Source organism: Halomonas sp. SpR1, assembly GCF_031010175.1.
In the GTDB taxonomy this organism is placed as follows: domain Bacteria; phylum Pseudomonadota; class Gammaproteobacteria; order Pseudomonadales; family Halomonadaceae; genus Vreelandella.
This window is the reverse complement of record NZ_JAUAMB010000042.1, coordinates 1-40,844: the sequence shown is the minus strand read 5'-3', so window position 1 is coordinate 40,844 and position 40,844 is coordinate 1. Positions and strand designations below refer to the sequence as shown.

Genomic DNA, 40,844 nt, shown 5'->3' with positions numbered 1-40,844 from the left:
GGGACTGATCTCGATACTGGACGCGGTAAGATGGCTCAAGCGTTCTTCATGAACCGCCGTGGTACGGAACCGTATGCCCGGTGGTGTGAGAGGACAGGGGAGGCGACTCCCCTTCCTACTCGATTCTGGCAGCCGGGATTTACGGGGGGTTACCCTGCAATTTGTTAAATACTCACTTGAATGCGCATTTCAGTGCGCATAATCTGTAACGATGTTGGTCACAACTCTGTGGAGGGAAAAATGCCAAAACTTTACGATACAGCCGCACCCAGAAAGGCAGCGAACCTGTCGGTGAACAGTGACCTCCTAAACAAGACCCGCGCTCTGAACATTAACCTTTCAGCCACCCTTGAGCGGGCACTGAAGGAAGAGCTTGCGAAACGAGAGGCCACTCAATGGGTCGAAGAAAACCGTAGTGCGATCAAGAACTATAACGAATTCGTTGAGCAACATGGGTGCTTTGGCGACGAATTCAGGGAGTTTTGATGGCACAATTCGACGTTTACCCTAACCCAAGTAAAACCAGCAAAGCGCACTATCCTTACCTGATAGATATTCAAAGCGCCCTTCTGACCGACTTGGCAACTCGTATCGTTATCCCTTTGGCAAGGCGCGCTGCTTTTGGCGAACAGGCCATGCGCGGCCTCACGCCAGAGGTAACGTTCAACGATCAGACGTTGCTCTTACTCACTCCGCAGATTTCCTCGGTGCCCGAAAAGTACCTAAAGAATCCCGTCGGTTCCCTCTCGCACTTCAGAGATCGCATTATTTCCGCACTGGATCTAGCAGTCACTGGCATTTAACGCCGATGTTCTGCGACCGGATTGAAGGCGCTAGCACTGCGCCAGGCTCCTTGCCTCTCATAACCCTTGCCCTGGATCAATAATCCACTCCCTGGGTCTCGCTACACTGGCTGCATCGTTAAGCGGCTATCGAATGGTCGCCCAGCTTTGCAACTAGTTAGTCGTTTAAAACTGACTGTTTTAACACCAGGAGTGAACCCATGCGTAAAGCCGCCCTGCCTACCTTACTTGTATCCACTGTTGCCGCTGCGGCATTGATGACCAGCAGCCAGGCATTCGCCTACGGCGCTGGCGACTTTTTCACCCGCGTTGGTGTTGCCAAGGTCGCCCCTAAAAGCGACAACGGCTCGCTGGCCAACGGTGCGCTGTCCGTGGATGTACAGGATGAAACTAATTTCGCGTTCACCTTGGGCTATCGTTTCCACGATAAAGTCGGCGTGGAGCTGCTGGCGGCGCTGCCGTTTGAGCACGATATCCATTTGAACGGCGATAATATCGCCTCTACCAAACACCTACCGCCGACGCTAACGCTGCAGTACTACCCGCTGGGCGGCACACAGTCACGCGTTCAGCCTTATGTGGGCGCGGGTATTAACTACACTCACTTTTCCGATGAAGAGTTGACCATAGGTGATTTAGACCTGGATGACTCCTGGGGTGCAGCGGGTCAGGTAGGTGTTGATTTACTTATTGATGATCACTGGGCGCTGAACGCCGCGGCTTGGTACATCGACATCGATACCGATGCCAGCGTTAACGGCGCAGGAGTAGGTACCGTTGAGATCGATCCCCTGGTAGTCATGGCAGGCCTTAGTTACCGCTTCTAAGCCGCCTGCTAAACCACTACGTTAAATGTTATCCCCAAAGCCTGCCTCACGGCGGGCTTTGTGTGTTTAGCGGCATACTGCTTTAATTGCTTTCAGTGACGATCTGGTCGACCTTCTCTACTGCCCGCACGATAAGCAGTTGATGGTGGGCGGGTGTTTTTTCCTGCTGCAAGTAGGCTGCCACGGCAGGGGCCACCTCGCACTTTGCAGGCATGGATGCGCGAGCATCAATCAAAGCATTCAAACGGGCAATAAATACAAAGCGAATCCATTGCGGCAGCGACATGGTATCGATGCAAAATGGCTGCTGGCTGGCGAATGCCTCTGCATCGGGTGTCGGCATGCGCCATAAATCGGCGGCTTTCATCGACGCTTCAAGTTCTAGAAGCGCTGTCTGCAGCGGTTGATAAGTACTCATAAAGTCGTTTGTCACTACCTCGGAAATGAAAAATTTGTGGCGTCTGCCCATTATCCCCACTCAGCGGGCGCCTTGCCACTTATCAACACTTGCGGGTAGTTATCCATAGACTCACAGAAAACCTGCACGAGCCTGTGGATAAACTATGGAAAGGTGTCGCAACGCTTGCTCTCATGGGGCTTGCGCAAAGTTGATTATTTTTTAACCGCATTGTCATTAATGCTAATGCCTTAAGTCACTAGCATGAACACTATGTTTATCCGTCACTGCGGCTGACAGTGCCACATCAGCAAGGTAGAGTGCAGGCTTGCAACGCGGAAGGATGTCATGCAACCGATTCAAACCCTTGATGAGTTTTTTACCCGCAGCAGTGGCGAGGTATCCCTTTACCATATGGGCCGCCACGTCGTCCCCTGCCCACGGGCGACACTCGCTGCATTTGAAAGTGGCGAAATGGCCTGGCCAGAACCCTGGCAGGGCCAGGCGCGCCTAGCCATCGTGTTTCGCCTTGGCGATATGCCTGAACCTGCCATTTGGTTCCTGGCCCTGCCACTGGATGAGCAGGGCGTGATTACTCCTGCCCAGCGCGATGCGTTTTTAAACCGCCTACTGGAAACCCTCGGCCGTGCCGTTTCCCAGGTAGGTCGTGAAGAAACAGCGGACGTAGATCACTTAATGAAGGATAATCCCCTCGCCTTCACGCCTAGTGTCACTTTTCAGGCTATGCTCAATGCTCGCGCGACCCATGACAGGGGGCTGCCAGCCAGCCAGCATTTTGAGCCAGTTGAAGCCTACTTGAGCGGCCAGCAAACGATTGATTGGCAGGCGTTGGGGTTACAAGGAATTGCCGATTACGCCGTGCGTATGGAAACGGCTGACGCTGATTCGCTAGCGCTGCGGCTGCCTGAGCTGCCTGCCGCCGTTATTCACTCCCTGTGCTACTGTTTAGAGCACCAGCCATTGTCACAGGCATTGGTCGACGCACTGCAGCGGCGCGGTGAAGCCGCCGCCCAAGCGGGCGACATTGAAACGCTGTGTGCCTGTCTGCGCGCAGTGGGGAATACGGAGGCAGCATCGGTGGGCAATTGGTACACGGCCTTGCTCAATGATCCAGCGGCCTGCGGGCCAGATGTTCTGGCGGCTATCGCCGGGCGCGGTTGGGGCTACCTGGAAGACGCCCAGCGCCTGCCGCTTTTTCTGCACCGCTTGAGCGAAGATGAGCGTAGCGATTTTGCCGCCGTAGTACGTGATATAGCGCTAATACCACGGCTACGCTTACCGGTCATGATGGCACTGCGGGATGCACCCGAAGGCTCCCCTATTCAACGCCGTTTGTCTCAGATGATGTCACACAGGAATGCTTGATTTGATGTTGTCACTTTTAATTGCAAGGAGTGAGCCGTGAAGGAATTACCCTATCAGGCCAAAGCGGTCATTGGCCGCCGCGAGATGGTGACGCTACCTGAACTAGGGCTTCACCTATGCTGTAAAGCAGACACGGGCGCGCGAACTTCTGCGCTGCATGCGGAAGAGATAGAGACACATGAAGATGAACATGGTCAACTGTGGGTCAGTTTTATCACCCATAGTGGTGGCCCGGCAACGCCAGCCCACCGCTACAATTTACACTTGCATGACCGGCGCCGCATCACCAGCTCCAACGGTCATAGCGAGTGGCGTTATGTTATTCGCACCCCAATGCAGATGGGCGATTTGAATTTTCCAGTTGAACTGACCCTTACTGACCGCAGCAATATGCGCCACCCGATGCTACTGGGGCGTCGTGCCATGCGGCGCCTCATGGTTGCCCCCGGTGCTGCATTTTTGCACGGTGAGCCTTAACCCCTTATTTAGTCGCCTTAATCTAGGCTCGGAGTCTCCTACATGCATATCGCTCTGCTGTCACGCAATCGCAATTTGTACTCTACCCGCCGCTTGGTTGAAGCCGCAGAGCAGCGTGGGCATACCGCCCGCGTGGTGGACACGCTGCGCTGCTATATGAGCATTACCTCGCACCACCCATCGATCCACTACAAAGGCCAAGAGATTGAGCCTTTCGATGCGGTGATCCCGCGCATCGGTGCATCAGTCACCTTTTACGGCTGCGCGCTGTTGCGTCAGTTTGAAATGATGGGCACTTACGTTATCAACGATAACGTCTCTATTACCCGCTCACGGGATAAACTACGTTCGTTGCAGTTGCTGTCGCGCAAAGGGCTGGGGTTGCCGATTACCGGCTTTGCTCACTCACCCGATGACATCCCCGATCTGATTACCATGGTCAAGGGTGCGCCGCTGGTCATCAAGCTGCTCGAAGGTACCCAGGGAATTGGCGTTGTATTGGCAGAAACCAACCAGGCCGCCGAATCAGTCATTCAGGCCTTTATGGGCATGAAAGCCAATATCATGGTGCAGGAGTACATCAAAGAAGCCCGTGGCGCCGATATCCGCTGCTTTGTCATCGGCGATAAGGTCGTCGCCTCAATGAAGCGCCAGGCGGCGGATGGAGAGTTTCGCTCGAACCTACACCGCGGTGGCTCCGCCAGCGTGATCCGGATCACCCCGGAAGAACGCTCAACGGCGATTCGTGCTGCCAAGGCCATGGGCCTACGCGTTGCGGGTGTCGACTTGCTACGCTCTAATCACGGCCCGGTGATAATGGAGGTTAACTCCTCACCTGGTTTACAGGGCATTGAGAACGCCACCGGCAAAGATATTGCCGGAATGATTATTGAACACATTGAAAGAAACGCCACGCCAGCCCGTAAAGCACCGCCCAAGCCTAAAGGCTAAGGCAAAATATTAAAATAATCCGCTTCGGGGGTGGCAAATAGTCGCTGTCACCCCCACAATCTGCGTCACCGAAGGAGGTAGACGCTCATGTTTCTCGATAATCGCCAAGTGGCGATGGACAGCGTATTGGAAGCGCTGGCCGATAGCATTGATTATTTCCAAGACAATATTGAACGCCTGCGCCCCTCGCTGCGTGACGCTTTAAAGCCGCATTACGCTGCGCGCCTTAAGCAGATGCGCAAACTGCAGGAGCTCGCCCGTGCGCATTTGAAAATGCTGCCCCGGGATGCGGACGTAGAGCGCGATGATTTTTTATGGTTGTGGAGTCGCTTAAAAAGTTTTGTCGGCAACGATAGCCAGGTATTGATCAATGAGCTATTGGAGCAAGAGCGTGTATTAATGCAGGCGCTCTCCTCGCTGTATACCCACCCGCTACCCGATCCGATCGAACCGGTTGTAGAAGAGTGTATGCAGGGGTGCCGCAAGCTTATTCGCGAGTTGTATGCGCTGCAAAAGCGCAAAACCCACCGCTAACTCTATTGTGGCAAGTGCTAACGGTACGAGGGGACAGCTAAGGGCTAAAGCGCTCGTTTAGCGACGGCAGAATAAGGTCAATTGGCGTCCGCCTGGGCAATTCGATGGGCTCGGGCGTACCGAGAAAATAGGGCTCCCTACCCCATAGATAGAGATCGCCCAGGGTGCCCACTCGTGCTGCCCACTCGCGCAGCTTTAAGCGCCACCCCACGGCTACCGTAGGATCATCCGCCACACAGCCAGTGACGTCGATATCCAGCGCACGACCAATATATACCGCGCGGGGAAGATGCCAGCTCTGGGTGATCAGCAGGGCTTTTTCAAGCTGAAAGACATCCCGGGCACGCGCCAGCGTGTCGTAGGTGCTAAAGCCTGCAAAATCCATGGTCAGTTGCTCAGCCGCTACGCCGCGACGATACAGCTCACGCCACATGGCTCTTGGCTCGTTATACGCCTGGGTACGATTATCCCCGGAAAGCAAAAGATGCTCGACCTGGGACTGTTCGATTAAAGTAGCCGCGGTTCGCATACGCGCATGAAAGTGAGGGTTGCGCCCCCCTCCACGTGTCCAGTGAGACGTGCCGAAGACAATTCCCACCTCTGCCGGGCGACACTGCTGCGGCTGACGCTCAATATAAGCGGCGGTAGTAGCAAGCACCCAAAAATTGCCACCTATAAACAGCAATGTCGCCAGCAGCAATAGTGCTCCTAGCGACATTAATAAACGCTTCGACCACGTCAATAACACGTTATGCATCCAGCTCCCCTGCCGGGCTTAACCCGACAGGCCTAAAACATGCCGAGTTCAAGCTTGGCCTCGTCACTCATCATGTCACGGCTCCAGGGTGGACTGAAGACTATTTCGGTGTGTACTTTGCTAATCTGCGGCGCGCCGAGAATCTTATTGCGCGCATCCGCTGCAATCACATCGCCCATGCCACAGCCAGGGGCCGTCAGCGTCATGCGAATGGTAACGAGCCTCTCACCGCTGATAAGGCGCTCAATGCGGCAACCGTAGACCAGCCCAAGATCAACGATATTAACCGGGATCTCCGGGTCAAAACAGGTACGCAGTTGATCCCAAACGAACTGCTCTATTTCCTCCTCGGTCGCCGTTTCGGGCAGCGTAGGACGCGGCAGCGGCTCTAATCCCAGCGCATCCAGGTTGCTCCCCTCAATTAAGTAGAGACGTCCCTCAAAACCGACGCTTACCGTACTGCCCTTCGCTTGCATAACGCTAACAACGCTATCTTCGGCCAGTGTTTCCGTACTACCAAACGGAATGGCAATGGCCTCCACGTCACGCTGGAGCGGCAACTGCTGGCCACGCTCTAAACTGGCAACTTGCTCAAGATCCATAACTGTCCTTATGACGATTCTTAAAGAACGGGCCTTAAAGAACGAGCTTCAAAAGAATCGGCCTTAACGTACCATTCCAATCACGCGATTAAGCGCTTCGACAAAGCAATCCACTTCTTCGAGCGTATTATACGCGGCAAATGAAGCGCGGCACGTTGCGTCTACCCCGAAGTGGTGCAACAAGGGCTGCGCGCAGTGGTGACCGGTACGAATAGCGACGCCCAGCTGATCGATCAACAGACCGATATCCTGGGAGTGCGCCCCCTCAACGATAAAAGAGAGCACCGCCGCTTTATTAGGCGCCGTGCCTAGAATACGCAGGCCATCAATTTTATTCACCGCCTGTGTCGCATGGTCAAGCAGTTGGCCTTCCCAGGCACCGATCGCCTCTATGCCCACGCTCTCCATCCACTCCAGTGCTCGGCCCAGGGCGATCACCTCTGCAATAGCGGGCGTGCCCGCTTCAAACTTGTGCGGAATAGCGGCAAAGGTGGTGCCTACGTCAAAGGAGACAGTGCTGATCATCTCTCCGCCGCCCTGCCATGGCGGCATGGCTTCGAGTAGCGCTTGCTTGCCATAGAGTACGCCAACGCCGGTGGGCCCATACACTTTATGGCCGGAGAAAGCATAGAAGTCGGCGTCGATGGCCTGCACATCGACCACTTGATGCGGTGCTGCCTGGGCGCCATCAATTAGAATCAGCGCACCCTGCTGATGGGCAAGCGTTGCCATTTCTTGTACCGGGTTAACGGTACCCAGTGCATTAGAAACGTGGTTGACCGCCACCAGTTTGGTGCGTTCACTCAGCAGCTCGCGGTAAGCGGCCATATCCAGCGCGCCGTTAGCCTCAACGGGAATCACCTTGATGGTAAAGCCAATCTCGGCTGCCAACAGCTGCCAGGGCACAATATTGGAGTGGTGCTCCAGCATGGAAATCAGCACTTCATCACCGGGAGCGAGGTTTGTACGCCCCCAGCTATGAACGACCAGATTAATCGCCTCCGTGGTGCCGCGGGTAAAGATGATCTGACGCGCATCTTCCGCATTAAGAAACGCTTTAACCCGGTGGCGCGTGCCTTCAAACGCCGCCGTCGCCTCATCGGCAAGGGTATGCAGCCCACGGTGAATATTGGCGTTATAGCGCGAGTAGTAATCGCTAAACACGTCAATCACCTGTTGAGGCGTCTGGCTGGTGGCCGCATTGTCTAAATAGATCAGCGGTTTGCCGTGCACCTCACGGGCCAGCACCGGAAAGTCCTGGCGCAGGCGCATAACATCAAAAGTCGCCTGGTCAGGGCTCGCTTGCAAAGGGCTCGCTTGTAAAGGACTGTGCGTTGGCTCAATAACGGAATGTGGCATCAGACGCTCCTGATTGGGTAGTGGCGCTAGTCGTTAAGTGAGACAGCAGCTTCGACAAGCCCGGCAAGATTGAAGCGCTCGGGCAGTTTGCCAGCGACCGCTAATTCAACGCGCTCGGCAATCGCATCCAAGGTGACTTTGTCCAATACCTCGCCGGCAAAAGCGAGCGTTAGCAGACCCCGGGCAGTCGCTTCATCAATGCCACGCGTGCGCAGTGCATAGATCGCTTCTTCATCTAGCTGGCCAGTGGTGGTGCCGTGGGAGCACTTAACGTCATCGGCGTAAATCTCAAGCTCGGGCTTGGCATCGATGTGGGCGCGATCCGATAGCAGTAGGTTTTGATTGCTCTGAAAACCTTCAATCTTCTGGCTATCGCGTTTGACGTACACCTTGCCGTTAAACACCCCGTGGGCGCGGTCATCCAGAATGCCCTTGTAGTTCTCATTGGAGAACGTCAGCGGCGCATTGTGGTTAACCTTGGTGTGGTTGTCGACGTGTTGGCGACCCTGGCCGAAGAACAGCCCCAAGAAGTTGGTTTCAGCTCCCTGGCCGTTCAAATCGCTAATCAAGTCGTTGCGCACCAGCGCGCCGCCCAGGCTCAGGTTGTAGGAGGTGTAGCGGGTATCACGGCCCTGCTCCACGTGGATGCTCGCCACATGCATATCGCCCAGCGGCGCTTCTTGCAGTTTGTAGTGGGCAAGGATCGCGCCACGGTCAAGCATCAACTCGCCCACCACGTTGGTGAAGTTAGTCGCTTCGCTTTCGCCGGTATAGTGCTCGATCAGTGTAGCTTCGCTACGGCCACCTGCTTCCACCAGCACTCGCGGGTGACACATCACCGGCTGGCCCGCACGGGACAGAAACTGCAGCAGGATCGGTTTATCAACCACCGTTCCTGGTGCAATACGCACCACGGCGCCCTCTTCCATAAAGGCGGTGTTTAGCGCGGCGAAGGGCGAAAAATCGACCCCGGTCAAGCGCCCCAGCGGGCCACCCACAGCTTCGTGGTTCTCTGCCAGCGCTTTGGAGAGCGGTAACACTTGAACGCTTGACGGCAGTGAATCCACATCCGAAAGCGCCGATGAGAAAACGCCATCCACAAACGTCAGGCGGTAAGCGTCAATCGGCAGAGTTAGCGCCGCGGCACTCGCCGGTGAGAACTCGGCGTTGTCGGCGAGGGCAAAGTTACCCTGGGCGATCGAGCGCACGTCGGTGTACTTCCACTCTTCGTCACGACGAGTGGGGAAACCCAGCGCTTCAAAACGCGCAGCGCCCGCCTGGCGGCGCGCAGCGATCCAGGTAGGTTCCGCCGTGTAGTTCGAGCTGCGCGCCTTCAGCGTATCTAAAAAGGTTTGCGTATCGCTCATGCCACAGACTCCTCGATACCTTCGTATCCATTGGCTTCCAGCTGCTTCGCAAGCTCAGCGTCGCCGGTTTTAACGATACGGCCATCGACCAGAACGTGAACCTTGTCCGGTACGATGTAATCCAGCAGACGCTGATAGTGAGTCACCAGCAGAATGGCGCGGTCTTCAGCGCGCAGGCTGTTAACGCCGTCGGCGACAATTTTCATGGCGTCGATATCCAGGCCAGAATCGATCTCGTCCAACATGGCGAGCTTCGGCTGCAGCACCAGCATTTGCAGGATCTCGTTGCGCTTTTTCTCACCGCCAGAGAAGCCTTCGTTAACGGCGCGCTGGAGGAAACTGGCGTCCATTTTCATATAACCCAGCTTCTCTTTGACCAGTTTCATAAACTCCGGTGCGGGCATTTCACCTTCCCCGCGGGCGACGCGTTGGGCATTAAGCGCCGATTTCAGCAGGTAGATATTTTTAACCCCTGGAATCTCCACCGGGTACTGGAAACCCAACAGCAAACCGGCCTGAGCGCGCTCTTCGATCTCCATCTCGAGCACGTCTTTGCCTTCAAAGGTAATCGTGCCCTGGGTGACTTCGTAGCCATCTTTACCGGCAATCACCGCGGATAGAGTCGATTTACCCGCGCCGTTCGGCCCCATAATGGCGTGCACTTCACCCGCTTTGATGGTCAGGGTAAGGCCTTTGAGGATTTCATTACCTTCGACGGAGACGTGTAAATCATTCACTTGCAACATATTGATTACCTTCTGATTCTGGCGAGTCGCTACGGCGACACTACTATAATTGAGTGGAATAAATGACCAGCGGTTAGCCGACCGCGCCTTCCAGGGTCACATTGAGCAGCGCTTCGGCTTCAACGGCGAACTCCATGGGCAGCTCTTGGAAGACGTCCTTACAGAAACCGTTAACGATCATGCTGACAGCGTCCTCTTCCGAGATACCGCGGCTCTGGCAATAGAACAACTGGTCTTCACCGATTTTTGAGGTGGTCGCTTCGTGCTCAATGGTCGCCGTGCTGTTGCCGATTTCCTGGTAAGGGAAGGTGTGGGCTCCGCACTTATCACCGATCAGCAATGAGTCGCACTGGGTGAAGTTACGCGCCCCTTTGGCCCGCGGGCCAATTTTCACCAGGCCACGGTAGGATTGGTCACTCCTGCCCGCGGAGATACCTTTGGCGACGATATACGAACGCGTGCCTTCGCCAATGTGAATCATCTTGGTGCCGGTATCAGCCTGCTGGCGACCATTGGTAACGGCGACGGAGTAGAACTCGCCGATACTGTCTTTGCCGCGCAGTACGCAGGAAGGGTACTTCCAGGTAATCGCCGAACCGGTCTCTACCTGGGTCCAGCTAATCCGTGAGCGGTCGCCGCGGCAGTCGCCACGCTTGGTGACGAAGTTATAGATACCGCCTACGCCATTTTCATCACCGGGGTACCAGTTCTGCACGGTGGAGTACTTGATATAGGCGTCGTCCAGAGCGACAAGTTCTACCACCGCAGCGTGAAGCTGGTTCTCATCGCGCATCGGCGCGGTACAGCCTTCCAGGTAGGAGACCTGGGCACGGCTTTCACAAATAATCAGCGTGCGCTCAAACTGGCCGGTGTTGGCCGCGTTAATGCGGAAATAGGTGGACAGCTCCATGGGGCAAGTCACGCCTTCCGGCACGAACACAAAGGAGCCATCGGTAAACACCGCAGAGTTCAGCGCCGCGAAGTAGTTGTCCGCCACGGGAACCACGGTGCCCAGATACTGTTTGATCAGCTCCGGGTAGTCACGAATGGCTTCCGAAATCGAGCAGAAGATAACGCCCGCTTCGCCAAGCTGCTTTTTGAAGGTGGTGGCGACCGAAACGGAATCGAACACCGCATCGACCGCAACGCCTGCCAGGGCGGCGCGTTCGTGCAGTGGAATACCCAGTTTCTCATAGGTTTCCAGCAGCTTAGGATCCACTTCATCCAGGCTCTGGGGGCGATCTTCTGGGCGCTTCGGCGCACTGAAATACGAAATCGATTGGTAATCAATCGGCGGATAGTCGAGATGCGCCCAGGAAGGGGCTTCCATCTTCAGCCACTGACGGTAGGCATCCAAACGCCACTCCAGCATCCACTCCGGCTCGCCTTTCTTTTTGGAGATAAAGGCAATGGTGTTTTCATCCAGGCCAGGTGGCAGGGTGTCGCTCTCAATATCGGTTACAAAGCCATCTTTGTATTCGCGACGAACCAACTGTTCCATTTCTTCGCTTGCCATGGTGATACCCTCCGGGCAGTTGGGTGGCGAGGTTTATCGCCTTTAAATAATAAATTAGGCCTGCTGTGCTTACGCTGCTGTTAGGCAGACGCTGCCGACAGGCTGATCGTTTGAATAGGCAGTTGCACCGGCAGCTTAATCGGCGCGGTATCGGCTAAATGCGCCAGCGTTACACTCTCCAGCAGCGTGCGCATGGCCAATGAGACCCGCTGCCAGTTGTCGGCCACACCGCAGGTCGCCACCAGCTCACAGTCGCCTTCTGCTTGGCTGCACTCGGTCATGGCGACGGGGCCTTCAATCGCCGCGATGATATCGGCGGCGGTAATCTGCGATGCGGGCCGGGCAAGGCGGTAGCCCCCTTGAGCACCACGCTGGGAAACCAGCAGCCCTGCCCTCACTAGCATTTTGAGTGTTTTACTCACCGTCGGATGGGGCAACTGCACGGCCTCAGCTAACTCTGTCGCTGCATGCGACGCCTCGGGGTGGCGGGCAATTTGCGCCATGACCACCGCGGCATAGTCTGTCAGCCGAGAAAGCTTAAGCATGTCGACTCCCTTTGTCTCATCAGTACGCAGCCTGCCAAATGGTCGCCGCGTCAATTGAGTACCATTTTAGTCCTGTATAAATTTGATGTGAAGCCCTTGAGCAAAATGGATAGCAATTTACGCAAAATAACAGCACGATCGCCGCTGATCACATCAAAAACAGCAATCATTATCATTTAAAAAAGCTATCACAGCTGTCTTGGCAGCTTTGCATTGATTAGCCGCCTCTGCTAGCGTCAAAGGGTATTAGATGCCTCTTACTGTATGAGGCATCGCGATATTGGGAGGAGGAAGACTATGGATGCAGCAGTTAACAACATGGTAAACGCAACGCTGGATATGAGGCAGGCACAAGCGATCCAGCAGGCTCAGTTCAGCGTTTTTAAAGAAGCGTTAGATGGACAAGCAGCGCAGATAACGGCCCTAATGGACGGCGCTGTGGAGGCTCAGTTGGCCACCAGCGGTAGCGTAGGCACTCAGATTAATACCACTGCGTAACTAATCTGGCGGTAGATATGCAAATAGTCCCCTGGCTAAAGCCCGGGGGCTATTTTTTTGGCTATCTGCACTGGCTTTAAGCTTTCTTAACAAACTCGGATTTAAGCTTCATTGGGCCGATACCATCAATTTTGCAGTCGATATCGTGATCGCCATCCACCAAGCGGATGCTTTTTACTTTGGTGCCCACTTTAACCACCAGGGAACTGCCTTTCACCTTCAAATCCTTGATCACCGTGACGCTATCACCGTCAGCCAACATATTGCCATTGGCATCACGCACGCCTGATGCGTCATCAGCGCCCTGCTCTTCTGCTACCTTTGACCACTCATGGCCGCACTCTGGGCACACATACTGAAGCCCATCGTCGTAGCTAAACTCAGAGGCACAGGCAGGGCAGTTAGGCAGATCACTCATCAGAAGGCTCCATCACTTGGCTTAGATAAAGGGCTAAGAAAGCGATGGAGCCTACAGGGGTTACGCAAAATGTCCAGCCAGATGCCAGATCAATCGCGCTGGTAAGTGCCGACCAGGCGGTTCATACCCAGCAGGTTGGGCTCTACCTCTTTGAGCAGTTCGGCCAACGTAAGACCTTCAGGCAATGAGGTCTGATGATCCAGCGCCAGCACCCAGAAGTAGTAAAGGTGCTTGCCGTGACCCTCTGGCGGCATTGGGCCACAATAGCCTGTACCGCCTTTATCATTAGCGCCGACGGTGCCTGCAGCGCTCTTTTCGGTTAATTCCAGAAGATCACCAGGCAGGTTATAAAGCACCCAATGCACAAAGCCGTAGCTGCCGTCCCTGACCAGCGGGGCGTCAGGGTCATGACAGATCACTGCAAAGCCTTTGGTACCTTCGGGCGCGCCCTGCCAAGCAAGCGCTGGCGAAACATCTTCGCCCTCTCCCGTATGTTTAGAAGGGATCGCTTGATGATCAGCAAACGCTGGGCTGCTAACCTTCATTGATGAAAGTGCAAATGCCATGCTTCTCTCCTTGATTTATCGGATGAGTGTTTCGTAACAGCCTGAGCTTTATATGAGAACTTTTATGTACGAAAACTAGGTGAACCACCTACCCTGTTTCTTCAGACGGCGCTTTACCCAAACATCATATAACTTTCGCAATTCTGGTTTAATTACCGGTAGACCAATGATCCAGGCAACCGGCACCAGCAAGGGGATACGCGCCATTAACAGACGGTAAGCGTCGATACCCTCAAGCAGTTGGCCCTGCGCGGTTTCGACATGCAGAGAGCGCAGCGCCGTATTAGGATCAACGCCCTTCTCCCGCAGTGTCTGCCGATGTTCACTCACATCAAGCCAGCCAACATCATCTGCCTGGCGGCCCGACCAGCGCTCATAGCGGCGACGCTCTTGTCGGCACAACGGACACTGGGCATCGTAAAAGACATTGATCGATGTCTTGTTGGGCATATAGCCTCACTAGTTAACGTCACTGAATCAGTGTGGCATTTTCAACGTTGGGTGCAACCTTTCGGATCTTCACTGCCCATTTAGGCCACCGCCATGACATCTGAGTTCAAAAAACAGCTATTAATTGTCGCTCACGCCCCTTCAGCAAATACGCTCTCTCTGCGCGAGGCTGCATACCGGGGCGCTTGCCACCCTGATCTTGAGCAGATGCACTGCGTGGTCAAAGCCCCCTTGGAAGCGGGCCCTGACGATGTGCTGGCCTGCGATGCGATTCTGCTTGGCACCACGGAAAACCTGGGGTATATGAGCGGCGCGCTGAAGGATTTTTTCGATCGCAGCTACTACCCTGTTCTAGAACAGAAACAGGGCTTACCCTGCGCACTCTATATTCGCGCCGGCCATGACGGCACGGGCACCCAGCGCGCAGTGGAGAGTATCGTCACGGGTCTACGCTGGCGCTGGGTACAGCCACCACTCATTTTGCGCGGCGAGTGGCAGTCCTCGTTTGCTGATCAGGTAGAAGAACTCAGCATGACCCTAGCGTTTAGTGTTGAAAGTGGCATTGTTTGAGAGTGGTATTTTTTTGAGCGCGCCATTGTATAACCACGACTAGCCTGCCTTACTGTAGATAAGCATGTCGTGCCCACTGTGCGATTGAAAGACTACTGTGCCTTGCTGGCATTACTGCGGTTACTCAACGCACGTACACCAGGTAGCCATTATGCATAACGTCATTGCCTTCTATGATGATCGCGTTCTCGCTCACGAACCCAACATCGATGCCGACTTTTTATCCCAACGGATCGATAAGCGCATTCGACACCTGCTGGCAGGGCTCCCGGTGCCGTGGAAATACCCTGAACACCCAGGCAGATTAAAAGCTATTCAACAACTGCTGGCGCGAGCGCCCATTGCGGGCCTGCAAACTGAAGGGGGCAGAGCGGCCACCCATGAGCAGCTCGCTCGGGTGCATACCACTTCTTATCTAAGCGATATTTTCAGTCTGCGCGGCAAAAATGCCTGGCTGGATGTCGACACCACGGCGGTCTCACCGGGAAGCGTAGATGCCGCAGAAGTCGCCGCCGGAACGGCCATTGCGGCAGTAGAGGCGGTGATGGAAAAGCGCGCTAAAAGCGCCTTTGCACTGGTTCGCCCACCGGGGCACCACGCAGAGCCCGTTCGTGCCCGCGGCTTTTGCTTATTCAATAACGTTGCGGTGGCAGCGGCCCATGCCCGCAGCGCACTAGGCTGCGAACGGGTGCTGATCGTCGATTGGGACGCCCATCACGGCAACGGCACCCAGGATATTTTTTGGGCAGAGCCCAACGTGATGTTTTTCGATATTCACCGCGCCGCGCCCTTCTACCCTGGCTCTGGCCACCTGGAAGAAGTTGGCGCAGGTCTCGCTGAAGGCACCACCATCAACGTACCGCTACCCGCCGGTGCTGGGGATGAGGCATTTCTAAAGGCATTTCGCGACATTCTCGCCCCGGCTGCGTCTTGGTTTAAGCCCGATATTATTTTGGTTTCTGCCGGATTTGACCCCCACTGGCACGACTTAGCTCTCAATGTTTCCTATGAAGGGTTTGGCGCGCTAACTGGTTTTTTACAGCAGCTAGCTGAACAGCATTGCGACGGTCGTCTGGTGTTTGTATTAGAGGGTGGCTACAACCTGGAGTCCTTGGCCAACGGCACCAGAGCCGTACTCTCGGTGCTAGCAGGCAACACGGTGCCGGTACCCGATACCTGCGGTATTGCCGAAGTTCAAGCCGCAGCAGATTTTCACCGCACCGCTTTTCAATCTGATTAGCGGCTTTGCAATTAAAAACGGCACCCCGAAAGGTGCCGTTTCCAGTGCTGACTTGGAGCTACGAAGAGGAGGTCGTTATTTCAGGCGTTCAAACACAGTCGCAACGCCCTGCCCCATGCCGATACACATGGTAGCCAAGCCCAAAGTGGTATCGCGCTGCTTCATGACATTAAGCAGCGTGGTGCAGATACGCGAACCCGAACAGCCCAACGGGTGGCCTAAAGCAATCGCCCCGCCGTGCAGGTTCACTTTATCGTCCATGGCATCCAGGAAACCTAAATCTTTCAGTACCGGGATACCCTGTGCGGCAAAGGCTTCGTTTAGCTCAACGGTCTGGATATCCGCCGCGGAGAGACCGGCGATTTTCAGCGCTTTTTTAGACGCGGGCACCGGGCCATAGCCCATGATGGACGCATCACAACCTGCCACGCCGGTTGAAAGCACCCGCGCAATCGGTTCCAGACCCAACGCTTGAGCGCGCTCATAGCTCATTACCGCCATCGCCGAGGCACCCACGGAAAGCGCCGAGGAAGTGCCTGCGGTCACGGTACCGTTGCGCGGATCAAACACTGGCTTCAGATTCGCCATGGACTCCAGGCTGGCGTCCCCACGAATCACTTCATCGCGCTGCACCATGACTCGAAAGCCACGCTGGTCATGGCCTTCGACGCCGATAATTTCGTTGTCAAAGTAGCCCTTCTCCATCGCCGCCTGGGCACGCTGGTGAGAACGAACGCCGAATTTGTCCTGCTCTTCCCGGGAAACACCGTGCATTTTGCCCAGCAGCTCGGCGGTCAGGCCCATCATCATCGCCGCTTTAGCCGCATATTTGCTCGCCGCCGGGTTAACGTCAACGCCGTGAGCCATGGGCACATGCTCCATGTGCTCAACGCCGCCGATGATAAAGAAGTCGCCCATGCCCGCTTTGATATTAGCGGCGGCGATATGCAGCGCCGTCATCGAAGAACCACACAAGCGGTTTACGGTTTGTGCAGGCACCGAGCGGGGAATGCCGGTCATGATCGCCGCATTGCGGGCAATGTTCATCGACTGCTCAAGCGTCTGGTTGACACAGCCCCAGATCACGTCATCAACTTCTGAGGGATCCAGGTTAGGGTTACGGTCAAACAGCGCCTGCATGGTGGCAGCAGAAAGATTCTCGGCGCGAACGTTGCGAAAAGCACCATTCTTGGCTTTTGCCATGGCGGTACGAACACCGTCAACCACCACAATATCTCTTGGATTCAAACTCATCATATTTCTCCTGTGCGTGGTGGTTAGGCCTGGGTAGCAGAATTGTTGCTGGAATAGAATTGCTCGTTGTTTTGAGCCATCTGACGCAGCTTATCGGTAGGCGCGTAAAGCGGCCCCAGCTCGTCGGCCAAGCCTTCTGCTAGCTTAACGAACTCCGCCACGCCCATGGCGTCGATGTAACGCAGCGCACCACCGCGGAACGGCGGGAAGCCGATGCCATAAATCAGCGCCATATCGGCTTCAGCGGGGGTGGCTACGATGCCATCTTCCAGGCAACGCACCGTTTCCAGGCACAGCGGCACCATCATGCGCGCGATGATGTCCTCGTCGGAAAACTCTTTATGCTCTTTCACCACCTCGTTGACTAAAGCGTAAGCCGCTTCATCGGTGACTTTTTTCGGCTTACCCTTTTTATCCTCTTCGTAGGCGTAGAAGCCCTTGTCATTCTTCTGACCTAAACGGTCATTGTCATACATGACCTGAATGGCGGTTTTACCCTCGCGGGCCATACGATCAGGGAAGCCTTCCGCCATCACTTCATTGGCATGCACTGCGGTATCCAGGCCGACCACATCCAGCAGGTAAGCCGGGCCCATGGGCCAACCGAACTTCTCCATCACTTTATCAACGCGCTGGAAGTCAGCGCCCTGCTCAACCAGGAAGCTGAAGCCGCCAAAGTAAGGGAACAGCACCCGGTTGACCAGGAAGCCTGGGCAGTCGTTAACCACGATCGGCGTTTTGCCCATTGCCCGCGCGTAGGCCACGGTAGCAGCAACAGCAGCATCCGAGGTTTTCTCGCCACGAATTACTTCCACCAGCGGCATACGGTGCACGGGGTTAAAGAAGTGCATACCGCAGAAGTTCTCGGGCCGCTTGAGGTTTTGCGCCAAGCGGTTAATGGAAATCGTCGAAGTGTTCGAGGTAAGAATGGTGTTTTCACCGACCAAACCTTCTACTTCGGTTAGCACGGCATCTTTAACCTTGGGGTTTTCAACCACCGCTTCGACAACGAGATCGACATTGCCAAAATCACCGTAAGAGAGCGTCGGACGAATATTGGTTAGCTTCTCCGCCATCTGCTCGGTGGTCAGCTTGTTGCGCTCTACCTGCTTGGCAAAAAGCTTACGGGCTTCTTTCAGGCCCAGCTCTAGCGCGTCATCCTTGATATCCTTCATCAGAATTGGCGTGCCTTTAGAGGCACTCTGATATGCGATACCACCGCCCATGATGCCAGCCCCAAGTACAGCGGTCTGCTTCACTGACTGAGCCTGTTTTTCATACTTGCTGGCTTTTTTCTTGACCACTTGATCGTTCAGGAACAGGCCAACCAGGTTAAACGCTACGCTGCTCAGCGCCAGCTTAGCGAAGGCTTTGGCTTCAATCGCCTGGGCGCGGCCACGCTCTTCACCCGCGCCTTTTTGGATCACTTTGATCGCTTCAATCGGCGCCGGATAATGGGGGCCCGCTTTACCAGCGACATAGCCCTTCGCGGTTTCAAAGGCCATCATCTGCTCAATGGGGTTGAGCTTCAGGGGGCTGGTCTTTTCAGCACGGCGGGCTTGATAATCCAGCTCACCGGCGTTGGCACGGTCGAGAATATCCAGCGCCGCCTCTTCCAACTGCTCGGCTGCTACCACCGCATCGACAGCGCCCACTTTTAGCGCGGCATCAGCGCGGTTTTCGGTACCACCGGCAATCCACTCGATGGCGTTATCGGCGCCGATAATGCGCGGCAGCCGAACACAGCCGCCCCAGCCGGGCAGAATGCCAAGTTTGGTTTCTGGCAGGCCGATCTTGGCTTTCTCGCCCATCACGCGAAAATCGGTGGTCAGCAATACTTCACAGCCACCCCCCAGCGCCAAGCCGTTGATAGCAGTAACGGTGGGGAACGGCAGATCCTCAATGGCATTGAAGATACCGTGCACCTGCTCAAGCATCTCGGCAATCTGCCCCTCACCCTTGGAGAACATGCCGTGAAACTCGGTGATATCGGCGCCCACGATAAACACATCTTTACCGCTCGCAATCAATAAGCCCTTTAAGCCGCTTTCGGCTTGAATGGCCTTCACTGCCTCGCCCAGCTCTGCTACCACAGCGCTGGAGAGCTTATTAACGGACTCATCTTTCAGGTCGAAAGTGAGCATTGCGATATCATTGCCACTCGGGGTGTCACGACGTGTCACCGTGATGGCGTTGCCTTGATAAATCATCCGCGCTCTCTCCACATTTTCGGGCTGGCTCTGAAAAGAGAACCCGCCACGTTTCTCATACGTCTTTCATAGACTTTCATACGGTCGTTTGATTGCCTTAGCTTGGTTGAGTTGCATGGCAACGTCAAGCCCAGACTTTTGGCTAGGGTTTGTACGAAAACTGCCTGCGCTCGACTATACGGCGTTAAAAATCGCCTCAAAATGCTCATTTACAACCCGTAAACTCGAACGCGAGCCCGGTCCTTTTTTCGTATTTTTGCCTTGTCTAGTCTTCGCTCGCCGACTTTTCGTAAAAACCCTAATTCATCTATCTATTGAGACCAGCACTCCCCTGCGTGCGTTCATACTGCTAGGATCACGCTTCTTTTAATTTTGTAGGTTACCTTGTTATGGGCGCACTGCTTACGCCATCGCGCATTGAGGCCGTTCAACGGCGTATTGAAAGCATAGTCGAACGGTTAAAACCGTGGAGCTGGCTGTGGCCACCCATGGCGTTCGCTGCTGGTTTAGGCAGTTTCTTTCTTGTCGATCGCCAGCAGTGGTTGGGCGCAGCACTGGCGTTGGGTTTACTGTTCGCCTGGGCACTACTGCTCTCCGAAGGTTTGATCAGCCGCTGGCTGTCACGCCGTGGGCATCCCACACCCCCTCGGGGCGTGACCAACTTTATTGCGCAAATGATTCACCAGGAGACACTTTTCTTCACGCTGCCGTTTATTTTAGTCACCACCGTGTGGAATAGCGGACAGACGCTGTTTGCGCTATTGGTAGGCGGCATGGCGCTACTGTCGATTATCGATCCGCTCTATTTCAAGGTCGCGGAGCGTTGGCGCAGTCTGTATTTCGTCTTTCATGCCCAGTGCGTTTTCCTGGTGCTGCTGGTCACTCTCCCCATCATGGTGCACCTCACCACCGGCCAAAGCCTGCTGCTGGCCCTGGGAATCACCATTTTGCTAGCCCTGCCAAGTTTTTGGCACTTGCTCAAGCAGCGCTCGCTCAAACGCTGGTGCGCTTTTTTTGTGCTGACGCTGTTACTTGCCTATGGCGCTTGGCTTGGTCGCATCTGGGTACCCCCCGCCAGCATGTGGATGACCAGTAGCGCACTGTCTCCCGGTTTTGATGTTGAACAGCGCCTGCCTCAAGGCTCTATGGTATTAACACCGCAAGCCATCAGCGAGAATGGCCTTTATGTGTATACCGCTATTCGGGCACCGCGGGGATTAAGTGAAACCATTACCCATGCTTGGCATCATAATGGTGAGCCAATGGACGTTGTGGAACTTAATATCGATGGTGGACGCGAACAGGGTTATCGCGCGTGGAGTCACAAACAAAATTTCCCCGAAGACCCTACTGGGGATTGGCGCATCGATATCATGACGGGGACTGGCCAGCGCTTAGGTTTGATACGTTTTGAGGTGTCAGCAGACCCTCAGCACGCCTCGCTGGCAGATGGAGAAATACGCGCCAGTGGCCTAAGTGGATTAAACTTACGTCGATTTGTGCCAGGTAGCCCTAATGATGAAGAGGCGCAACCAGAAGATTGAATGGTTAAGCACCTTGCATTCAGCGGCGCAGCTTATGACAATTCCTATACTCATACTTATTGGCAGCTAGTTACCTATGGCTTCAACGATTGGATTTCGCATCGCACGCTTGCCCCATTTATGGCGCTCCATCTTGGATCGCCGCTTGGCGCCTCTGGGTTTAACCCAAACACGCTGGGTGACGCTGTATCACCTGTGGCGGCTGGGCGAAGGCCACCCACAGTGCGACCTCGCCCGCGTTATTGGTGTTGAGGCGCCCTCGCTGGTGCGCACCCTTGGCCAGCTTGAGGAACAAGGCCTGGTAGAGCGCCGAGCCTGCGACAACGACCGCCGCAGCAAGCGTATTTATCTCACGCCTGCCGCTATGCCGCTGTTAGAACAGATCGACAGCGTTGCCCAGCAGGCGCGCAAGGAGATGTTCGCTGGCTTAAGCGAGGAGAACCTTGAACAACTCAACGATTGGTTGGCGGTGATTGAAGCGAATGGACTAGCGATACAAGCACGCGATCAAGACAGCCCGTCATCTTGATCGCTGACGGTGGGCGAAACCTGCTCAGTGCCCTTTAGCAGCTGGCTGAAAGGCTGGTCGGCGTGGCCACGCAGGGCATCGCGCAGCTGTTGAAATTCGGGTAGATAGGTCGCGAATCGCTCCGCGGTTTGCGACTCCCACCACCAAAGCGTCAGCGCATAAGGCGTTGATTGCACCACCAGCGCGTCCTGGGGTAAGCGTTCAAGCAACGCTTTCAAGGGTGCCTCCGCATCATCGGGTAATGGGCGCAAGGGAGCTATACGCCAACGCCAGCCTGCGTAATAGGGTGCTAACGCATCACTGGCATTGCTGTCTCTTACCAGCAGAAAATCCGGGCCGGGTCCTTCCTGGGGAAAGTGCCAACGGTAGGCAGGCATGGTGCCTCTAAAATGGTGCAGCGGCGGCTTTTCCAGTTTGATGCTGACGCCCTGCTTGGAGATTTGTGAACGTAGCGCCTGTTGGCGCTTTTGGCGCGGGCTGGGCTTTAGCCACATCACGGGCGCAATCACTAACATCAGAATAAAGACTATAATAAACCAATCCATCTCTACATTTACCTCCACATGAGCCACACGGTATACACTATTCTAAAGGACATGACTCAGATCGGTGTTTTGACCCAAGTCATTGTTAAACCGCTTGCTATTGTTAAAAAAGGACACGCCATCTAAAGTAAAGGTCATTGAACAAAGAGCTTTTTTCTTTGTTAACCAGTGCTTCCATGCCAAGGAGATACGCCATGAGCTATCACCACATTTTAGTTGCCGTTGACCTCACCAAAGATTCCCACAAGATTTTGGAACGTGCGGTGGCGATTGCAGAGCGCAACGATCAAGCCAAAATTTCTATTATGCATACCCTGGAACCGCTTGGGTTTGCCTACGGTGGCGATATCCCCATGGACTTGACCAGCATTCAAGATCAGCTGGATGAACACGCTAAAAAACGCTTGGCCGAAATTGCTGCCCCACATATTGCCGAGGCTGACCAGCACGTCGTCGTCGGTATGCCCGACACCGAAATCCACCGTTTTGCTGAAGAGCACGATGTGGACTTGATCGTGGTGGGCTCCCATGGCCGCCATGGCTTTGCCCTGCTGCTGGGCTCAACCTCTACCGGTGTGCTGCACGGCGCCCAGTGCGATGTCCTCGCGGTACGCGTGGGTAAAAAAGGCGAAGAAAGCGACGAGTAACAACCCACTACGTGATACCGCTGACAAAAAAGGCGCCTACACGGCGCCTTTTAACGTTACTGAGTTACTCCCCTGCAGCCATCGCTTCCAGTTCCATCCAGCGCTCCATGGCGACTTCTAACGCCTTTTGCACTTTTTCAAGCGTTTGCAGCTTAGCCGTCACGGCGTCAGCGTCCTGCTGATAAAACGCAGGGTCACCAATTTCACTCTCTAACGCCGCTATTTCCCCTTCAAGACGCTCGATTTCGACGGGCAGTGCATCTAACTCACGCTGTACATTGTAAGAGAGTTTGACGCTCTTTTTCGCTGGTGCAGCCGGTTCTTCAGCGACCTTTTTAGGCGCTTCTGAAGTAGGTTCGGTACGCTGGCGCGCCGCGCCTTCCCAAGGCGCTGGCGGCAGCTTGCCCCCTTGGCGAATCCAGTCGGTATAGCCACCCACGTATTCACGCACAACGCCATCGCCTTCAAAGGCGAGCATGCTGGTGACCACGTTATCCATAAATGTTCGGTCGTGGGAGACCAGCAGCAGCGTGCCATCGAAATTGAGCAGCAGCTCTTCGAGCAGCTCCAGTGTTTCCATATCGAGATCGTTGGTCGGCTCATCGAGCACCAGCACGTTAGCTGGCTGGGTGAACAGCTTGGCTAACAGCAGACGGTTGGACTCGCCCCCGGAGAGCGCTTTAACCGGCTGGCGCACCCGTTCGGGGGTGAACAGAAAGTCCTGCAGGTAGCTCATTACATGGCGATCTTTTCCGCCCACGCTGACGCGATCACTACCTTGAGCAACGTTGTCGTAGACGGTTTTTTCCAGTTCGAGCCCGGCGCGCAGCTGATCGAAATAGGCCACTTTCAGATTGGTGCCCATCTGTACCTTACCTTCACTGGGTTCCAATTCGCCCAGCAGGATTTTCAGCAACGTTGTCTTGCCCGCACCGTTGCGTCCCAGGAAACCAATACGGTCACCACGCAGCACCTCAAGGTTAATATCGCGTAGTATCACCTCATCGCCAAAACGCTGGGTGACGCCCTGCAGTTCTACAACGCGCTTGCCGGTGCGCTCGCCGCGATCCACCGTCAAGTTGGCATTACCCTGGCGCTCTCGGCGCTGGCTGCGTTCGTTACGCATTGCCTCAAGCGCCCTTACCCGCCCTTCGTTGCGAGTACGTCGTGCTTTAACACCCTGGCGAATCCAGGCTTCCTCTTGGGCGAGCTTTTTATCGAACTCGGCGTTCTCTCGCGCTTCCACTTCCAGCTCGTGCTGCTTGCGGGCCTGATACTCTTCGTATTTGCCGGGGTAGCGGCCTAGCTGGCCTCGATCCAGCTCGAGAATATTGGTCGCCAGCTTGGAGAGAAACGCCCGGTCGTGGGTAATCAACAGTACCGCAGCGTTGAAGGCCAGTAGCTGCTCTTCCAACCAGGCAATGGTGTCTAAATCCAAGTGGTTGGTGGGCTCATCGAGCAGCAGCAGATCGGGCTCGGCAACCAGCGCCCGCGCCAGCGCTACCCGACGGCGCCAGCCGCCGGAGAGCGAGCTCATCTCAGCCGCAGGGGGCAAGCCCAAGCGGGTCAGTACGGTGTCGATACGCTGGTGGAAAGACCAGCCATCAATGGCTTCCAAGCGCGTTTGCAGGGTCGCCATGCGATCCATATCGGGGTCGGGATCATTGATAAGATGATCGTATTCGGAAAGCAGTCCCCCCGCTTCCGGCAGGCCCTGGGCCACCATATCGAAAATAGTCAGGCCGGATGACTCAGGTAACTCCTGGGACAACACGCCTATTTTAAGGCCAGGCGCGCGCCAGATTGAGCCATCATCGGGCAGGATATCCCCCGCCACCAGCTTCAGCAGGGTGGACTTGCCGGTGCCGTTGCGCCCGACCAGCGCCAGCCGCTCGCCTTTTTCAACTGTCAGGTCGGCGCGATTGAGTAGTACATGGGTGCCGTAGGCGAGTTGCAGCTGTTCGAGTCGTAACAGGGTCACGCGGTGTCCTCCTTAATCGTGAGGCGCACAGTGTAACGCATGAGCGCGCCGTGAGGGGGAACCTTATAGAGAGGAAACCACCAGCGTGGTAACGTTTTGCCATCATGTATCGTAACACTAGCAATAGTCACTACTTTAAAGGCGGACTGACAATGACGGTGACCGTCTCGATGCATTTTGTAAATGAGCTATTTAAAGGCTTACCAGACAGCGAGACACCGCCCACCCGCTATTTGGAACGGGCGGGTATTTCACCGTTTTTACTTTCGGCTCCCCATGGTCGGGTCACCGTTGAGCAGTTTGCTGAACTCTATCGCGGGCTGGTGAACGAACTGGATGACGAAACGCCCGGCTTTTTTTCCCGCCCGCTGCGGGGTGGCACACTAAAACTGCTGTGTTTAAGCATGCTGGATGCGCCCAACCTACAGGTGGCGCTGCATCGCTATACGCAGTTTTTTCGTATTCTGCTCGATGATTTTGGCTATGCGTTTACTCTTGAAGGTGACTTGGCCCGCATGGCACTGGTGGAGCATTCTCCCTTGGTGGGCAGCCGCATTTTAATTCATGAGCTGATGCTCAAGCTATTTCATGGCATCGCGTCGTGGATGATTGCGCGTAAAATACCGCCCATTTTGATGGAGTGCGCTTACGCCCAGCCGCCTCACAGCGCTGACTATCTCTACTTTTACCCAGGTACGGTGCGCTTTGATCAGCCACAAACCGCCATCTATATTGATCGCGGATTGCTTGATCACCCTATCCGACAAACCAAGAAGCACCTGGGCGCTTTTCTCAAGCGTGCCCCGGCGGACTGGTTCTATGTGTCGTTTGCTGATCGCCTGCTCACTCACCGGGTGCGGGAACACCTTTCACGCCATTTGCTGACGGCAGGCACGGTGCATAGCGCCGCCGATGCGCTACATATGTCTGCACGCACGCTAGCGCGGCATTTAAAAGTGGAGGGCACCCACTTTCAAGCAGTCAAGGATGAGTACCGCCGCGATGTCGCTATTCAGGCACTCACCTGCAGTGAGAAGCCCCTTGTCAACATTGCAGAAGCGTTGAGCTTCGAGGATCTCGCCTGCTTTAGCCGGGCTTTCAAAACCTGGACAGGCAACTCGCCCGCCGCGTATCGAAAAGCGCGCACGGCGGGCAATGTTCGCTAATCGCATAGAGCTATAGCAGTTACCTGTCTGCATATATCAGTGTCGAGGGCAGGTTGGAGCGAGGGTCTTTTTCCATGGATGGAAAAAGTAGCGTCCACGGATGGATTCACAGCGCCCTCGCGGAAACCTTCCCTCGTACCCTGTGAATGAGCACTTGTAAGAGCAGTAACTCACCAAGAATATCTAAATTTCGGTACGAATACGTTTTTTATCCAGCTTGCCCACGCTGGTTTTGGGTATTTCATCGACGAAACGAATCATGCTGGGAATCGCCCAGCGGTTGAGTTTGCCCTGGGCCACAAACTGCTCTAGAAACGCCTGCACGGTTTCCGTCGTCGGGGGGTTATTTAGATCAACGGGTACGGCTAACGCCGCGGGGCGCTCTCCCCATTTATCGTCCGCGACCCCAATTACCGCCACTTCGGCAATACCTGGGCACTGGCTGATATAGCTTTCCAGTTCTAACGACGAGAGCCACTCTCCACCGGTTTTAATCACGTCTTTTATGCGGTCGCTAATGGTCAGAAAGCCCCGCTCATCGAGTGAACCTACATCGCCAGTATGCAGCCAGCCGTTGCGCCATAGCTCCGTGCTGCGTTTCTCCTCTTTGTAGTAAGCCTGGGTCAGCCAGGGCGCTTGAACTCGCACTTCGCCAACACTTTTACCATCATTGGGCAAAGGCTCGCCGTCCGCATCGACCACCTGCAACTTGACCATCGGAATTGGCAGACCTGCTTTACAACGCCAGGGTAGCTGGGTTTCAAAATCAGCCTCGGCGATATCATGCGGCAGAATATCGGCGGTGAGTAGCGGGCAGGTCTCCGACATGCCGTAAGCGCTGCGGGTATCAATGCCTAACTCCCATGCTTTGCTGGCCAGCGCTTGAGTTAGCGCACTACCGCCTACCAATACTTTCCAACCGGCGAGGTCGACCTGCTTCGAGGCAATCGCTTCAGCGCTAACCACCATGTTGAGCAGGGTGGGCACGCAGTGGGAGAAGTCGACCTTCTCGCTCACCAGTAGCTTGACCAGCATTTCTGGCTCATAGCGGCCTGGATAGACCTGAGTAGCTCCCATCAACGTGGCGGTATAGGGCACCCCCCAGGCATGAACGTGAAACATCGGTGTAATCGGCATATACACTTTGTCGCGGTTGAGCAGCTCAAAACCGGGGGCCTGGAAAGCGCTAGCCTCGTTCAAGGTGTGCAGCACCAACTGGCGATGGGTGAAGAAAACCCCTTTGGGGTTGCCCGTAGTACCGGTGGTGTAGAACAGTGTGGCGACAGCGTTTTCATCAAAGGTTGGGAAGTCGTAGTAGGCAGGCTGCTGGCTTAATAGCGTTTCAAACTCGCCTATCACTGGCAGTGAAGTATCGACTGCCTGCAGGGCCTCCTGACACAGCAGGTAGCCACGCACTCGAGGTAGCTTATCGGCTAGCGGCTCAAGCAGCGGTACGAACTCTTCATGCACGATGACGAAAGCGTCTTCGGCGTGCTCCATGGTGTAGAGGATTTGCTCCGGAGCCAGGCGCACGTTCACCGTATGCAGCACAGCGCCAATCATCGGGATCGCAAAAAAGCACTCCAGGTAGCGGTGGCTATCCCAATCCAACACCGCCACCACATCGCCAGCTTGAACGCCCTGAGACGACAGCACGTGGGCCAGTTGATGCACCCGCTCACGAAAACGCTCGTAGCTGTGGCGGCTTTGATCCCGGTAGACAATCTTGTTGTCGCCCGCCATACGCACGCCGGCTTCAAGCAAATCACCAATCATCAGGGCAGGGTTTGTCGCCGAGGCCGCAGCGGGTAGGATTTTGGGGCTAACTGAAGGCATAAAAACTCCTTTAAGTTTGTTCTTGTGGCAATTAACTCGATTTAGCCGCGTTCAATAAGCAGGGCGATGCCCTGCCCGCCACCGATACACAGCGTAATCAGTCCGTAGCGACCGTTAATACGCTCTAACTCGTGAAAGGCTTTAAGTATCAAGATAGCCCCTGTGGCTCCCACCGGATGCCCCAGGGCAACCGCGCCACCGTTGGGATTTAACCTCTCTAGCGGGAAACCGAGCGTTTCGGCCACCGCCATGGCTTGAGCAGCAAAGGCTTCATTGGATTCAATCACATCAATATCGTTGATACTAAGCCCCGCCTGCTGCAGGCAACGCTTTACCGCTGGAATCGGCCCCAGGCCCATTAGCGTTGGATCGACGCCTGCAGTCGTGGCAACGCGTAGATGCGCCCTGGGCGCTAAACCGCGCTTTGCGGCTTCATCGCTATGGGCAAGCACTAAGGTGGCCGCTCCGTCGTTGATTCCCGAGGCATTGCCTGCGGTCACCACACCGTCTTTCTGGAAGGCTGGTTTAAGCCGCGCTAAATCGCCAAGCTGGACGCCTTCGCGCACGTGCTCATCGCGGGAAAACTGGACTGTTTGCTTACCGCGGCTGACTTCCACCGCGACGATTTGCTCGTCAAAGCGGCCTTCCACGATGGCACGCGACGCCTTTTGATGACTCTCCAGGGCAAATTGATCGAGCTGTTCTCGGCTCAAGCCATACTGTTTAGCGATATTCTCGGCGGTGCAGCCCATATGGCCGCTGCCAAAAGGGTCGCTCAAGATACCCAGGGTTAAATCCTGGACGTTTACATCCCCCATGCGCACGCCGTTGCGCGCTTGGGGCGGCAGCAGATAAGCCCCTCGCGACATCGACTCCGCGCCCCCTGCCAGGGCTAAGCGGCTGTCGCCCATGGCGATCTGCTGGGCTGCAGACACAACCGCCTGCACCCCTGAGCCACACAGCCGATTAACGTTGAAGGCCCCCGCCTCTTTTGGCACCCCCGCTTCGAGCGCGATATGCCGCGCCAGATAGGCATCCTGGGGGCCGGTGGTAATAATGTGACCGTATACCGAGTGGTCGATATCACCGCCCTCAACGCCTGCCCGCCACAACGCCTCTTTGGCAGTGATCGCGCCCAGCTCAAACGGCGCGATTGTTGAAAGCGAGCCACCAAAACCACCAATAGCCGTTCGGGCGCCGCCTAAAATTACGACATCATCTAATCGCATATTTATCTCCTGTGCTTGCCGCCTAGCTAGGCCACTTTGCCCAACAACGAACGCGCGACGACTTCTTTCATAATCTCCGAGCTACCGGCGTAAATGGTTTGCACCCGGGCATCGAGATAAAAGCGTGAAATGGGGTATTCGTGGGTGTAGCCGTAACCGCCAAATAGCTGCAGGCAGCGATCCACCGCCTGGCACTGCAGCTCGCTTAGCTGCAGTTTTAAAATCGCTGCATCCGTGCTGCTCATGGTGTTCTGGCGATACTTTTCGACGCAGTGTTCAAAGTAGGCACGGGCTACGTCCAACTGGGCTTTGATTTCCGCCAGCGTAAAGCGGGTATTTTGAAAATCCGCGACCCGCTGACCAAATGCTTGGCGCTGCTGCACGTACTCCAGGGTCAACGCCAGCGCGCCCTCTACGGCACCTAACGCCTGCGCTCCTACGCCCAGTCGCTCCCGGGGCAGCTCCTGCATTAAGTAGCGAAACCCAGCGCCCTCTTCACCCAGCAGCGCATCATGGGGCAGTTGCATCTGATCAAAGGCAAGCTCGGCGGTGTCGCTGGCGTGCTGGCCAATCTTTTTAATCGGTTTACCCCGCGAGAAGCCGGGTAAGTGGGTATCAACTAAAAACAGCGAGACCCCTTTGGCACCAGCGGAAGGGTCGGTTTTAGCGCACACGATCACCAGGTCGGCAAACTGGCCGTTGGTAATAAAGATTTTGCTGCCACTTAACTCCCAGCCTTCGCTGGTACGCTTCGCACGGGTTTTTATTGATGCAAGATCACTCCCCGCATGGGGTTCAGTCATGGCAATAGCGCCAAGGCACTCGCCACGGGCCATGGCAGGCAGCCACTGCTCATGCTGGTCAGCTGTGCCCAGATTCTGCAGATAGGGCATTACGATATTGGCATGAATGTTATAGGCGCTGGCTAGGCCACCAAACCCTTGCCGGGAAAGCTCTTCCAGCGCCAGCTGGGTAATGGCGATATCGGCCCCTGAACCGCCGTGCTGCTCATCCAGATCAATACCGAGCAGTCCCGCAGCACCCAGTGCTTGCCAAAGCGAGCGGGGTATTTCGCCCGCCGCCTCCCACTCATCGTAGAAAGGGGCGACCTCTTGACTTAGACAGCGCTTGATCATGGCGTGAAACAGTTCGGTGGTTTGCTCGTCCATGTTCACTCCTTGAGATCTTGGCGCAAATGACGCTTGAGGATCTTGCCTGCGGTACTTTTGGGCAGGGCATCGGCAAACAGGATGCGTTTAGGCACTTTATAGGGCGCCATCAGCGTTTTGGCGTGATGAATCAACTCCTCCTCGCTTGCCTCTTGGCCCTCTTTCAAGACCACTACCGCCGTAATAGCTTCGATCCACTTCTCGTCCGGCTGGCCGATCACCGCCACTTCGGATACCGCCGGGTGTTTAAACAGTCCCTCCTCTACTTCACGGCTAGCGACCAATATGCCGCCGGTGTTAATCACATCCTTGATACGATCAACGACGTATAAATAGCCAGCTTCGTCGAAGTAACCCACGTCACCCGAATGGAACCAGCCGCCTTGAAACGCCTCTTCCGTCATCGCCGCTTTATCCCAGTACCCTTTCATGAGCTGCGGTGAGCGGTGGACGATTTCTCCATGCTCCCCTGGAGGGACATCATTCATCTCAAGGTCGACGATGCGGGTTTCCACCGTCAGGATGGGCCGCCCAGCGGAGGCGGGCCGTTTGGCGTGCTCTTCAGGGCGCAACACGGTTGCCAAGGGGGCTATTTCGCTCTGCCCATAGCAGTTATAGAGCCCTACGCCCGGTATCCGCTGCTGCAGTTCTTCAAGTACCGGCACCGGCATAATTGAGGCGCCGTAATAGGCTTTGTTGAGGGCGCTTAGGTCGAAGCGCTCAAATTCGACATGACGCAGCAGGCTGATCCAGACCGTAGGTGGGGCAAAAAAGGACGCAATCTGGTGCTCGGCTATGGCACTTAAACACAGCTCGGGGAGTGGTGCTTCCAGCAAATAGACAGGGGCACCCAATAACAAGGCAGGCATCAGAAAGACATGCATTTGTGCCGAGTGGTAAAGCGGCAAGGCGGCAAGCATGGCTTCATTGCCTTTGATATCCAGCTCTACCATGCAGGCCATATATTCGGCCATCAGTGCCTGATGGGTCATCATCGCTGCTTTCGGTGCGGCCGTAGTGCCCGAGGTATAGAGCAGTTGCGCAAGGCTTGCGTCATCGACCGTTACACTGGGCTCTTGACTACTGGGCCCGTCGTTATATCGCTCAGAGGTTGCACAAGCCAATACATCAAAGCTTGCTGCATGTTGCCCCTGATCCGCGTGCAGAGTTCCCATCATGGCTAGATCCAAGCCGTCGGTGGCAGCACTCACTTTATCGGCAAGACCCACATCGCTGAGCAAACCCGCGGCCCCCGACTGATCAAGAATATAGCGCAACTCATCGCTACTTAACGCGAAGTTGATCGGTACATGCACCAACCCCGCTTTCGTAGCCGCCAACCAGGCGATAACATAGGCGTCGGAGTTTTTGCCATACACCGCCAGCCGATCACCCGGCGTAAGCCCCGCTGCCAGCAAGCCGTTTGCCACGCGGTTAGCTGCTTGGTTGAGTGCTTGATAACGCCATTGACGTTCACCAAACACCAGCGCCAACTGGTGCGAATATTTTCGAGCGCTGCGGTTCAGAGCAGCCCCGATGGTGTTTTGCTGAATAACAGATGTTTCAGACATGCCAAATCCTCTGAATTGTTGTCGTGAATTGGCAGCGACTTAACTGTTGACCAACGGACAGACACTTTCTGATAGCGGACGGAAGGCCTCTTCTGCCGGAATGGTACGGATGATATGAAAGAGGTCATCTTCGTCTTGAGATTCTTCGGGGGTTTTAACTTCCACTAAATACATATCGTGAACCATGCGGCCATCTTCACGAATATAGCCACCGGTGGCGAAGATATCGTTGATGGGGGTATCGGCCATTTGCTGACGAACCGTCTGGGTATCATCAGTGCTGGTGGCTTTGATCGCTTCCAGGTAGTGGCGCGTACTGGAGTAGAGACCCGCATGTACCATGGTGGGCATGCTGCCGGTTCGTTCTTTAAAGCGCTCGGCCCAAGCGCGGGTTTCATCGTTTAAATCGTAGTACCACGCTTTGGTGAATTGCAGACCCTGGGCATTATCTAGCCCAATGCTGCGTACATCGGTACTAAACAGCACCATCCCCGCCAAAATCTGACCCGCTTGGGTAATACCGAACTCACCTGCTGTCTGCACCGCGTTAATCGTATCGCCGCCAGCGTTATTCAGCGCAATCACATCAGCGCCAGAGGCCTGGGCCTGGAGCATGAACGAGGAAAAGTCACTGCTGGGAAAAGGGTGACGAGCGCTGCCCACAATGGTGCCACCATTTTCCGTCACTACTCGTGTGACGTCGGCTTCCAGCGCATGGCCAAAGGAATAGTCGGCACTCAGTAAGAACCAATTTTTATGCCCCTCATCAGTAATCGCTTTTGCGGTACCGTTGGACATCGCCCAGGTGTCGTAAACCCAGTGAATATGGTTGGGAGAGCAGTGTTCATTGGTAATAGACGACGATACAGCGCCATTGACCAGGCCAAGTTTATTCGCCTCTTCCAACAGACCAACCGCCGCTAGAGTGACAGAAGATGCCACGAGCCCGGTAACCATGTCGACGTTACGCTCGTCGATCCACTCACGTACAACGCTTGAGCCCACATCAGGGCTGTTGCGGTCATCAGCGCTAAACACCACGATGCTGGCGCCATTAACACTACCGCCCATATCTTCAATCGCCATATTGATGGCGTCTTCACCCAACGGCCCGATAGGGTCGCGGTAAACACCGGACATATCGGCTAAATAGCCAATACGGATTTCATTATCGGAAATACCCTCAGCGGCGACAGTAGTAGGCGCATAAATGGCCAGCAAGACAGCAGCGGCGAGGGTCGAAGAAGCACAGCGGTGAGATAAGTAATGGGGAAGTTGCATTTTTATGTGGCTCTCTTTTGTTGTTATTAACGGCTGCCAATAGCTCAACCAGATGAATTAAGCGCTAGTATCAAGCGCTAGGCTTGACCTCATCTTAGGCGTTACCAAGCCTTTGCTGTTTACCTATCGAGCCAGATTTTTTGCAATTCGTGCCATTCGCTAGCGCTGATCTCTACTAATACTCCATTAGTCGATGCCCGCGCATACCGTTACAATGGTGTTTTTTATAATCCGATGGAGAGTGACGTTTGGCTACTGCGTACGCTGATGATTTCCTACCCGAAGCACTACAGTTCCGCCCTAGTGCTCCGTTGGTGGATATCGGCGCGAACTTGACCCACGAAAGCTTCGGGCGTGACCTTGAGGCGGTGATCCAGCGTGCCCAGGCGGCGCAGGTGACCACCATGATTGTTACCGGCACCGACCTTGCCCACGCCGAGCAAGCGGTTGCGCTAGCCAAGCAGTATCCTGGCCTCTACGCCACGGCGGGGGTGCACCCCCATGACGCCAGCCGGTGGGACGAGAACCTCGAGCGCGCCATGGCGGCCCTGCATGCCATGCCGGAAGTGGTCGCTGTAGGCGAGTGTGGTTTGGATTTCAACCGCCACTTCTCGACACCTCCTGAGCAGGAGCGGGCCTTTGAGGCGCAGCTGGCACTGGCAGCGGAGAGCGGCTTGCCGCTGTTTTTGCACGAGCGGGATGCGGGGCAGCGGATGCGCGAAATACTGCATGCCTGGCGAGACGATATCTCTCATGCGGTAGTGCACTGTTTTACTGCCGACCGCGATACGCTGTTTGGTTATCTCGACCTAGACTTGCATATAGGCCTGACCGGTTGGATTTGTGACGAACGGCGCGGTCACCACCTTCGTCCTCTGGTAAGCGATATACCCGTAGAGCGTTTGATGGTAGAAACCGACTGCCCTTATCTATTGCCACGCAACCTACCGGCGAAATTAAAGGGGCGTCGACACGAACCCGCATTGCTGCCGTGGATTGTCCGCGAGATAGCCCAGTGGCAAGGTATTAGCGAAGCTGAGCTGGGAGCGGCAACCACACAGACCGCCCAGCGTTTTTTCCGTCTACCCACGGAATCTTAACAGGAGTATTAGCGTGGTCGATTATCCAGGGTTTATAGCCATAGAGACAGGCGAAGACGATGGCCTTCCGTTAGCCATTGCGTGGTCGCTGCCCGATGGCCGAGTGAAGCAGACATTGATTCAACCAGACGATAGCTGGATCAAAGAAGATACCAATGCCATGGGCGCCTACAGTATGGAAGAGCTGGAGAGCCTGGGGGTTAGCCCGCTTGAGGTGATTCGCGAGCTTGAGAACGACCACTTCTCCGCCACGCTCTACACCAGCGACAACGGCGACGACGAAGCGGCGCTGGCGCGGCTGTTTGACACCTACGGCCTGGATCCTTTTGTTGAGCTAGCCCCGGCGTCGGTGCTCTACCCTTCACTTACCCCCGGCGAATGGCACCGCCAGCGGCGCGAAACCTTCAGCGAGCTGGGCTTAGAGCCGATGCGCCCAGAGCATGAGCTGGAAGTGATGCTATCGATGCATCAGCGCCTCACCGAAGAGGATTAAGCCAACAACACTTCATCCATTGACTCCAAGGTGGCATGCGCCTGGGCCACAGCCTCTGCTAGTGTCAGTTGGTCAGAATAGAAGCTTTTAAGCGCTACCTGGAAAGCCTTAGCGCGGGCCGTCAAGCCCTCTTCCAAATAGCGCTGGGCGCGTGCCTCTACTTGCGCCGCAAAAGCCTCTATATCCACCTCGATATCGCCGCCTAAATTATCCACGCTCACATGAAACACGCGTCCACAGGCACGGGTGAAGATAGACTCCAGCGCCTGTGGGGCCACCTCAGCCTGCTCGAATGCCCTCTGCTGTTCGGCATTACGACCATCGGGGCAGTACCAGTAGCCGTAATCCTCCAGTTGGCGGCGTTTTTCACCGGCAATACACCAATGGCTGATTTCGTGCAGCGCACTGGCATAATAGCCCCGCGCAAAAATAACCTGATGATAAGGGGTTTCGCTGTTAGCGGGCCTATAGAGGGGCTCATCCCCGCCCCGGATCAATCGGGTTTGATACCGCTCAGCAAAAATTCCGTCAAAAAGCGCGGTAATATCTTCGAGCGTCCATCGATCCTGCGTGTTACTCACATTGACCTCGTTTGTCACTGGTTTGGGGGCATTATACCCACACGATTAATGCAAGCGACTAGCCCAAAAAAGCAGTCGCTCCTGCTAATATAGCGGCCTTTCACAGTAACTTTACCCTTTTAGGAGCCAACAAGTGGGCGGCTTTACTCAAAACGTTAGATCAGTGTACTGGCCAGAAACCCGAGCCTTAATCTTTTTGGCACTGCCTATTTGTGGTGCTCAGCTGGCGCAGGCTGGGATGAGCGTTGTCGATGTGATGATGACCGGCCGACATAATGCCACGTCCCTTGCCGCCGTATCGGTGGGTTCAAGCCTATGGATGCCGCTCATGCTATTTATGACCGGCACCTTAATGGGGCTGACCCCCATAGTGGCCCATTTGCTAGGAGGACAACGCAATACGGCTATTCGCCCGGCCGTCCATCAAGCGCTTTGGGTCGCGCTACTGCTAGGGGTCGTGGCTGCAGCGCTGCTCTGGTCGGCCGTCATGCCGATATTTGAATTAATGAAGGTGCCCCAGGAGGTGGGCAGAGAGTCTGCTGCCTACCTTTCAGCCGTCGCTTTTGGCATGCCAGGGATTGCCCTTTTTCAGGCGCTTAGAGCATTTTCCGATGGCATGAATCATACCCGCCCGGCGCTATGGATCAGCCTGGTCGGCCTAACGGTGAATATTCCTGCCAACTACCTCTTGATCTATGGCGGCGATGGCTTGGTTGATCTATTGGGTACCTGGATCCCTAGCAGCCTGCAGCAATTGCCTGCCCTAGGGGCATTTGGCTGCGGCATTGCGACAGCGCTCTCTATGTGGACGATGGCACTCGCTATGGCCTGCTACACTCGCCGAGGGCATACTTACAAGAGCGTGGCTATTTGGCAACACCTGACGCCTCCTCAGTGGGCAGGCATTCGTGAGCTAGTGGTAGTGGGTGTGCCAATTGGTGTGGCCATTTTTGTTGAAGTGACCTTGTTCACGCTCATTGCGCTCTTCATTGCCAGCTTTGGTGAAGTCACGGTGGGGGCTCACCAAATAGCGCTTAGCTTCACCTCTATTCTGTTTATGCTGCCAATGTCACTGAGTATGGCGCTGACCGTACGAGTGGGTAATACGCTGGGGCAGCAGCGTTTGGCTCTAGCCCGAAAAGTCGCCTGGAATGGTATTGTCATTAGTGTCATCGTTGCGGTTATTAACAGTATCCTGCTATGGGTAAGCGCCGAACCGGTGATCGCACTCTACACTTCCAACCGTGAAATACAGGCGCTAGCGCTCTCGATCATTGCTTTAGCCGTTATTTTTCAACTCTCCGACTCGTTACAGGTCAATTTAGCAGGCGCCTTACGCGGCTATAAAGACACTCGCATTGTGATGGTGATCACGGTGCTCTCGTACTGGATCGTAGGCCTCGGCGGCGGCCACTGGCTGGGCTCCCGTGGGGTGGGTGATATAGTTGCTCCACTCGGGGTGCATGGCTACTGGATTGGCCTGATTGCGGGCCTAAGCACTGCGGCCCTACTACTTGGCTGGCGTTTACAGCGTATAAGCATTCGGGGGTAAGAATGGGTCGGTGGAGAAATCGTTCTCTAGCAATCATTTTAAGTGCACTTCTGGCTGGCTGTAACGACAACCCCGCTGAACAGCAGTGGCAGAGCTACCATCAGCAACTTGCCAACGATCTTGCCGTGGCAGACATCGAACGAGCTGATCCCGGTAATATTGGTGACTTCCCCGACCGCCCTGATCGGATTATAGCTATCCCTGAAACTCGGGATAGCCTGCTGAATGTTTACGCACTGCGCGAATGCCAAATCACATCGCTAGTCGCTGCACGAAACAACCAACTAGGCCGTGTAGCGCCGCCTAGCCAACAGTGGCTATATGAGCGCACTCTCTGGCAACGGCTGAGCACCTGCTTAAATAGCGAGGTTCCCGAGCAGTTAAGCGATGAGGATCGTACCCGCCTGGAGCAATTAACAGCGACTAAAACAGCCCAACTGCCCGCGGTAAGCTGGAACGCTATTTTTGATTCCAGCGAGTGGGTTAAGAGCTTCTCACGGGCGAGCCAGCCTTTATCTAACCTCGATGAAAACGCTATTGTGGGGCAGCTTGACGCCATCGATTATTTACAGCGAATGACCGACCACCAGTTTGACCGCAGCTGGGAGCAAGACTCTTCAACCCTTGAAAACCATTTAAAAACCCTCCAAGAGCGGCCTCTAACCGCCGAAGTGCTGCGCGCCCTACTACTCGCCACTCAACGCTTAACAGAAGCAAGCGCGTTGTTAGCTCGGCACAGCGATACCACTCGCTGCTTGACTCATTGGGAGTCGCAGCCGCTTGAGCGTTTAGCAAGCATAGCCAGGCAGTGGCTAACAGCGATCAATCGCTTAATCGATGCGCAGCAGGTCGACAAGCCAATGGCGATCCAGCGCTATCAAACACGCTGGCTTTCGCTGAACAATGCCCAAGCGCCCTGGGGTCAGTTTCAACAAGCAATTACCGAGCATCAGGCGCTACGAGAGCGCTTTTCACCTTGCTCTGATAATTAAAAAGCGCAGAACCCTTAACCTTAAGAGCAAGTTGTGCTATTTGTGGATATGAGAGGTAAATGAGTCTGCTTTGCCAATCTGATGACCACGCAGCACAAGGAGGGACACAATGGGCGCATCCCTGTCACCCCGCTCTGCCCAGGTCATCGACCTGGAAACTGTGCGCCAGCGTCAGCAGGCGCAAAAGTGCCTAATCCGTTTAGCCCCTGAGCTAGATGGTCTAGAGATGGTGTACCAACTCGCTGCGAGTCCAGATGCCTACTATGGCTTGCCTATTTTGGCCTGGGGATTAAGAGAGGACGGTAGCGTCATCGGCTTGGTGCCGTGGATGGAAACCCTGGCAGCCTGCCATGATCTCAATAGCCAGGAGAATGGCTATTTCATCGGTTATCGTGATCCTGAAACGGAAGAAATTTTTGATACTCCACCGGATCACAAATACCACGAGCTCGTCGCGGCAGCTGAATACTTTGATTATGAGGCTTCTGGCGAAGTCACCCTCATTCAGCAAATCCCCGACACTCTGGGCACCCACGCACTGTGCATGAATCACCCCAACTCGCCCTGGCACATGAAGCCTGTTTATGGCTGGCGTCTCTATAGCGACGGTAGTTTGGATGCGCTTCTTGCCGACGAGAACAAAGCCGCGATGACGCCGATTTTGTTAGGGGATAAGTGTTTGTACAGCGCCCACGCCCGCCATCAAACCGTTTACTTTTTCCAGCGCCATATTGCCAACCGTATACTGGAAGAAGACCCAGCAACGCTTGATGCGCTAGCCATGATGGTAGTGGCGAGTGATTAACTGAGCGCCATAGTGCTGCGGCTGTCAGCGAGGCCAATATCAATTAGTTGATTTGAGCCTCGCCTGATTTTTCGTGCTATATCGAAGGGCTGCCTCAAAGTGCTGTCTCAAAGTGTTGTCTCAAAGTGCTATGCCAACCGAATAAAGTAGAGATAGTTACTCTCAGAGGAGGTGTCCTGCTCAATCAGATCGTGCCCTAAAAATTGACAAAACTTGGGCACGTCTCGCGTGGTGGCTGGGTCAGTGGCGATCACTTTGAGCACTTGCCCTGAGGTCATGTCGCGCACTTTGTTATGCATCAGCATAATAGGCTCTGGGCAGTAGAGTCCTGTGGTGTCCAGTACCGCGTCAAAGCTGGGTAACGTACCCGTATTATCAGCCATTAATATCCTCGATGTAGGAAACAGAAAGTATGATTAAAGTTATCATCGAACGGCGAATTATGCCCGGTCTTGAAGAAGAATTTGAGCAAGCAGCACGGGAGGCAATGCGTGTTTCCTTAGGCGTCAGGGGCTTTATCGGTGGTGAAACACTGGTAGAACTGGGTCATACCGATCGTCGACTGATGATTACCAAATGGCGTGACATCCGCGCCTGGAAAGAGTGGCACTCAAGCGAAGCGCGGGCGATGGCCATGCAGCGTATTTTACCGCTGTTAACCGAAGATGAAACTATCCGAATTTACGAAGCTGGCTATTAAATCAGAAATTTCCAGCGTTAATCCCTAAGCCTCACATGCACCGTTACCTCTTCACGATCATGGTAGAGGTGACGGCATGATATGGTGGCATGCACGCCTGCTTTTTCAAGCGACTCTTCCAAGGCAGTCAGGCAACGTGTGACCTCCTCCCAGCGCTTTTTCATGGGCAATTTGAGGTTAAAGATCGCCTCTTTGCACCATTTACGAATCAGCCAGCGCTCCACCATGGCTAATACCCGTACCGGTTTATCAACAATATCGCAAACTAGCCAATCTAGGCGCTGCGGTGGCTCCCAGGTAAAGCCGTCCTCTTTGAGATGATCAATCTGCCCGGTCTTCATCAACTGTGTGTCCATAGGGCCATTATCGATGGCGTACACGTACATGCCCCGCTGAACCAGCTGCCATGTCCAGCCGCCCGGGGCGGCCCCCAAGTCAGCTGCCTGCATATGCGGTGCAAGTCGCGCCTCCCACTCTTCCCTAGGGATAAACTCGTGCCACGCCTCTTCCAACTTCAACGTTGAGCGGCTGGGAGCACGAGAGGGAAAGCGCAATCGACGTATACCATTAATTAAATCGCTACGATTGCCTGGAAAGCTCATTGCCAACTGAACCTGATCGCCATCAGTCCAGAAAATATGTAAGCGCCGTGCGCCCGCGCTGCGCCTTAACGCACCACGTTTTTTCAACATACTTTCCAGCGGCTTGGTCAGCGCCTTAATCAGCCCGGCCAGCGCTTTACCATCGTTGGTATCCGGCGTTTCATGCCAAATCTCTTCAAAGCTCCAACGGCTGGCTTTGACCTGCTCCAAGATAGCAGTAAGACGGTCGTCACGTGACAGAGTGAGCGCAGGTAGCGCAGCCAGGCTTTGGCGAGCGAAAATAAGCTTTTTAAATGCGGCTTGACGGTGTAATTCATTCACCGCTTCGCCATCGGTGCGCGTTAAGCTTACCCAACCCTCGCCAAAAGAAGATTCACACCCTACATCGTTTAATGCTGCGTGATGCTGCATTTCTGCTAAGGCATCATTTTCAAACCCTGGACGGCAGTAGACGAGCCACGACGTAGGTACTATTTCACTCACCTTTTTACCTCTATTCCGACCATCACAAACGGTGACGGCTAGCTAATTAATTGGGTCGCATCATAGCATTTATTCAGCACTATTAGGGTGAGTGGTGAGTGGTGAGTGGTGAGTGGTGAGTGGTGAGTGGTGAGTGGTGAGTGGTGAGTGGTGAGTGGTGAGTGGTGAGTGGTGAGTGGTGAGTGGTGAGTGGTCAGAGTGTGGCTTTTCTGCTCACGATTCACCACTTACGATTTACCAGCTCCCCTCACGCAAAAAAATTCCCCCAAGGCCTCAGCCCTGGGGGATTTTTCATAATAAGTGCCTGACGATGATCCGGCCGGCGCTCCGGGGGGCGGCCTTCCGCCGGTCGGCGCCCCGATACTCTCCATGGGGAGACCCCTTGGTTTTCTTCCATACAAACAAAAAACCCAGCCGATTGGCTGGGTTTTCTGCGGTATAAGTGCCTGACGATGACCTACTCTCGCATGGGGAGACCCCACACTACCATCGGCGCTAAGCGGTTTCACTTCTGAGTTCGGCAAGGGATCAGGTGGTTCACGCATGCTATGGTCGTCAGGCGTAA

General features: G+C 55.0%; 43 protein-coding genes and 1 rRNA gene. 20 read left to right on the top strand and 24 right to left on the bottom strand.

All coding sequences use genetic code 11. From position 1 onward, the window contains the following. The first annotated feature begins 240 nt into the window (after positions 1-240). From QT231_RS21170 to QT231_RS21160, 3 genes are all read left to right on the top strand, one after another. Positions 241-486, top strand: a complete 246-nt coding sequence (locus QT231_RS21170) for a type II toxin-antitoxin system CcdA family antitoxin (RefSeq protein WP_308338782.1) — start codon at positions 241-243, stop codon at positions 484-486. Beyond that, the gene (locus QT231_RS21165; RefSeq protein ID WP_308338781.1) at positions 486-803 is read left to right on the top strand and encodes a CcdB family protein; all 318 of its coding nucleotides are present in this window, start codon (positions 486-488) and stop codon (positions 801-803) included. Before QT231_RS21170 ends, QT231_RS21165 begins: the two co-directional genes overlap by 1 nt. Before the next feature lie 200 nt (positions 804-1,003). Next, the gene (locus QT231_RS21160; protein ID WP_308338780.1) at positions 1,004-1,630 is read left to right on the top strand and encodes an OmpW family outer membrane protein; all 627 of its coding nucleotides are present in this window, start codon (positions 1,004-1,006) and stop codon (positions 1,628-1,630) included. Between the two features lie 82 nt (positions 1,631-1,712). On the opposite strand, the gene QT231_RS21155 is transcribed toward QT231_RS21160, so the two are convergent. Beyond that, positions 1,713-2,048, bottom strand: a complete 336-nt coding sequence (locus QT231_RS21155; protein WP_308338779.1) for a YqcC family protein — start codon at positions 2,046-2,048, stop codon at positions 1,713-1,715. 327 nt (positions 2,049-2,375) lie between these two features. Here QT231_RS21155 and QT231_RS21150 point away from each other — a divergent pair, with 327 nt between their 5' ends. From QT231_RS21150 to QT231_RS21135, 4 genes are all read left to right on the top strand, one after another. Next, on the top strand, positions 2,376-3,413 hold the full coding sequence (locus QT231_RS21150) for a DUF3549 family protein (RefSeq protein WP_308338778.1): 1,038 nt from the start codon (positions 2,376-2,378) through the stop codon (positions 3,411-3,413). 36 nt (positions 3,414-3,449) lie between these two features. Continuing rightward, a complete protein-coding gene (locus tag QT231_RS21145) occupies positions 3,450-3,890 on the top strand; it encodes a RimK/LysX family protein (RefSeq protein ID WP_308338777.1) in 441 nt (146 codons plus the stop codon). Between the two features lie 42 nt (positions 3,891-3,932). Further along, the gene (gene rimK / locus QT231_RS21140; protein ID WP_035556974.1) at positions 3,933-4,841 is read left to right on the top strand and encodes a 30S ribosomal protein S6--L-glutamate ligase; all 909 of its coding nucleotides are present in this window, start codon (positions 3,933-3,935) and stop codon (positions 4,839-4,841) included. Positions 4,842-4,928: 87 nt separating this feature from the next. Beyond that, on the top strand, positions 4,929-5,375 hold the full coding sequence (locus tag QT231_RS21135; RefSeq protein WP_088700490.1) for a hypothetical protein: 447 nt from the start codon (positions 4,929-4,931) through the stop codon (positions 5,373-5,375). A gap of 37 nt (positions 5,376-5,412) precedes the next feature. Here QT231_RS21135 and QT231_RS21130 read toward each other — a convergent pair whose 3' ends face one another. From QT231_RS21130 to QT231_RS21100, 7 genes are all read right to left on the bottom strand, one after another. Then, complete coding sequence (locus tag QT231_RS21130) at positions 5,413-6,132, bottom strand: ElyC/SanA/YdcF family protein (RefSeq protein ID WP_308338776.1); 720 nt, start codon at positions 6,130-6,132, stop codon at positions 5,413-5,415. A gap of 32 nt (positions 6,133-6,164) precedes the next feature. Continuing rightward, the gene (gene sufT / locus QT231_RS21125; RefSeq protein ID WP_308338775.1) at positions 6,165-6,734 is read right to left on the bottom strand and encodes a putative Fe-S cluster assembly protein SufT; all 570 of its coding nucleotides are present in this window, start codon (positions 6,732-6,734) and stop codon (positions 6,165-6,167) included. A gap of 63 nt (positions 6,735-6,797) precedes the next feature. Then, positions 6,798-8,093: a cysteine desulfurase gene (locus QT231_RS21120; RefSeq protein WP_308338774.1), complete on the bottom strand. Its 1,296-nt coding sequence runs from the start codon at positions 8,091-8,093 to the stop codon at positions 6,798-6,800. 26 nt (positions 8,094-8,119) lie between these two features. Next, entirely contained in the window at positions 8,120-9,460 is a 1,341-nt protein-coding gene (gene sufD / locus QT231_RS21115) for a Fe-S cluster assembly protein SufD (protein WP_308338773.1), read from the bottom strand. Next, entirely contained in the window at positions 9,457-10,206 is a 750-nt protein-coding gene (gene sufC, locus QT231_RS21110) for a Fe-S cluster assembly ATPase SufC (RefSeq protein ID WP_035580283.1), read from the bottom strand. Before sufC ends, sufD begins: the two co-directional genes overlap by 4 nt. A 73-nt stretch (positions 10,207-10,279) precedes the next feature. After that, entirely contained in the window at positions 10,280-11,722 is a 1,443-nt protein-coding gene (gene sufB / locus QT231_RS21105) for a Fe-S cluster assembly protein SufB (protein WP_022522975.1), read from the bottom strand. Between the two features lie 80 nt (positions 11,723-11,802). Further along, positions 11,803-12,267 carry an SUF system Fe-S cluster assembly regulator gene (locus QT231_RS21100; protein WP_007113117.1) on the bottom strand — a complete coding sequence of 155 codons (465 nt, stop codon included), beginning with the start codon at positions 12,265-12,267 and terminating at the stop codon, positions 11,803-11,805. A 297-nt stretch (positions 12,268-12,564) separates the two neighbouring features. Between QT231_RS21100 and QT231_RS21095 the strand changes: the two genes are divergently transcribed. Continuing rightward, on the top strand, positions 12,565-12,765 hold the full coding sequence (locus QT231_RS21095) for a putative motility protein (RefSeq protein ID WP_308338772.1): 201 nt from the start codon (positions 12,565-12,567) through the stop codon (positions 12,763-12,765). 76 nt (positions 12,766-12,841) lie between these two features. Here QT231_RS21095 and QT231_RS21090 read toward each other — a convergent pair whose 3' ends face one another. The 3 genes from QT231_RS21090 to QT231_RS21080 all read right to left on the bottom strand — a co-directional run bounded on the left by QT231_RS21090 (position 12,842) and on the right by QT231_RS21080 (position 14,199). Then, positions 12,842-13,183, bottom strand: a complete 342-nt coding sequence (locus QT231_RS21090) for a zinc ribbon domain-containing protein YjdM (RefSeq protein ID WP_308338771.1) — start codon at positions 13,181-13,183, stop codon at positions 12,842-12,844. A gap of 89 nt (positions 13,184-13,272) precedes the next feature. After that, a complete protein-coding gene (locus QT231_RS21085) occupies positions 13,273-13,749 on the bottom strand; it encodes a YbhB/YbcL family Raf kinase inhibitor-like protein (RefSeq protein WP_308338770.1) in 477 nt (158 codons plus the stop codon). Between the two features lie 75 nt (positions 13,750-13,824). Next, positions 13,825-14,199 (bottom strand): DUF393 domain-containing protein, encoded by a 375-nt coding sequence (locus QT231_RS21080; protein ID WP_308338769.1) that lies wholly within the window; start codon positions 14,197-14,199, stop codon positions 13,825-13,827. 93 nt (positions 14,200-14,292) lie between these two features. On the opposite strand from QT231_RS21080, the gene QT231_RS21075 reads away from it, so the two are divergent. Next, positions 14,293-14,769, top strand: a complete 477-nt coding sequence (locus tag QT231_RS21075) for an NAD(P)H-dependent oxidoreductase (protein WP_308338768.1) — start codon at positions 14,293-14,295, stop codon at positions 14,767-14,769. Between the two features lie 151 nt (positions 14,770-14,920). Next, entirely contained in the window at positions 14,921-16,009 is a 1,089-nt protein-coding gene (locus QT231_RS21070; RefSeq protein ID WP_308338767.1) for a histone deacetylase, read from the top strand. Between the two features lie 75 nt (positions 16,010-16,084). On the opposite strand, the gene fadA is transcribed toward QT231_RS21070, so the two are convergent. After that, a complete protein-coding gene (gene fadA / locus QT231_RS21065) occupies positions 16,085-17,263 on the bottom strand; it encodes an acetyl-CoA C-acyltransferase FadA (protein ID WP_308323661.1) in 1,179 nt (392 codons plus the stop codon). Positions 17,264-17,286: 23 nt separating this feature from the next. After that, on the bottom strand, positions 17,287-19,473 hold the full coding sequence (gene fadB, locus QT231_RS21060) for a fatty acid oxidation complex subunit alpha FadB (RefSeq protein ID WP_308338766.1): 2,187 nt from the start codon (positions 19,471-19,473) through the stop codon (positions 17,287-17,289). A gap of 389 nt (positions 19,474-19,862) precedes the next feature. Between fadB and QT231_RS21055 the strand changes: the two genes are divergently transcribed. Both QT231_RS21055 and slyA read left to right on the top strand, forming a co-directional pair. Beyond that, positions 19,863-21,017, top strand: coding sequence for a DUF5924 family protein (locus QT231_RS21055; RefSeq protein ID WP_308338765.1), 1,155 nt, complete (start codon positions 19,863-19,865; stop codon positions 21,015-21,017). Positions 21,018-21,093: 76 nt separating this feature from the next. Then, the gene (gene slyA / locus QT231_RS21050; RefSeq protein ID WP_308338764.1) at positions 21,094-21,546 is read left to right on the top strand and encodes a transcriptional regulator SlyA; all 453 of its coding nucleotides are present in this window, start codon (positions 21,094-21,096) and stop codon (positions 21,544-21,546) included. On the opposite strand, the gene QT231_RS21045 is transcribed toward slyA, so the two are convergent. After that, positions 21,525-22,091 (bottom strand): preprotein translocase subunit YajC, encoded by a 567-nt coding sequence (locus QT231_RS21045; protein WP_308338763.1) that lies wholly within the window; start codon positions 22,089-22,091, stop codon positions 21,525-21,527. The two genes, slyA and QT231_RS21045, sit on opposite strands and share 22 nt — an antisense overlap. A gap of 194 nt (positions 22,092-22,285) precedes the next feature. Between QT231_RS21045 and QT231_RS21040 the strand changes: the two genes are divergently transcribed. Further along, on the top strand, positions 22,286-22,738 hold the full coding sequence (locus QT231_RS21040; RefSeq protein WP_022522962.1) for a universal stress protein: 453 nt from the start codon (positions 22,286-22,288) through the stop codon (positions 22,736-22,738). A 64-nt stretch (positions 22,739-22,802) separates the two neighbouring features. On the opposite strand, the gene QT231_RS21035 is transcribed toward QT231_RS21040, so the two are convergent. Next, the gene (locus QT231_RS21035; RefSeq protein ID WP_308338762.1) at positions 22,803-24,719 is read right to left on the bottom strand and encodes an ATP-binding cassette domain-containing protein; all 1,917 of its coding nucleotides are present in this window, start codon (positions 24,717-24,719) and stop codon (positions 22,803-22,805) included. A 152-nt stretch (positions 24,720-24,871) separates the two neighbouring features. Between QT231_RS21035 and QT231_RS21030 the strand changes: the two genes are divergently transcribed. Further along, entirely contained in the window at positions 24,872-25,885 is a 1,014-nt protein-coding gene (locus QT231_RS21030) for an AraC family transcriptional regulator (protein ID WP_308338761.1), read from the top strand. A 183-nt stretch (positions 25,886-26,068) separates the two neighbouring features. Here the strand turns inward: QT231_RS21030 and QT231_RS21025 are convergent, their stop codons facing one another. From QT231_RS21025 to QT231_RS21005, 5 genes are read right to left on the bottom strand one after another with little or no spacing between them, the layout of a single operon-like run. Beyond that, positions 26,069-27,721 carry a fatty acid--CoA ligase gene (locus tag QT231_RS21025; RefSeq protein ID WP_308338760.1) on the bottom strand — a complete coding sequence of 551 codons (1,653 nt, stop codon included), beginning with the start codon at positions 27,719-27,721 and terminating at the stop codon, positions 26,069-26,071. A gap of 41 nt (positions 27,722-27,762) precedes the next feature. After that, positions 27,763-28,950: a beta-ketothiolase BktB gene (bktB, locus tag QT231_RS21020; RefSeq protein ID WP_308338759.1), complete on the bottom strand. Its 1,188-nt coding sequence runs from the start codon at positions 28,948-28,950 to the stop codon at positions 27,763-27,765. Positions 28,951-28,976: 26 nt separating this feature from the next. Next, a complete protein-coding gene (locus QT231_RS21015) occupies positions 28,977-30,119 on the bottom strand; it encodes an acyl-CoA dehydrogenase family protein (protein WP_308338758.1) in 1,143 nt (380 codons plus the stop codon). 2 nt (positions 30,120-30,121) lie between these two features. After that, positions 30,122-31,690: a fatty acyl-CoA synthetase gene (locus QT231_RS21010; RefSeq protein ID WP_308338757.1), complete on the bottom strand. Its 1,569-nt coding sequence runs from the start codon at positions 31,688-31,690 to the stop codon at positions 30,122-30,124. Positions 31,691-31,729: 39 nt separating this feature from the next. Beyond that, the gene (locus tag QT231_RS21005) at positions 31,730-32,971 is read right to left on the bottom strand and encodes an ABC transporter substrate-binding protein (RefSeq protein WP_308338756.1); all 1,242 of its coding nucleotides are present in this window, start codon (positions 32,969-32,971) and stop codon (positions 31,730-31,732) included. A 248-nt stretch (positions 32,972-33,219) separates the two neighbouring features. Here QT231_RS21005 and QT231_RS21000 point away from each other — a divergent pair, with 248 nt between their 5' ends. Together QT231_RS21000 and QT231_RS20995 are read left to right on the top strand one after the other, a co-directional pair. After that, positions 33,220-34,071, top strand: a complete 852-nt coding sequence (locus tag QT231_RS21000; protein ID WP_308338755.1) for a TatD family hydrolase — start codon at positions 33,220-33,222, stop codon at positions 34,069-34,071. Between the two features lie 13 nt (positions 34,072-34,084). Beyond that, positions 34,085-34,564, top strand: coding sequence for a hypothetical protein (locus tag QT231_RS20995; protein ID WP_308323675.1), 480 nt, complete (start codon positions 34,085-34,087; stop codon positions 34,562-34,564). Here QT231_RS20995 and QT231_RS20990 read toward each other — a convergent pair. Then, positions 34,561-35,145 carry an elongation factor P hydroxylase gene (locus tag QT231_RS20990; RefSeq protein WP_308338754.1) on the bottom strand — a complete coding sequence of 195 codons (585 nt, stop codon included), beginning with the start codon at positions 35,143-35,145 and terminating at the stop codon, positions 34,561-34,563. The two genes, QT231_RS20995 and QT231_RS20990, sit on opposite strands and share 4 nt — an antisense overlap. A 133-nt stretch (positions 35,146-35,278) precedes the next feature. On the opposite strand from QT231_RS20990, the gene QT231_RS20985 reads away from it, so the two are divergent. From QT231_RS20985 to QT231_RS20975, 3 genes are all read left to right on the top strand, one after another. Next, positions 35,279-36,697 carry an MATE family efflux transporter gene (locus tag QT231_RS20985; RefSeq protein ID WP_308338753.1) on the top strand — a complete coding sequence of 473 codons (1,419 nt, stop codon included), beginning with the start codon at positions 35,279-35,281 and terminating at the stop codon, positions 36,695-36,697. A 2-nt stretch (positions 36,698-36,699) separates the two neighbouring features. Further along, positions 36,700-37,689, top strand: coding sequence for a DUF3080 family protein (locus QT231_RS20980; protein WP_308338752.1), 990 nt, complete (start codon positions 36,700-36,702; stop codon positions 37,687-37,689). A 109-nt stretch (positions 37,690-37,798) separates the two neighbouring features. Next, entirely contained in the window at positions 37,799-38,494 is a 696-nt protein-coding gene (locus QT231_RS20975; RefSeq protein WP_308338751.1) for a hypothetical protein, read from the top strand. Between the two features lie 128 nt (positions 38,495-38,622). On the opposite strand, the gene tusA is transcribed toward QT231_RS20975, so the two are convergent. After that, on the bottom strand, positions 38,623-38,877 hold the full coding sequence (tusA, locus tag QT231_RS20970; protein WP_308338750.1) for a sulfurtransferase TusA: 255 nt from the start codon (positions 38,875-38,877) through the stop codon (positions 38,623-38,625). A gap of 29 nt (positions 38,878-38,906) precedes the next feature. Between tusA and QT231_RS20965 the strand changes: the two genes are divergently transcribed. Further along, on the top strand, positions 38,907-39,194 hold the full coding sequence (locus QT231_RS20965) for an antibiotic biosynthesis monooxygenase family protein (RefSeq protein WP_308338749.1): 288 nt from the start codon (positions 38,907-38,909) through the stop codon (positions 39,192-39,194). Positions 39,195-39,211: 17 nt separating this feature from the next. Here the strand turns inward: QT231_RS20965 and rlmM are convergent, their stop codons facing one another. Further along, a complete protein-coding gene (gene rlmM / locus QT231_RS20960) occupies positions 39,212-40,279 on the bottom strand; it encodes a 23S rRNA (cytidine(2498)-2'-O)-methyltransferase RlmM (RefSeq protein WP_308338748.1) in 1,068 nt (355 codons plus the stop codon). A 444-nt stretch (positions 40,280-40,723) separates the two neighbouring features. Further along, positions 40,724-40,839, bottom strand: a 5S ribosomal RNA gene (gene rrf / locus QT231_RS20955). Positions 40,840-40,844 lie beyond the last annotated feature (5 nt).

Coding starts and splice junctions, on each gene's coding strand:
- QT231_RS21080 (WP_308338769.1), bottom strand. CDS start 14,199: ATGCCCAACAAGACATCGATCAATGTCTTTTACGATGCCCAGTGTCCG.
- fadB (WP_308338766.1), bottom strand. CDS start 19,473: ATGATTTATCAAGGCAACGCCATCACGGTGACACGTCGTGACACCCCG.
- QT231_RS21100 (WP_007113117.1), bottom strand. CDS start 12,267: ATGCTTAAGCTTTCTCGGCTGACAGACTATGCCGCGGTGGTCATGGCG.
- QT231_RS21005 (WP_308338756.1), bottom strand. CDS start 32,971: ATGCAACTTCCCCATTACTTATCTCACCGCTGTGCTTCTTCGACCCTC.
- QT231_RS21120 (WP_308338774.1), bottom strand. CDS start 8,093: ATGCCACATTCCGTTATTGAGCCAACGCACAGTCCTTTACAAGCGAGC.
- QT231_RS20975 (WP_308338751.1), top strand. CDS start 37,799: ATGGGCGCATCCCTGTCACCCCGCTCTGCCCAGGTCATCGACCTGGAA.
- QT231_RS21030 (WP_308338761.1), top strand. CDS start 24,872: ATGACGGTGACCGTCTCGATGCATTTTGTAAATGAGCTATTTAAAGGC.
- QT231_RS21025 (WP_308338760.1), bottom strand. CDS start 27,721: ATGCCTTCAGTTAGCCCCAAAATCCTACCCGCTGCGGCCTCGGCGACA.
- QT231_RS20965 (WP_308338749.1), top strand. CDS start 38,907: ATGATTAAAGTTATCATCGAACGGCGAATTATGCCCGGTCTTGAAGAA.
- sufC (WP_035580283.1), bottom strand. CDS start 10,206: ATGTTGCAAGTGAATGATTTACACGTCTCCGTCGAAGGTAATGAAATC.
- QT231_RS21075 (WP_308338768.1), top strand. CDS start 14,293: ATGACATCTGAGTTCAAAAAACAGCTATTAATTGTCGCTCACGCCCCT.
- QT231_RS21090 (WP_308338771.1), bottom strand. CDS start 13,183: ATGAGTGATCTGCCTAACTGCCCTGCCTGTGCCTCTGAGTTTAGCTAC.
- sufT (WP_308338775.1), bottom strand. CDS start 6,734: ATGGATCTTGAGCAAGTTGCCAGTTTAGAGCGTGGCCAGCAGTTGCCG.
- QT231_RS21095 (WP_308338772.1), top strand. CDS start 12,565: ATGGATGCAGCAGTTAACAACATGGTAAACGCAACGCTGGATATGAGG.
- rimK (WP_035556974.1), top strand. CDS start 3,933: ATGCATATCGCTCTGCTGTCACGCAATCGCAATTTGTACTCTACCCGC.
- bktB (WP_308338759.1), bottom strand. CDS start 28,950: ATGCGATTAGATGATGTCGTAATTTTAGGCGGCGCCCGAACGGCTATT.
- slyA (WP_308338764.1), top strand. CDS start 21,094: ATGGCTTCAACGATTGGATTTCGCATCGCACGCTTGCCCCATTTATGG.
- QT231_RS21010 (WP_308338757.1), bottom strand. CDS start 31,690: ATGTCTGAAACATCTGTTATTCAGCAAAACACCATCGGGGCTGCTCTG.
- QT231_RS21165 (WP_308338781.1), top strand. CDS start 486: ATGGCACAATTCGACGTTTACCCTAACCCAAGTAAAACCAGCAAAGCG.
- QT231_RS20980 (WP_308338752.1), top strand. CDS start 36,700: ATGGGTCGGTGGAGAAATCGTTCTCTAGCAATCATTTTAAGTGCACTT.
- QT231_RS21135 (WP_088700490.1), top strand. CDS start 4,929: ATGTTTCTCGATAATCGCCAAGTGGCGATGGACAGCGTATTGGAAGCG.
- tusA (WP_308338750.1), bottom strand. CDS start 38,877: ATGGCTGATAATACGGGTACGTTACCCAGCTTTGACGCGGTACTGGAC.
- QT231_RS21170 (WP_308338782.1), top strand. CDS start 241: ATGCCAAAACTTTACGATACAGCCGCACCCAGAAAGGCAGCGAACCTG.
- sufD (WP_308338773.1), bottom strand. CDS start 9,460: ATGAGCGATACGCAAACCTTTTTAGATACGCTGAAGGCGCGCAGCTCG.
- QT231_RS21150 (WP_308338778.1), top strand. CDS start 2,376: ATGCAACCGATTCAAACCCTTGATGAGTTTTTTACCCGCAGCAGTGGC.
- QT231_RS21015 (WP_308338758.1), bottom strand. CDS start 30,119: ATGGACGAGCAAACCACCGAACTGTTTCACGCCATGATCAAGCGCTGT.
- QT231_RS21085 (WP_308338770.1), bottom strand. CDS start 13,749: ATGGCATTTGCACTTTCATCAATGAAGGTTAGCAGCCCAGCGTTTGCT.
- QT231_RS21070 (WP_308338767.1), top strand. CDS start 14,921: ATGCATAACGTCATTGCCTTCTATGATGATCGCGTTCTCGCTCACGAA.
- QT231_RS21130 (WP_308338776.1), bottom strand. CDS start 6,132: ATGCATAACGTGTTATTGACGTGGTCGAAGCGTTTATTAATGTCGCTA.
- QT231_RS21155 (WP_308338779.1), bottom strand. CDS start 2,048: ATGAGTACTTATCAACCGCTGCAGACAGCGCTTCTAGAACTTGAAGCG.
- sufB (WP_022522975.1), bottom strand. CDS start 11,722: ATGGCAAGCGAAGAAATGGAACAGTTGGTTCGTCGCGAATACAAAGAT.
- QT231_RS21045 (WP_308338763.1), bottom strand. CDS start 22,091: ATGGATTGGTTTATTATAGTCTTTATTCTGATGTTAGTGATTGCGCCC.
- QT231_RS21055 (WP_308338765.1), top strand. CDS start 19,863: ATGGGCGCACTGCTTACGCCATCGCGCATTGAGGCCGTTCAACGGCGT.
- QT231_RS21160 (WP_308338780.1), top strand. CDS start 1,004: ATGCGTAAAGCCGCCCTGCCTACCTTACTTGTATCCACTGTTGCCGCT.
- fadA (WP_308323661.1), bottom strand. CDS start 17,263: ATGAGTTTGAATCCAAGAGATATTGTGGTGGTTGACGGTGTTCGTACC.
- QT231_RS21040 (WP_022522962.1), top strand. CDS start 22,286: ATGAGCTATCACCACATTTTAGTTGCCGTTGACCTCACCAAAGATTCC.